This is a genomic window from Spirosoma sp. (genome assembly GCF_048594605.1).
In the GTDB taxonomy this organism is placed as follows: Bacteria; Bacteroidota; Bacteroidia; order Cytophagales; family Spirosomataceae; genus Spirosoma.
In genome coordinates, this window is the sequence record NZ_JBMDWV010000363.1 from 1 (window position 1) to 57,671 (window position 57,671).

Here is a 57,671-nt window from a genome sequence, read left to right on the forward strand (position 1 = left end):
TTCTTTCGTTTGTGGTTTCAGTTTCTCAAACCTTACATTTGGGCAAGCTTTTATGTCTGTTTTGATAACCTGACACCACAATTTATCATATCGGCTTATAATACTCTTAATCGAATGCTCAGCAGACGTAAAATTATCAAGCACCTATCGAGCGTACCACTTCTGGGAGGTTTGATAGGTGGCGAAGTCGCCTTACCCTCAACGGCCGCTCCGCTGGTAGCGCCCAAGCGGGATCTGTTCAAGGAATTTGGCATCCGCACGTTCATCAATGCGGCCGGTACGTTGACCTACATGACAGGTTCGCTTATGCACGACGAAGTGCTGGACGCCATTAATTACGGCGCAAAAGAATTCTGTCTACTCGATGAAATTCAGGATAAAGTCGGCGCTAAAATTGCTACGTTAACCCACGCCGAATCGGCCGTTGTTACGTCGGGGGCTTTCTCAGGAATGACCCTGGGATTGGCGGGTATTCTGACCGGTATGGACCAGAAAAAAGTGGAGATGCTGCCCCATATTGAGGGTACAGGTATGAAAACCGAAGTGATCTGCCAGAAAGCGCACGACATCGTTTACAACCACGCATTGACGAATACCGGCTGCAAAATTGTTCAGGTCGAAACGGTGGAAGACGTAGCGAAAGCCATTAACGAAAAAACGGCGCTGATGCACTTTCTGCATATCGAAGCGGATAAAGGCAAAATCATGCACGAAGAATGGGTGGCGCTGGGTAAGAAACACAACATCCCAACTTCCATCGACATTGCCGCCGACGTACCGCCCGTGGAAAACCTCTGGCGCTTCAACGACATGGGCTTTCATTTCGTGGTTGTTTCGGGTGGGAAAGCCATGCGTGGCCCACAGAGTGCGGGCTTATTGATGGGCAAAAAAGATATAATTTCGGCGGCACGCCTTCATATGCCACCGCGCGGCTTTAACATTGGTCGTGGCATGAAGGTCAACAAAGAAGAAATTTTCGGGATGTACGTAGCACTCGAAAAGTTTATCAACGAAGATCACGCCAAAGTGTGGAAAACGTGGGAAGACGGAATCGCTCACATCGACAATGCAATCAAAACCATCGCTGGTGTGCAGACGCGTGTCGACGTACCGCCGTTGGGCAATCATACCCCTACGCTACGTATCTCCTGGGACAAGACCAAACTCAACATTACGGGCAAGGATTTACAGGAAGCCATGCGCAAAGGTGATCCGTCGATTGAAGTGGGCGGAGGTGGACCGAGTAACATCAACGTAACAGTGTGGATGATGAAACCCGGCCAGGAAAAAATTGTAGCAAAACGACTCAAAGAAGAACTGTCGAAAGCGGCTGTCTAGCCATCAGGTTCAATGCAAAAACTTTTCACTTTCCTCTTTTTTATTCTGTTGGCTGGCTTTGTAAAAGCCCAGCCGTATAGCGTTGTTATTAAAGGCGGTCATGTCATTGATCCGAAGAATAACATTAACGGCATTATGGACGTCGCTATCAACGAGGGCAAGATCGTTCAGGTAGCCAAAAACATTGATGCCAAAGGCGCTACGCAGGTTGTCGATGCCAAAGGGCTCTACGTAACACCCGGCCTGATTGATATTCATACCCACGTATTTTTTGGTACCAACCTCGACCAGACGTACAGCAATGGTCCCAATGCCCTCCCACCCGATGCCTTTACGTTTCGGAACGGCGTAACAACGATTGTCGATGCAGGCTGCTCGGGCTGGCGCGACTTCGAAACGTTCAAAAAACAAACCATCGATTTGTCGCAAACGCGGGTGCTGGCGCTGCTCAATATTGTCGGCAGCGGCATGCGGGGCGGTACGTTCGAGCAGAATCTTAACGACATGGATGCTCAGAAAACGGCAGAAATGGCAAAGAAATATCCGGAGCAGGTTGTTGGGGTAAAACTGGCGCATTTCAATGGCTACGACTGGACACCTACAGATCGGGCCGTAGAAGCCGGAAAGCTAGCCAACGTACCGGTTATGATTGATTTCGGCGGTAGTACGCCTACCCTTTCACTTGAAGATTTGTTCCTAAAACGGTTACGTCCCGGCGACATTTTTACGCACTGTTTCGGGCAACTCAAAACCCGCGAAGCCATTGTGGATGTGAACACCAATAAAGTAAAACCGTTTGTTTGGGAAGCGCAGAAGCAGGGTCGCCTTTTCGACGTAGGGTATGGCGGCATCAGTTTTGCGTTTTCGCAGGCCATTCCGGCTATCAAAAGCGGCTTTCTTCCGAACACGATCAGTACCGATATTCATACCGGCAGTATGAACAACGCCATGAAAGATATGCTGAACGTCATGTCGAAATTTATGGCGATGGGCATGGATTTACCAGCCGTTATCAAAGCCAGTACGTGGAACCCGGCCCAGGCGATTAAGCGTCCCGAACTGGGAAGTTTATCAGTTGGTTCCGAGGCTGACGTAGCGATTCTGTCGCTGCACGAAGGCAAGTTTGAAGTGCGGGATACGGGTATGTTTGGTTTCTTTGATTATACGGGCTACAAAATTGAAGGCAAGCAGAAACTCGGCTGCGAAATGACGATTCGGAAAGGAAAAATTGTGTACGATCTGAATGGTATCGCCAACCCCGTTATCGTTACACAACGCCCACGGTCGTAACGTATCGGCGGGCTCCAGCCCGTCCAGCGATGAAGCAAGCCTGATAGTTTATCCTATGACTGGACGGGCTGAAGCCCGTCGATACGTTGTTTCGTAAAAGTAGAACGTAGTAAACAGCGGCTTTTTTAATAAACCCCTAAATCCCCTAAAGGGGACTTGTTCTACAAATGAGCAAAGTCCCCTTTAGGGGATTTAGGGGTCGTTCATAAACTCTCCTTAACCGATAATGATGTCTAAACTATTGTGGGGTGTGGCCGCCCTAAGTCTGCTTGTAGCACTCGGTATGGCGGCAATGGGCCATCTGGACCAGGCTGGCCCATTATTCATTCTTTTTTTCCTGAGCATTGCGCTGGCTTTTCGCAGTAGCGACGCCCTCAAAGGCTTTACGTATACCATTATGATTTTTGCGGCTGTCACGACCGCACTTTATTACCCTGCGTACTTTGTGGAGGTCAACGGGTTCAAATTCAGCAAACTCATCACGCCCCTGATTCAGATCATTATGTTCGGCATGGGCACATCAATGAGTCTTGAGGATTTTGTGGGCGTAGTAAAAATGCCGAAAGGGGTAATGATCGGGGTTGTGAGCCACTTCATTATTATGCCAACTATTGGTTATACGATTGCCAGTTTCAGCGGTTTTCCGCCCGAAATAGCCGCCGGTATTATTCTGATTGGCTGTTCGCCAAATGGCATGGCTTCGAACGTAATCTCGTATCTGGCCAAGGCCAACCTTGCGCTTTCTATCACCATTACGGCCATTTCAACAATGCTGGCTCCGTTCGTGACGCCCATGCTCATGAAGTTTTTTGCGGGCGCGCTGGTCGATATCAACGTACTGGATATGATGTGGGATATCTTCAAAATGGTAATTATTCCGATTGGTGCCGGGCTGCTTTTCAACCGGTTCCTGAGTGGAAAAGCCAAATGGCTCGATGATGCCATGCCGCTCGTGTCGATGTTTGGTATTGGGTTTATCATCACGATCATTACGGCCGCTGGTCGCGACAAACTATTGACGATTGGCCCCGCCCTGATCGGCCTCGTGCTTCTGCATAACCTGTCGGGTTATTTTCTGGGCTATTGGTCGGGGCGTTTGTTCCGTATGAGCGAGCGCGACTGCCGGACGATTGCCATTGAAGTGGGTATGCAGAATGGTGGTCTGGCTTCGGGCCTTGCCAATCAGATGGGCAAAGTCGCTACGGTAGGGCTAGCTCCGGCAGTTTTTGGCCCCTTGATGAACATTACCGGCTCGATTCTGGCATCCTGGTGGCACCGTCGTCCGCCCAAAGAAGATGTGGCAGAATCCGAGCAGGCCATATTCGATAAAGTATAATAAATCAGGCTACTGACTCTATATAATGGATAATTCAGAGCGTTAGTAAACAGCTGGAATTATCCATTATTTATTCTAATCTTTCAATGAAAACGTTTTCTTTCTTTGCAGTACGCTTTGCCGCTACGTTATCCGCAACGGGTCTGGTAGTCAGTCTTGTCGCTTTTCAGGCGGATGATCTGTTCAAATCCACTACGTTCACGCCGACCAATAGCTTTACGGCGGGTGCCGAAGGCCCGGCCGTCGACAAAGCGGGCGTACTGTACGCGGTTAATTTCTCGAAAGAAGGGACAATTGGTCAGGTAACGCCGGATGGCAAAGCCAGTTTGTTTGTTGAGTTGCCCGCCGGAAGCGTTGGAAATGGCATTCGGTTCAATAAGCAGGGCGATATGTTCATTGCCGATTATCCAAAGCACAACATCCTGAAAGTGGCGAAAGGGAGCAGGCAGGTAACCGTTTTTGCGAACGAACCGCGCATGAATCAGCCTAATGACGTTGCCATCGATAGCAAAGACCGGCTCTACGCCAGCGATCCGAACTGGAAAAACAATACGGGGAATTTGTGGCGTATCGACACCGATGGCAAGGTAACCCAACTGGAAGCAAACGTGGGGACAACGAATGGCATCGAAGTAAGCCCCGACAACAAAATCCTTTACGTGAACGAATCCATTCAGCGGAAAGTCTGGGCATACGATCTGTCGGCAGCGGGAACCATCAGCAACAAACGGCTCCTGATCGAATTCCCGGATTTTGGCATGGATGGTATGCGCTGCGATACCAAAGGAAACTTGTACATCACCCGACACGGCAAAGGTACCGTAGCAAAAATTTCGCCCGCCGGAAAACTCCTTCAGGAAATCAAGTTGATCGGCAAAAAACCAAGCAACATTGCCTTTGGCGGTAAAGATGGACGTACGGCCTACGTAACGCTACAGGATCAGGGCAACATCGAAACGTTCCGCGTTGATACGCCCGGCCAGGAATGGACTATGCGCCAAAAGTAGAGCCTGTTGATTAACGAATCAGATACGTAACAAGCCAATACGTAAAAAAAGCTATCTGACTTTTGAGCGAGCTAAGCGCCCGAAAAAGCAGATTCGCGACGGATTGCCGGTTAATGTCCATCAGTTCGGCGATCTGTTCGTTTTCCAATCCTTTGTAGAACTTAAGGAAAACAACTTCCTGCTGGCGTTTGGGAAGCATATCGATGGCCTGCCGTACTTTATACCGACTTTCCGAATCCGCTTCATGCTGCTCAATCTCGGTCTCGATCGTTTGCCAGTCCGACAGCTCAACGACTTCTTCGCTGTACAGCGAGAACAACGACCGCACAGGTTTACGAAATTCCTGAAGAAGCTGGTTACGTAGCGCTTTGAACAGATAAATCGAGACAACCTGAATCGTCAACGTAGTGCGTCGTTCCCAGATTCGAATAAATAATTCCTGAATTGAATCTTTAATGAATTCGCGATCTGTGGTGAAGTTGGTGGCGTAGGTGAACAGCGAACGGTATTGTGCTTCGGCTAATCGGCAAAAAGCGTCCTTATCTCCGGCCTGTGATCGATGCCAGAGTTTCAGTAAGTAATCGTTCTCTTCTCGAAGTCGCTGCTGAATATCCAAAACGCCTACGTTCTATCAATGCAAAATAATAGTTAAAAAGCCAATAACATAGTTAATCATTCGGTAATTCTGGATTTACCCGAATAATTCTTCTTTCAACTACTTAAAATGCACTTGCTACGTATTGCTACAGGCCTATTGCCAGGCGTTACGTAGGAACTGCAGCCAGTTTTTGTAGAAAATATTGTCGATATCGTTCGTCGAATAGCCGCGTTTAGCAAGTAAATCCGTCAGGTTTTGCAGGTCGGCAATCGTATCCAGATCCGTTGGCGACTGCTCTGTACCGTACGTACCGTCAAGATCGCTGCCAATGGCAATGTGTTGACTGTTTCCGGTCAGCTGGCAAATATGGTCGTAATGGTCGATGATGGTTTCGATGGTAATGCTAAAATCTGCTGGATTGCTGGTACGTTGGGTAAATCCTGGTTTCATCATCCAGGCGTCGAAACAACCGCCAATAACCGCTCCCCGCTCGGTCAGTTGCCGAATCTGATCGTCAGAAAGCTGGCGCTGATGCGGCACCAGCGTCCGGCAATTGTGATGACTGGCCCAAACGGGTCCTTTGTAAAGTTCGAGTGCTTCCGAAAAGCCCTCATCGGTCAGGTGTGTTACGTCCAGAATGATCCCCAGCCGATCCATCTCCCGCACCAGTTCGCGACCCGCTGGAGTAAGCGGTCCACTCAGACCGGTGCCGGGAGCGTAACGTCCGGTGCTATAATGCGCTGGACCGAGCGCCCGTAAACCATAGCCATACGCTTTTTCAAGGTACGACAGCTTGACAATGGAATCGGCACCTTCCAGACTCAGGATGTAGCCAACGGGTTTTTGTTCGTTCGGAATCGTTTCGTCGAACCAGCGTTCCAGGTGTTTTTCCAGCCCGGCCCGATCCCGAATTTGAACCATCTCGCCCGCATCTTCCATTGCTTCATACCAGGCGCGTTGTCCCTGCGTTGTAGCCCATGCCTGTTCGGGCGAGTTCCAGCCAGCCCCCGGCAGGTTTCCATTACTCTGGTTAAACCGCGCAATCTGCGTAGCCACCACCAGACCAATATTTCCCCGCCGAAGATCAGGCAGCGAGACGGTTCCTCTGGCCCGGTCAATTTTATCATTCATCCCGGCTTCCGTTTCCCGAATCTCGTGCGCCGATAGCCGATAATCGCGGTTCCATTCCAGCGCGTTCAGCGACATATCCAGGTGAGCGTCAATGATAAAAGGGCGTTTCTGAGTCATTACGGGTCAATTTATTTGTAATAAGGCGTTTTTTTCACTCCTGATATTCTCATAAAGATCATAAAAATCCGCTTTCTGCTGAACGTACAACTTAGGCAGCCCTGAAAATTTGTCATTTAGGACCAGCCAAATGATGCGTCCTGAACTCAGTCACGATTTTACGAATGCTGACAGACGATAGTTATTTTAAATCGACCGTGTTCGCAAGCGTATTATCAAACAGGCATGACACTCTTCAGCCTAGTGGAAAAATTTTTGGAAAGAAAAGTCGGGATGACGCATTTCCAGTTCATTCTTAGCCGATTCAGCTTGAGCTTCAGCAGCATAAATAACCATTTTTTGTTCATAATCGTGGATGGCCGCTTGTACGGTTTCGAATTTTCCGCCAGTTAGATTATCGGATAAAACGAGGGCATCCATCAGGCCGATATTTACACCTTTACCGGCAAAAGGCGGCATTAAATGGGCAGCATCTCCAATGAGCGTTACCAGCAAAGGGCGATTAGGTTTCCAGGGTTTGTCTACCGGCAGCTTTCTCGTTGGCAATCCCCAAAAAGAAGGGGTAGCGGTAAACAATTGCTGGTAACGTCCATCCCAATCAGAGAACCTACCGGAAAGAAACGTACGAACGCTATCTGTGTTCCGAAAGTCTAATCCGTTTCCATCAACCCAGTCTTCTGGCGTTTTAAAGATAATCCCATAGGTTAATACATCCTTGTTGTAGGGGTTTACAACTACTAAATTACCTTGATGGGCAGCCATCAGTCTGTTGCCATCACATAATTGATACAATTCCGGACAGTTTAGTTCGGGTTGAGGTACGTCCGCCTGTATAATAAAAGTACCGGTATCTTCGGCTACTGCATCTGTAACGTAGCTTCTTACCCTGGACATGCCTCCATTAGCTACAATTACAAAATCGGCAATAGCATCAGGTTTCTTTTCGAACCGCAATAGGCATTTTCCGTTATGTTCTTTCAGCTCTGTACATTTTCTGCCCCAGACAACGGTCCTGCTTTCTAAACTGTCAAGCAACATTTGCCTTAAATCGTTTCGATTTATTTCGGGGTTGTCGTATTGATTTTCGGGCGTAGACTTTCTCTTGGATAAGATGTTGCCCTGTTCATCAGCAATGACGATACCCATTGGCAGCGCTAGAGCGTAATAGCGTTCCAGCAACCCTGCTTTTTTCATAGCTTCCTGCCCTGAATCTTTGTGCAAGTCAAGCGTACCGCCCCAAATCCTTGTCTGTGCGTCTTTATCGCGTTCGTAAACCGTTACGTTGGCTCCTTGTTGCTGCAATAATTTTGCCATTGTCAAACCAACGGGGCCCGCACCAATAATGGCAACTTGTTTATTTTGTAATACCATGATTTTGCCTTGTTTATTTTACGACAAAATTGCTGGGTCTTTTAAAGATAAAATAGCCATATTGTCCTTAATAATAGTCGTGAAAGACTTTATATGGAAACAGACAAAAAGCAAACAGTACCTAATATTCTAATAAAGTTTGCTCAACAATTGGGGACAGAAGTAAAAAACGGAAGAGTACAGATCCCGGAAAAATTGGGAACGGGGTATTGTGCTGGATTTGTGCTTAATAAATCTATTCGACTGCTCATTAGTAATTATGAGATAAATGAAGAATTGGTGGTTAAAAACCCAGAGATCGATACTACCAGGAGAATGATCTTCTTTAAGTTTCAAAACATTTTCCCTAAAACAGACAAATTAATGGGAAAGCGTTTACCGGAAACGCCTTCCGTTTTGATTGCAACCAGTCGCATAAATACTGATGATATTATCTCAATTCACAGCAATACGTCGACAATCAATATAGAAGTAGATGCAGAATACCTGAAGGAATCTATTGAGTTGTCAGAAAAAACGCCGGTTTTGCAAAGCCTGTTAGAGAATACGCAGCCTTTACTATTTGAAGAATTGATTTTTTCATCTTTACAGCACATTGTCGATGAAATAGTGAATGAAGCGGTTGACGAAGCGCTTGAGTTGTTTTTTCTGAAAATAAAGTCGGAAGAACTGATTTGCCGATTATTAATAGAGCTGACAAAGCGGGAAGAAAAACAGCTCTTGGCTTTAAACGGTCATGATATTAGTACCATCTACAAGCTAAAAGAGCAAATGCTTGAACACCTGGCAACGCCACCAGTAATTCATAAACTGGCAGTGACTGCCCATATGAGCCCATCCAAACTGAAGCGTTTATTCAAGCAAATTTTTGGTAAGAGCATTTTCCGTTATTATCAGGAATTTAGAATGAAGGAAGCCGCCCGTTTATTAAAAGAGGAAAAGTTGTCTGTTTCAGAAGTGGGTTATCAACTGGGCTTTACCAATCTAAGCCATTTTTCAAGAGCCTTTAACGAACACATAGGAGCAAAGCCGAAACAGTACAGTCGTTCTTAAAATAAAAGGAGCTTGGCCAAGCTCCTTTTATTTTAAGCGACTATCCTCATGCTAATTACCCCTAAAAGCATTTAGGGAATCAGGGATGCAGGTTATAGAAAAACAAATGCCAACCTTCAGTTTAGTAACTTTCGTTCTGAACCAGATAACCCGGTATATTGGAAGCGCCGTCGATAGCGGTTTGCGGAATCGGGAAAATCCGTTTGCGCACGTTGTTATCGGTTTTTTCTGTCCAGGTACCTTCGTACTTTCCAAAGCGAATCATGTCCGTCCGACGTACCATTTCCCAGTACAGCTCAAAACCCCGTTCGCGGTACAGCAAATCCAGATTCATCGACGTTAACGCTGGTGGCGGAGTTGTAAGCGTTCGCGCAGCCCGAACAGCATTCACATCAGCCAGCGCACTGGCCGCATCGTTGCTCTTACGCAGTTTCGCTTCTGCCCGCATCAGATACACATCGGCCAGACGAACAATCGAAATATCGGCATCACCCAGATTCCGGCCAGAGGTGGATTTTTTACTGAACTCGTATTTCTCGACCCGGTAGCCGGTATTGTAGTCGCTCCCCACTACGGTAAAGTCAACCTGCTCGGTGAAGTTAACGGGTAAGGTTGGGCGATTACGCGTTACGTTGAAGAGCTTGCCGACTTTAAACTTACCATCCGGACACTTCAGGAACGCACCGTTCACCCGTAACAAACCATACTGCTGACCGCGCAGAATACCCCGGTTAATGTTAAAGTCTCCCTCTGCTACGCAGGAATCGCCCGGATTCGAATAAATGGATAGATTCTGGCGGTAAAAACGAGGATCAACCGAAGGGTCCTGTGCACCATAAGCGCTTACCCAGGTCCGGTAAAAATCGGGCGTAATGGCTGGTCCATCCGTACCATTGGCCGCTGGATAAGCTGGAATTGGAAACTGATCGCCCGACAGCGAAAAATACGCCAGTCGGTTGTTTCCGTTCAACTCGGCACGCTGATCGACCGCAAAAATCAGCTCCTTGTTGTCGTGGTTATTCTGGTTGAAAAGCGAGAAATAGTCCCGCGCCAGTTGATATTGACCGGAGTTGATAATCTTGTCGCAATATTCCACCACTTTGTCCATATCAGCCGACTGAAACGAAAATTGAGTAGCGTAGCGGTCGCGATAAACGGCGGCATTCAGATACAATCGGGCCAGCAGTCCCCAGGCGCCCCCTTTGGTCAATCGGCCGGGGCCAACTGTCGTCAATAAATCGGGTTCAGCCGCCAGTAGTTCTTTCAATACGTAGTTATAAGCCGCTTCACCGCGTAGAACAGTCGATTGCGCCTGTGGGTCTTCTTTCACGAAAACAATCCCGAACAGATCGAGCATCAGCATGGAGTAATACGCCCGCATTCCCCGCGCTTCAGCCAGATAGACCTTGGTGGCCGGATCTTTTAGTGTTGGCAGCGCATTGATGGCAGATACTGACCGCGACAGACTCTGTACCAGAAAATTCCACGTATTGAGCAGATTCGGATCGGTGCTGGTGGTCGTGTGGCGATGCAAGGCCAGATAAATACCATTGTCGCCCCAGTCGGTACCGCCCCGATAAGGCAGAATGGCCTCATCCGTCGGAATTTCCTGAATGGCGAAATAATTGGTATGCAGAAAAATATTGGGCAACTGCGCATACACGGGCGCCAGATTACCATCAGCTAACTGCTTGTCCGACAGACCCGATACGGAGGCTTCGTCAAGAACGTTTTCTTCCAGTTTGGTGCAGCTATAGCTACCCGCCAGAACAGCCAGCGCCAGTAGCGAAGTAATTATTTTTTTCATGTCGTTCCGAATTAGAAAGTTAGGTTCAGGCCGAAAATGACCGACCGCGCTTTAGGATAACTGAGGTAATCGATGCCGTACGACGAGATGCCGTTGATGTTCCGGTCGTTGTTGACTTCCGGATCGTAGCCATCGTAGTTCGTAATGACGAATACATTCTGGCCCGTTACCGACAAACGTATCGCATTAACCCACCGATTAATTCCGAGCAGTTTAGGGCTCAGGTTATATCCCAAGGCTAAGTTATTGAGCCGGAAGAAACTGCCATTTTTCAGGAAGCGTGTCGATACAGGCGCAGAGTTGTTGATCGATTCGTTTGGGTACTGAATCGCTTCGGCGGTTGTATTAAGCCCTTTCGACAAGCGGAGTTTATAAAAATTCGAGTTGGCCGTATTGTCGTACACCTTGTTTCCCGAAACGCCGTTGAAGTTAAAAACCAGATCGAATCCTTTGTAAGCCAGGCTGGTATTGATGTTATACTGTTTGGTGGGCAACGCGCTTCCAGCCGCAATCCGGTCTTTATCGGTCACAATGCCATCGCCATCCACATCGCGATACGTACTGATTCCTTTGTCATCAAAACCCGTGAACTCCTTCAGGAAGAACGTACCGATTGGCTGATCGTTGATGTATCCGTTGACGGTTGCCGACGTTAACCCCGACCCCTGCGCCGAGCCCGACGTAATGACCGAGTAAGGCGAGTTGCGCACTACGTTCTTGATAAACGTTACGTTCCCGCCAATATCGAACCGGAATCCGCTCTGACTCGCGTACCGATAGTTCAGGTCAAGTTCGATACCCTGGTTCGTGATGCTCATATTGGGTACGTTGGTCCAGTACGTAGCGGCTGGCTGAATCGGATCGGCCGGGATAACTTCCAGCAGAATTTTATTCGAGACCTTGCGGAAGTAATCAACCGAGCCCGACAGCGCGCCATTGAACAGGGCGAAATCCAGTCCGGCATCCGTTTGCGACGAAACCTCCCACTGGATATCGGGATTGGCCAGCCGCGTGTACGAAATACCGGCCGGGTAACTGGTTGTGTTATCGAGCGGATAACTCGTTGTACCCGATACCTGCGCGGTATACAGCGCCTGTGTAATTTTGGCTGGAATTTCCTGATTTCCCGTTTGTCCCCAACCAGCCCGAAGTTTCAGTTCGGTAAACGGCCCCGACTTCAGAAAAGCTTCATCCGATAAGCGCCAGCCCGCAGACACCGATGGGAAAACGCCGTATTTATTATTACCGCCAAACTTCGATGAGCCATCAGCCCGAACGGTCGCCGTCAACAGGTATTTGTCTCTGAACTGATAATTCACCCGGCCAAAAAACGATTGCAGCTCATTTTCAATCGCGTAGCCAGCGGGGCGGTTGTTCGCCAGCGTCAGATCCTGACCAAGACTGGGGTTATAAATGGGCTCAACGGGCGTAATCGGAAACTTGTTGATGCTCCACTCACGGTTCTGGATAAAAAACTTCTGGTACGAATGCCCTACCAAAGCTGTCAGGTTATGGTTCGACTGGTTGAGCGTATACGTAAAATAGTTTTCGATCAACGTATTGCGGTTGGTCATGTAAATACTCTGCAACCGGCCATCCTGCTGCGGTACGGCATTGGCCAGCGACTGAAAATCACGTACTGAACTTGAGTTATCCACACCCAAATTGAGCTTATACACCAGACTGGGCAGAATTTTGAACGAAGGCGAAATACTTCCAACCACCCGGTTAACGGTTGTTATATCCTTCTCCAGCTTTAACGTAATGAGCGGATTAACGCCCCCCTGATACTGGTACGGATTGCCATCAGCATCGTAAGCCGGATACGTTGGATTAGTCGAAATAGCCGCACCGATGATGGCAACACCCACCCCACTACTCAGCGAGCCCCCACTCGGTGGGCGCTGATTGACCGTATTGGAAGCTGTCAGATTTACATCGACCGTCAGGCGATCTTCCAGAAAACGCTGCGATACGTTCACGCGGCCTGTGTAGCGCTTGAGCGAGCTGTTTTTAATAACGCCCTGCTGATCCTGTACGCCAAATGAACCGTAGTACGTCAGTTTTTCGGCCCCTCCGCTAAACGACAGGTTGTAATTCTGCGTCAGCGCCGTTTGGCTGACTTCCTTCTGCCAGTCGGTTGAGCCGCCCTTATCATCCAGTACACCGCCCAGTGCCGTTACCTGCTGACGGAATTCATCGGCCGAGAAAACCTTGAGTGGCCGCGCTATTTTCGAAATACCCCAGTTGGCCGACAAGTTGAACGTAGCACTGCCCGACTTTCCTTTTTTAGTCGTGATCAGCACCACGCCGTTGGCACCACGCGCACCGTAAATAGCAGTTGCGGAAGCATCTTTCAGTACGTCGACCGATTCAATATCCTGCGGATTCAGGAAGGTTAAGGGATTGGTAGCCCCGCCCGTAGACGAGTTATCGAGCGGAATACCGTCCAGCACAAACAGCGGAGTACTTCCCGTCCGAACGCCACCTGGCCCGCGAATGGTGATATTTTGCGCGCTGCCGGGTTCGCCACTGGCCGACGTTACGTTCACACCGGCCACTTTTCCCTGAATCAACTGTTCAGGGGAATTGATAATGCCCCGATTAAATTCTCCACTTTTAATTGATTTTACTGAACCCGTCATATCACGTTTGGTGGTGCTGCCGTAGCCGATAACCACCACCTGATTCAGATCCGACGCTGATGATTTCAGCGACACGTTAATCGTAGTCTGGCTACCCACTGGAACTTCCTGCGATACAAAACCAATAAACCCAAACACCAGCGTAGCATTGGCATTCGGCACAACGATACGGTAGTTACCGTTTGCGTCGGTGGTTGTTCCGCGCTGGGTACCTTTCAGCACAACGCTACACCCAGCCAGGGCTTCGTTGGTAGTAGCATCGGTTACACGACCCGTAACGGTAATGTCGGCAACAGTTGCAGAACGTAGTGCTTTATTTGATTGGACGTCAGGCATGGCTGGACTGATGGCCAGCGCACTCGTTGAGGCCACTACCCATAAAAAGCAACAGGCAGCTATCCACCTTTGTCGGCGTAGCTGCGTGATGAAGTAGAAATTGATCATAGAACTAGTAAAATTAAGGGTGGCAAAGTTCCTATTTAGATAAACAGCAGGCGTACTAAGATTTGATATTTAAAAATATGTTAACATAGCTCGTCTCGCTAAAGACAGCCGTAAAAGGAAAGGGTTGCAAAATCTTACTTAGAGCCAGACGTTTACAAACCGATGTAATTCATCGCTTCCAATCATGCATACCCAGACGAAAGCAAAGCACCCGCTTCGTTTTGCCAAATTGTTAATTTGAACAAAATGAAACGGGCACGGATACGTAGTGAACCCTACGCTGGCTTTGTATTGTGTTTATTCGTCGGATTTACTTATTTTTTTCTTCACTACGTCAGCCGGGTATTTTTGGGCCAGCCGTTGGATATCGTAGCTGAATTCCTCGTAGGTTTTCTGCCAGGCTTCAGCTTCTTCAGGCGTGTATTCGTAAAAGCCCTGCGCATTCTGAACGCCTTTGCCGCCGGCTTGGACAATGTCGTCAATCAGTTTTGGTACGTCGGTACGGTTACTCAGCGTCGGAAACAGGTCTTTCATAACGGTATGATAGGCCGGAACGCCCGTCAAGTCCATCCAGCGAAAAACGCCTGCCAGCATCATCCAGAAACCGGCGCTGTTCCGTATCGCCCGGTCGACATCTTCCACCGTAGCGTACCCATTTTCAACCAGGTTGAAGGCTTCACGGTACATGGCGTACATGAGTCGGTTGGTAATAAAGCCGCGAATATCTTTCCGAACCAGCGTTGGTTCTTTTGCCCACTGATGCGACAATTCGTAGAGCCAGTCTGCTTTCGCTACGTCGCTTAAGTCGCCACAGATAATTTCCAGAAACCGGGTCGTGTGCGAGGGTTCCATCCAGTGCAGACCGAAAAAGCGGGCCGGTAATTGGGTTTGCCGCTGAAGCAGACTAATTGGAATCGCCGACGTATTGCTGGCAATAAGCGTATCGTCGGGAACGGCGGCTTCGATTCTGGCGTAGACGGCTTTCTTGATGTCGATGTTTTCAAGCGTGCATTCGACCACCAGTTTGCAGTTTTTCAGAAGACTGTAATCTTCCGTAATCTGGAGCTGCGTTACGTATGTCTCCGGCAGATTGGTTATTATTCCTTCGTGAAACGAGTTGGCTAAATGCGTACGTATTCGCGGTTCCGCCGTGTTCATATCGGCCGGAATGGGCGCCACCGCCACGACTGGGTGCCCCGCCATCAGAAAACAGGTAACAATGCTACATCCCATCAACCCCAAACCCACTACGCCAACGGGTATTTCTGCCGGACTCATTTCCTGACTCATATTATAAACGTTTTATCCTTTTCGCAATGTCGGGCTCTTTTCGTGCTGTCAGGTTCTCAAACCTGACACACTTGCTGGCGCGGAAATGTCGGGTTTGAGAACCCGACATCACAGAAAGCACAGAAACAGAATCACGAAATTCCATCAGACTTACAGCACCAGCGCAGGCATCCAGAATACGCCATCGCCGAGCCAGCGATACCGCTCATTTCGGAGAAAATAAGCGGGGTACCGTTGAATGCCGTAGAGCGTCAGGCTCATAAGCCCGAGCATTAGCGCACTACGTTGGGCGAATCGATCATCGGTCAGAAAGCAAAGCGAAAAACCCACTGCAACAATGCCGAAGGTGAGCCAGCGCAGGATCGTATCACAACGATCCTGTCCCCAGTGCGTTGCGAGCGAAAACATCGCCTGATCGGACTGATTTTCATACTGCTCCATCACGGCAAAGAGCACCAGATTCTGAAACGCAATACCCATAAACATCAGGCATTCGGCCATCTCAATTCGGCTTACCGCCGGACGTTGCACCCAAACGCTTCCCCAAATACCAGCGGTGTAAAGTACAGCCACAAGGGGCTCTTTTAACAACAAGGCCGGGTGTCGTGCGGGTAGCCGAAAAACCGCTCCGACATAGGCGGCACAAATGCCACCAAGCACAATGCCGAATTTCACCACACTGACCGGAAGAAAGAAAACAAGTACCAGAGTGAGTGCCGTTGCTACGCCCACAATCCGCCATAACAACGTAGCGTGCTGCCGATGAAACTGATGCCGTAACGTAAGCGGTTGCCTTGACGTATCGTCTTTCCGAACATCCAGCAGTCGATCAACGGTATAAATGATAAACACAACGAGCGCCAGTGCAATCGGGGTAGCCCAATGGATCGGATCAACGTCGGACAGACGCGCGGCCATTCGGTTCGAAAGCACGGCTCCCACGACAACGAGGAAATTTAAATAGTAGATATTACGTAGATAGGTAAGCAAAATAAAAACGGTTGAGTACGCGAATTATTCGTTAGCAGCCGGAGCCGCAAGCCAGGGTTCCTGCCGACTGATTACGTCGATGGTTTGTCCGACCCGCAAACGCCCCAATACTGATTGACCAGTCAGCTTCGGCAATACGTTCTGTCCAAAGAGAATCTTGTGCTTCCACTGCCGATACGTCGACAGCGTACGCAAAGGCTCTTTTCCTAACGTAGCGGTTTCCGGATCAATGGTTGTCAGTACGCAGCGCGCGCAGGGTTTTACGCCGTAAAAATCGAGTTCGCCAATCCGGAAATGCGCCCAACTGTCTTCGTCGTACGGATCGCTGCCGCTCACAACTATGTTTGGCCGGAAACGTATCATGGATAACGACTCCGAAGCGCGTTGGTTCAGATAATCAAGTGACGATTGTCCGATTAACAGGTAAGGGTACCCATCCGCAAAACTAACGGCGTCCTGTTCGGGATCACGCGCATAGGCCGGGTCAACGGATCGGTGTGTCATCTCGGGCATATACACAAGTCGGCAGGGCTTTCCGAGAACGGCGGTAAACCACTGGTCTGCCTTTTCACTGACTGTCTGGGCGGGTACGTCTTTACTATCCCAGATGTTGACCAGCATCGTTTCACTACGTTCATCGGCATCAACAACCGGCGAAAGCGGCAGTTCCAGTACGTCGTCAGGACGGTTGCGGTGCCAGACACGTAACGTAGCGGCACGGTCCGGCGCTCCGGGGATAGCTACGTCGATCAGCGCCATCTGGTGGTTCGTCCGCTGGGTCATGAACTCGCCGGTTGGCGATACAAGCATAAACCGACGGTCGTGCTGAAACCCTTTCGGCTCCACAATCACTTCCGGCACCGAAATACCGCCCAGCGATTTGATCGGATAAATACGAAGTTCTGAAATAGTCATGATGGTCAACAGTGGTCAGTCATTAGCGGTTTTCGTCGATCGGTTCTTGACAAACGGCTATTGGCTTACGTTTAAAAACTCATCCTTGGCAGCGGGCTGACGGTTTGCGCCGTAAAATCACCCTGTTCGTACTTAAACTGAGCCGCCATCGCAATCATGGCCGCGTTGTCGGTACAGTACTCAAAACGGGGAATAAATACGTTCCAACCCTGCTCCTCGCCCAGTTTCGTCAAGGCGCTACGTAGTCCGCTGTTGGCCGATACCCCCCCCGCCACGGCAATGTCCCGAATACCGGTTTCGCGAGCCGCTCGTTTCAATTTCGTTAGGAGCATCTGTATCAACGTATGCTGAATACTAGCGCAAATATCGGGCAGATTCTGCTGAATAAAATCAGGGTTCGTTTTCGTATTATCACGCAGAAAATAGAGAATGGCGGTTTTGATCCCACTGAACGAAAAATCCAGATTCGGCATCTCGCTCATCGGAAACCGATACGCTAACGGATTACCTTCTTTGGCGTATTTGTCGATGAGCGGGCCGCCCGGATACGGTAAGCCCAACAACTTGGCCGACTTATCGAACGCTTCGCCCACGGCATCGTCCATCGTTTGACCAATAATGGTCATATCAAGTGGCCCATCGATACGTACAATCTGCGTATGGCCTCCGCTAACCGTCAGGCACAGAAAAGGAAACGTTGGCCTCGGTGCTTCAATGAAGTGAGCCAGTACGTGTGCCTGCATGTGATTGACTTCGATAAGCGGAATATTCAGCCCCAGCGCCATGGCTTTGGCAAACGACGTACCAACCAATAATGATCCCAGCAAACCCGGTCCACGCGTGAAAGCAATGGCAGAAAGCTCGTTTTTCAGTACCTTTGCATCGGATAAGGCCCGTTGAACAACAGGCAGAATATGTTGCTGATGAGCACGTGAAGCCAGTTCGGGCACTACACCCCCATACTGTTCATGAATTAACTGGGTGGCTATTACGTTCGACAAAATATGACCGTTGGCTAAAACAGCCGCCGATGTTTCATCGCAGGAAGACTCAATGGCTAAAATATTCACCGAACAAAATTAATGGATAATGATTTCTTCGTGAATAAACAATGGAAGTTAGGGCTAAACCGTTCCCTCATTTAGATGTCTAATCAGTAGTTGTTGTTCACTAATCCTTGTAAATTAGGCCTTTCCGCCCCGGATGCGTCAGTTTTTCTCCATATTCCTTAAAACGCTGCTCTACCTGGTTCTTACGGTACTGGGTTTAGCACTGGGAATTTTGCTGAGTCTGCAGTTACCGGCCGTACAAACTCGTCTGGCACAGAAAGGGGCCAAATGGCTTTCTGAAAAGCTTCTCTTTCCAGTTGACATTCAGGGGGTTTCCATAAAATGGTTTGACTCGCTAACGCTCGAAGGCGTACGAATTACGGATCGGGAAGGCCAGCCCATGATTACTGTCGGGCGGCTCGATGCGAATTATAATCTGCAAAATCTGATCGATTCGTCAGCTCACAATATTCATCTGGACGAAGTGGTGCTGTACAAGCCTGATGTGCGGATGATTAAACATCTGAACAATGGCGATACAAATCTGGATGATTTTATCGCCCGCATTGAAGAGCTAACGTCCGATCCGACAAAGCCTAGCGTACCCAATCAGAACGTACCGTTTACGGTGGCGCATATTCATCTGGTTGACGGTGCTTATACGCTCGAAGACCCGCGCGAACCGTTCATGCGCGACCCGAAGAGCTTCGATTACAACCACTTCACGCTCCAGAATCTGAATGCCGAGGTCAGTGATTTTTTAGTGCTTGGCGATACGATTGCCTTCGAAGCCAAGGGGCTATCGGGCATTGACCGCGATACACGTATTAAAATCCGGCAGCTGGATACACGTTTTCTGTATTGCAACACCAAAATGGAGTTAGGGAAATTATACGCCCACATCAATAACTCCGTCATTCGCAATGAACTGACGTTTCTATACGATAAACCGTCGGCATTTGGCGATTTTAACAACCGGGTACTCATGCGGGCGCGGTTCCGCAACTCAAAAGTCACGTCGAAAGATCTGGGCTATTTTTCTACGTATTTACGCGAACTGAACGAAACCTGGCTGTTGACTACCGATTTTTCGGGGACCGTTGACAACCTGCGACTGCATAATACGGACTTACGGTTTGGGCAAAACGGGCGCAGTCAGCTAACGGGGTACATTGCCTGGAAGGGGCTGCCTGATATCGACAAAACCACCGTTGATTTTGCGTTCACGCCGTCGGTCGTAAACATGGCCGATCTGCGGCAGTATTATCCGGATTCGTCGTTTAACCATACGATTCAGAAACTAGGAACCGCTACGTTCGACGCTACGTTCGTTGGCGCTTTCGATAATTTCAAAACGAATGGAACGTTCCGCACGGCGATTGGCAACGTATTCGGCGACCTGGCTTTAAAGCTTGCCGATAAAGCGAGTCCAACCACGTACACAGCCAACCTACGTAGCGAAAATCTGGATTTAGGCAAGCTGATCGATCAGCCCGACCAGTTTGGCAAGATCGATGGAAAAGGACGTATTATTGGTCACGGCACCGATCTGGAGCAGGCCAGTATTGATTTCAGCGGTCAGTTCGACCAGTTCGGCTGGCAGGGATATGATTATAAAAATGTTGAGGCCAGAGGCAATTTGCAGAAGGCACTTTTCGAAGGTCAACTGACCATTAATGACCCGAACCTGGCGTTTAATCTGGACGGGTTATTCAATCTGAAAGCTCCGCGGAATAGGTACGATTTCCGGGGCACCATCGAGCATGCCAACTTACGGGCATTGGGCTATCTGAGCGACTCGCTGGCCTTTAAAACAGATGTTGATATTCGTCTGGAAGGCAGCAAGCTAGACGATATTGTAGGAACCGCTACGTTCGATAACACCGTGCTTAGCTTGAATAAGCGAAACCTGAATCTAAATAAGCTTACGCTGTTTTCATCCATCGAACAACAGCCTGTACCAACTACTGATTCCACTAAACGCGAACTAACCCGCTCCCAGCGTTATTTTGATCTTGACTCCGATTTTCTGACAACTCGCTTACAGGGTAATTTTCAGCCGCAACGGACAATCGACGACCTGAAGCGATTAGTCAAAGAATACCAGCTTTATTTCAAAGGGGACGCGGCTGGTATGAGAGCCTATTACGAGCAGAAACGGGAACAGGCTAAACGGATTACCGGTCGGGCAGTATTGCCAACTGCGCGCTATGGCGTTGATTACCAGTTCATCACCAAAAACCTAACTCCTTTACTGTCTTTTCTTGGGGAATCGGCTTACGTAGCACCATCAACCCGACTGGAAGGACGGTTTACGGAAGATAACACGTCGTTTTTGACGGCAACGGTCAAGACTGATTCACTCCGATTCGGCACCCTTAGCTTCGGCCCAACGGATCTGGATTTAACGACCTCCAAGTTTATATACGATCAGGAAGTACTGGCATCGGCAGTAATCTCATCAAAGCGGCAGTTGTTCAGCTCCGTCTTACCGACCCGTAATTTACAGATTGAAGCCTCCTGGGATATCGATCACATTGATTTTACCAGTGATATTGAACAGGCCGACAGCAGTGGTAAATTCGTGAACCATGCCGATCTGAATGGCGAACTGCGCTTTAAGGGCGATGCCATTGACCTGACCTTCCGACAATCAAAAGTACGTGTACTCGATGGCGACTGGGTTCTTAATCCGCAAAGCCTGATTCGTAAAGTCGGCGACGAGTACACGATCCGAAACCTGTCGCTACTGAACGAAAATCAGTTTGTGCAGGCATCGGGCAAAATATCTCCCGATTCGGTTCAACACCTGAATCTGGAAGCGCAGAATTTCCTGTTAGCCTCTCTCAATCCGCTCCTGAATACCAGCCTGGGCGGTACGTTGAACGGTACGTTGTCGCTACGTAATTTTTACGATACGCCCATTCTTGAGAGTTCGCTGGCCGTCACAGCCTTGTCGTATCAGAAAGCGCTCATCGGCGATGTACGCGGGCAGGGCGAATGGGATCAGGCAGCCCAGCGCCTAAACGTCGATGCCCGTATCAGTCGAAATGAAACGGATATGCTTACGTTGCTCGGTACGTACACGCCCAAACGTAAGGCCGATCCCTTGTCACTGAAGGCTACGCTAAACGCCACCGACCTTAAACTACTGGAACCTTTCACACCTGGTCTTTTCTCCAATCTGGGCGGAATAGCGAGTGGCGTTGTAGCAGTTCGGGGTACGCCCAATTTACCTGTCTTGATGGGGCAGGTGGCGGTAAAAGGCGGGCGCGGTCGGTTTGACTACCTGAAAGCTGATTTCTCGTTTGACGACAATATTTACTTCGGCGAAAACGAAATCATTACCCGGCAACTAACGCTACGTGACCCACAGGGAAATACGGCCCTGATTCGGGGCGGGGTTTACCATGAAGGGTTTCGGAATTTCACACTCGGCTTCGACGCTGATTTGAAGAATTTCAAAATCATGAATACCGTTGCCAAAGACAACGATGCCTTTTACGGGCAGGCTGTTGTAACAGGGAAAGCGGAATTGTATGGCCCGCTCGACAACATCACAATTCGGTCGAACGTAACGAGTAATCGGGGAACTCGTATTTTCATCCCATTGGATGGCGCTACGTCGGTAGCCGATGATGAGCAGATTCGGTTTGTTAATCTGAGCAGCACTTCCGGCAACGTAGCGAATCGATCTGCCAGCCGCCCGGGTGCGCAGTCGGATGGTGAACTTGATTTGTCGCGCATCCAAATGGATTTCAATTTTAATATTACGCCCGATGCGTACTGCGAAATTCAGCTCGACAGACAAACAGGTGACATCATCAGCGCCTATGGCGAAGGACGTATCGCCATGAAAGTGGACACTAAAGGCGACTTTACGATGACAGGTAATTACGCCATCGAGCGGGGCGATTATACCTTTACGTTCCAGAACATCATTAATAAACGCTTTCAGATTCGACCCAACAGCCGCATTACGTGGACAGGTGACCCGTATGGTGCGCTTCTGGACGTAACGGCGGCTTATACGCAGTACACCTCACTGGCTCCTTTGTTACCCGGTCCGAAAACCACGACAACCGCCGATCAGAGTCGTCGATTCCCAGTTGATCTGGTTATTAAACTGAATGGCGAGTTAGGTAGTCCATCTATCAGCTACGATCTGGACATTAAAGAGTATCCATCCTCTTCCGATTTCCGGCAGGCCGTTACAGCTTTCGAATCGCGGATTCAAAGCAATGACCAGGAGCTAACACGTCAGGTAAGTAGCGTACTGTTATTCAACCAGTTGCTATCCGAAAACACCAGCCTTTTCGACCAGAATCAGGTCAATAGTGGCGTAGCGAACAGCGTGAGCGAATTACTTTCCAATCAGATTAGCCGACTGGCGTCGAACCTTAACGAGAACCTGGATATTGGCGTATCGTTTGGTGGTTTTACGAACGGAACGCAATCTGAAAATCTGCTCAATAACCTGCAATTGCGCTTCTCGTATCGCCTTCTGAACGATCGTTTACGGATTAGCCGCGATGGAGGTTTTACGTATGGACAGAGCCAGTACAATGCGGCCAGTTTACTGGGTGAATGGACCCTCGAATATTTCATAACGCCCGACGGTCAGTTTCGTGCGAAAGTATACAATCGCAATCAGCAAAGTATTCTAAGTCAGTATAGTACTACCAGTACCATCACAACGGGTGGCGGATTGAGTTTACTATACACCCGTTCGTTTAATCGTCTCTTCGGCGGCAAACGCAATTCCCCCGGTTTAACCCCCGATAAGCCTGAAGACGAAATAACTCCTACTCCCGTAACCACCTCTGTCAGAGGTCGGGAAATTCTCTAGTAAGCAGCTTCGGAGCGGATTTATTCATTACTGGCACTATGTCATTTACTCGCCAGTCCAGACGTATTACGCAAAGTTCTTCAATTAATTCTTGCGTCTGAAGGTTTAGCCTTTTATGTTTGTTTAAAATTAGTCTAAATAAAGAAATTGCTCATGTTAATTTCTGATAGCCAGTTTAGTCTATTCAAGGCTGGATTTTATTAGGATTAGGCTTGCCGCAGGCGCTACGTATACTAAATCATTATCAACTGCTTAAAAGTCAGGCCAATTAGACGAATCTTATTCCGAGGTAAATATGGACCATCAACATCATCTGAAAACTCTGTCACAAAACGAAAGCGGTTACGTTGGCTATTGCGCAGGCTGTCGGTCGTATAATCTCGCCTACAAAAATTCGCTGTTTATTCTGGCTGAAGCGGAATTTGTATCCTATCAGGAAGTCATAACGAACCGAACCGCTATGCGTCCTTTTTTCACAACGCACGGCAAAGAATGGCTTCTCAAAACACCCATGTCCAACTATTTTGTTCTGTTTTCAGAGGACGAAATCAATGAGCTTATTCAGCTGATGAATGAAGCTACGCTGCTCATGGAAGTAGATCAGTTATTAAAGACAACTCATAGGTTAGGTTAGTAGAACGCAGGAAAAGGAACTGGTTATTGACCGGTTCCTTTCTAAATTTTAAATCAGTATGGAAGAGTCACAATCAATACTGGCCGCTGCCCGAATCAGGCTGGAAAAGTCACTTCTGGAAAAAGGGCTACGTCGATCCTCAGAGCGTTTTGCTATTCTTGATGAGGTATATTCGCGGACCGACCATTTTGATGCCGAAGATTTATACCTGGCCATGCAGCAGAAATCATACCCTGTGAGTCGGGCAACAGTTTACAATACGTTAGAGGTATTTGTCGAATATGGGCTGGTTCAGCGACATCAGTTTGGCGACGAAGACAACATAAAAAGCCGCTACGAAAAATCGCTTGGACGACAGCAACATGGGCATTTAGTCTGCACAGACTGTCACCGGGTGAAAGAATTCTGTGATCCGCGTTTACACTTTATTAAAACGAACGTAGGGGAGTCATTGAATTTTCAGGTGCAATCCCATTCACTTGTCTTTTACGGAGAATGTACCGACGTGGATTGCGAGACTAAGCCCGGAAACACCTCAGTAAACAATTGACTAGACATAGGAAGGGGTAAAAACGAGTATATTGTTCTTTACTATACCAGACGAACCTTTTCCTGGATCATGTTCCATCTACTGCCGAAAACTCGGCTTTTTAAAAGCGCGTTTCTTGCTACGTTCCTCGTAGTTCATGCGCTACAGACCCAACGGACCTTTACAAATCCAATCAAAAATTCAGGTCCGGACCCATGGGTGCTACAGAAAGACGGCTGGTATTACTACATGAACACCACCGGCCGTAACCTGACGCTCTGGAAAACCCGTAACATGGCCGATCTTAGTACAGCCGAGAGCAAAGTCATTTATACGCCACCAGCGGGTAAACCTTATTCTAAAGAATTGTGGGCGCCAGAGATTCACTCGTTTAATAACCGCTGGTACATTTACTTTTCAGCCGATTCGCTCAATAATCTCACTCACCGGGTTTGGGTCATTGAAAACTCATCGCCTGATCCAATGCAGGGCGAATGGATGATGAAAGGGAAAATTGGCGATCAGGGTAACCACTGGGCCATTGACATGTCGGTTATCGACTATAATGGGCAGTTGTATGCAGCCTGGTCGGGTTGGGAAGGAAACACCAATGGCCGTCAGGATATATACCTTGCCAGGTTAAAAAACCCGTGGACAATAGATGGTGACCGTGTCAAGATATCGCAGCCCGATCAACCCTGGGAACTCCACGGCGACGTACCACAGGAATGGCAGAAAAACGGTGAAGTACCTAAAATTTATGTCAATGAAGGGCCAGAGTTCTTACGGCATAACGACAGTTTATTCATTGTCTACTCCGCAAATGCCTGCTGGCTCGATTATAGTCTCGGTTTGTTAACTTATAACGGAAAGGGTGATTTACTTGACCCAAGAAACTGGATAAAATATAATGGTCCAGTATTTACGCAGGCTCCCGAAAATGGTGTTTGGGGACCAGGACACGGCGGTTTTTTCCGGTCGGCCGACGGGAAACAGGATTGGATGATTTATCATGCCAATCCTTCGGCGACAGATGGCTGTGGCGACAAACGCGCCCCCCATATTCAACCGTTCACCTGGACCGCCGACGGCTCCCCTAATTTTGGCAGGCCTGTTCCTAAAAAATCAATGCCTGTTCCTACAGAATAACGTAGTAAACTCAATAAAGCCTCCCACTTCTTTCTTCATTAATTTTCATAAAGTCACATGCGAACACTCATTTTACCTGCCATTCTCGCGGCTTTGCTTAGTCTGAACGGTTGCAAATCAGCAAATAAAAGCGAACAGAAAGCGCTGGATTCACTTGCCGCGGCCAACGGTGACACAACGCTTTCCTCTACTACGTCGAGCGCCGAAACAGGACGGTGGTCGGCCGACAGAGCGAATGCCTGGTACAGCAAAGAACCTTTTCTGGTAGGTGCCAACTACATTCCCGCTAATGCTATTAACGAGCTGGAAATGTTTCAGGCAGAAACCTTCGATCCAAAAACGATTGACAAGGAGCTGGCTTTGGCCGAAGGTATTGGCATGAACACCATGCGTGTCTTTTTGCATGATTTACTATGGCAGGATTCGACGGGTTTTAAAAAGCGCCTTGATCAATTTCTAACCATTTGCGACAAGCATAAAATCCGGCCGATGCTGGTACTGTTCGATTCCTGCTGGGACCCGGCTCCTAAACTCGGCAAGCAACACGCCCCAACCCCAGGCATTCATAACTCAGGCTGGGTACAAAGTCCTGGTGCAGCAGCGCTGAAAGATCCATCACAATATCCGCGTCTGGCAGCCTATGTAAAAGGCGTAGTGAGTGCCTTTAAGGATGATAAACGGATTCTGGCCTGGGACATGTGGAATGAACCAGACAATACGAACGGAAATAGCTACGGCAAGAATCATCTAAAGACTGAACTGCCCGACGAAGAAAAGAAAACGCTGGTCAGAAATCTGTTACCTCAGGTCTTTCAATGGTCTCGCGCAGCAGGAGCCAGTCAGCCACTAACATCAGGAGTGTGGGTGTACCGTACTCCAGCCGATTGGCAGGATTCTACCAAATGGACTCCCATAGAGCGTGTTCAGTTCGACAATTCAGACATCATTACGTTCCATCAGTATTCCAAACCAGAGGATCTGGAGAAGGTGATTCCGGCATTGGAGACCTTTGGACGACCAGTCATCTGCACAGAATATATGGCGCGTGGAGTTAACAGTAAGTTTCAGACACATCTGCCGATTGCGAAGAAGGCTAAAGTAGGCATGATTAATTGGGGCTTTGTGGCTGGCAAAACGCAGACCTTCTTACCGTGGGATAGTTGGCAAAAGCCATACGTTAATGGCCGTGAACCAGCCGTTTGGTTTCATGAAGTTTTCAAACAGGATGGAACACCCGTTGATCCAGCCGAGACAGCAGCTATAAAACAGGCTACAGGAAAATAATGGTCTTGCTAAAAAACTTTTATAACGAAAGGGCTGATTCCCAAGCTATACACGTAGCAGCGGGCAGTTAGTAATAAACTTTTTTTTGCAGTCCCTTGCGCAGAATAGCGAAAGGCCCTACTTTTGTGCCACAATTACGGAAAGCGACAGCGCAAACCGTTAATTAAAATTGGTTCGGTAGTTCAGTTGGTTAGAATACCTGCCTGTCACGCAGGGGGTCGCGGGTTCGAGCCCCGTCCGGACCGCCACAAAAAAAAAGCACTTATCAGAAATGGTAAGTGCTTTTTTTTCTGGTTTGCACAATCAGTCTCTAATACTGTCAGAAGTAGTGCTTACTTTGTTGAAATTAATATTTTAGTCACGGTACAGCCCCCACAAATAACTTTGATTTAAAAGGTACCAAAAACTAGAAAATCTCCGTGGAGTCAAATCCCCTTTAAGCAGACGGCTGAGCGTTCGAGTCATTTCAACATCGCGCTCATTTTCAATCGCTTACAATAAAAAATATAGCTGCTTTTCGTTGGTGTACAAAAGTGATTATGTTATCCCAAGCATCTCCCTTCACTAAATACATAATTTTACTAGTATTTAGGAACGATGATATCTTTTAAAAGCCCGAAAGTACCAAGTAACGAAACCCGGAGGCTTATGATCACTAGCAAAAAAGGCCACACTCATTGCTGACGTAGCCTTTTTAAGTACCAATATTTTTAACCTTAAATCGATTCGATAATCAATAAAGTCAGTTGATTCCTTGTTAAAACAGATCCAGAATTACTTCAACAGCTAACAGAAAAAGAGAACCTGCAATAACAAGTATTAGCGTCCATGGTCCCATTATATGCGACTTCTTCCGTATAATCATAACAATAAGTAGGATGATAAGTGTAGAATCTGCGCATCTGGCTTGAAGTGAGTTTAGTTGAGTTAGTATAACGACAGATATTATCAAAAAGTTTTCTGCATTTCACGTTATTTAATGACTTACTAATCTGATTAACAGCCCATTGACATCCGGGTACAGGTAGTAGCAATGAGTAATCTGAAATCCTGATTGCTGCAAATAGCAAACCTTTGCATACCGACTCGAAAAAATGCCCGTCGGTATACAAAGGCCAAACAATCTTCGGCTTTATAAATACAGCAATACAATAACCAGGAAGGCCTTACTTGGTAAAGTACGTGACGCTATCCGCGTCCGTGTTGTTAGCATTATTTACCTCTCCCCCACTTAGTGGAGCAATAACCGAACAAAGTGCCATGGTTCCGGAAGTACTACCAGGCATAAATGCCCCTGTCAGGCCAAAGGAAAGTTTGCTTCCTGCTTCTATTATGTTATTAGCCGTGAGTATGTAGTAGTTTTCGTCTGAGGAATCATCAAAACTCCAAGCACTGTTCTGTACAGAATAGCCCCCGATCGACGTAGCAGTGGCATCAAAGGAAAGATCAACTTTTTCCTGTTTGTTGATATAAACTTTCACCTTACGGGTCGAACTAGAAGTCGTAGGAGAATTATTTAGCTCAAAAACATCTACGACAAAAGATACCTGAGAATTCCCATACAGAGTGGTCGGAGCAGTATGAACTACTGGTGTCAAATCCGGAGCGGGTATTACAACAACGGTCACTGTATTGTTGGCCGTTATATTAAGCACACAATCCCCAATTTTAATAGACGTAAGAACAGCAGTATGCGTGCCTAATGTTAGCATACCTGGCGCATAAGCTATCGCTAATTTGCGCAAGGCATCCGTTATATTACCATCCGCGTCGCTGGTAGCAGTCACTTGAGGCTGAAGCACACCATCAACAGTAAAAGTAAAGGTCTGACTTGTATTCGGTACTAGCCCAGTAACAATAGAAGTGATCGATAAGGGTTGCCCTTCATAGGATATTGTCGATTGCTCGTATTCTATACCGCCAAATGTGGGGCATACAGCTACAGATCTTTGAGATTGAAATCCGATTGTTGTTGCCAAAAGCCTGGCGCCTGGGAGCGTTGCCAGTATGATACCTAAAACAACCATACGCAGAAATCCTGAATACCCACTATTCGGATTACACAGATTACGATAAACTTTTTTCATGATTAAAGAGGAGTAAAAAGGTGATGTTAATTGATTGGGTAGATGCTTTTCCCTAAAAACGCTGCTAATCATCCGAGTTTCTTCAGGGTGTCATCTATTAATTAGTAACTCTATACTTGCTGTTAAAACGCCAATATATGGGCGATTGATGGCGAGGGAAAACCTAAGTAATATTACGGTCTTATATTCAACAATCTTGTACCGGAAAGTACATATTTAAAAAATTTTACTTCTGAAAAATCCTAAATAATCATTCTTTTTAACAAAAAACTTACGTTATCATATATTAATTTAAGATAATTTCATATCTTTTTAAGTACACATGAATAATAGCGCAAACAAGTCTCATGAGTATTTTTACCTAATTATTTATATTCACCAAAATCTTTATATATATACTTGTAGTGTATAGCTATATCTGGAATTAAATTTTATGAAAGATTTTGTTTCAGAATATCGTATTGTACTAAGCAAAAAATATTCATCACTACTAAAAAGCTTTGTTTGTTTTTCGCTGATTTTATCGAGTAAACAGCTCCCTGTCACTTGTATTCAAGTCTTTATTATTTATCAATAACTGTGCGTTCTTAGCACCTCATTATAAAAAATGTATCTCTTTCATTTACCATATAATAAATTTCAAACTTGTTATTAAAAAAATTAAATATTTCAGGACAAGTATTTAAAGCTATTTTCACATTTAGTACCTTTATGTACTTTTTTTTAAAACAAGTTTCTAGCTAAAGGTTAATTATAAGTATAGCATTAATTATACGTAGTGAAAAGACGCTATAATATGAATTACTAAGTACAGCAAATGACGTAGGTTAAAACCAGAAATTCATTGTTGAATGATAACTAGTAGTCGTCATTTTATTAAAAATTTCCATTAATAGTGTAGCCAATAATTCTAAAAATGTTTATCAATTAGTTAGTTGCTACGTTGATTAGCTGCCTTATAAAAATTATTGCATCATAAACCCACACAAATTGTAATTCTGATGTAATTGAGTTTACGTTCTATTAGCCTATTCTTAAACCTATGAAAAATAGTTTCCCCACCGACGAAGAGATGATTCGTCAATACCTTTCCAACCAGCCTAATCAATGTTTTGAAACGCTTTACAAACGCTACGTCTCGAAAGTATATAAACGATGCCTGTTTATGACCAAGGACGCTGAAGTGGCGCAGGATTTCACCCACGATGTGTTTATGAAAGCCTTTAGTAAGCTCAATAATTTTCAGCAACGGTCTAGCTTTTCTACCTGGCTCAATTCAATTGCTCACAACTACTGCTCAGACCAGCTTCGTTTGGCCAAACGGTTGCCTACAACATCAATCGATACAGTTTTAGAAGCAAATCTTACGGATTCCCGAGAAGGCCTGGCTGAGGAAGAAAGCCTGGAACTGGTTCGTCAGGCGATGGCAAGTTTACCCTTATCAGAGCAGCGATTGCTACGTCAGAAATATGAAGAAGGGGTAAGCATTGAAGAGTTGGCCAAACTATATAATATTAAGGTAAGTGCAGTTAAAATGCGGCTGAAACGAAGTCGAGATCGGATTCAGCAGTTTTGCAACCAAAAATACTCCGTCTAACACGGACTTCTAACGGCCAGGCAAGCCGCTATCGTAGTTATCAAAACGCTACGTTAGCGGCTTTGCTTTGTTTCCCTCACCGTTTTCAGTAATCCGCCCAACTCGCCGACAATCTGTGAATGTTGCTCTGCTACGTTCTTTGTTTCGCCTAAATCCGTTTTCAAATCGTATAACTGAGGCTTGGAATCGTTGCCTAATTCGGTATGCGTATTTTTATTGATCGCTGGCCCGCTATTCGGTTCTATGTATTTCCATCGGCCTTTTAACACCGATAGTGTACTATTTAAGGATTGCTCGACTACATACTGACGGTCGTCCCGATTTTTGCCTAGAATCGTTTCCAGCGAATTAAAGCTGTCAGGACCTTCATTGGTAGCGAGTGTTTGCCCGGTCAGAGCCGCTAATGAAGCAAACATATCTATTTGGCTGACCAATGCGTCTGATGTACCTGTTTTTACTTGTAACGGCCAACGTACCAAAAACGGAACGCGCGTTCCGGCATCAAACGCGCTGTATTTGCCACCACGTAACGGCCCAGCGGGTTTATGCCCATTCAGCTTTTCAACGGCCTGATCCTGATAGCCATCGTCTATAACCGGACCATTATCGCTACTGATTATAAGCAACGTATTGGTTGTAAGACCTAAGCGATCAAGTGCTTTTGTAATCTCTCCTACACACCAGTCTAACTGTAGAATGGCGTCGCCACGTGGCCCCATGCCGCTCTTACCAACAAAACGAGCGTTGGGTAAGCGCGGTACGTGAATGTCGTGCGTAGCAAAATAAACGAAGAACGGCTGCGACTGCTTCTGATTTGCTTCCATAAACTCAACGGTTTTGCGGGTCAGTACGTCCGCCATATCTTCATCGACCCACCGCGCCGATTTTCCACCACTCATATACCCAATGCGACTCACCCCGTTTATGATAGTCTGATCGTGGCCGTGCGAAAACTTCATTTTAAGAAGCTCAGGATTATTTTTCCCGGTAGGCTCATTACCCACTGGCGCTACGTAGCTCACCTGAATCGGATCGTTCGGGCTCAGACCGACAATTCGATGATTCTCTACATATACGCAGGGAACGCGGTCGCCCGTGGCAGGTAGCAGAAACGAATAGTCGAAGCCAATTTCCAGCGGTCCGGGTTTTATATCGCCATTCCAGTCGGCCCCCCCCTTAGGACCCAGCCCTAAGTGCCATTTACCGATTGCGGCTGTTTTGTAACCGGCTTTCTGAAGCATACCGGGCAATATTAACCGATCAGTTGGAATAATCAGAGCAGCATCGCCCGGAGCAATACCCGTTCCCGACTTTCGCCAGGCGTATTGACCTGTCAGGAGAGAAAAACGTGAGGGCGTGCACGTTGCTGACGATGCGTGCGCATTCGTAAACCGTAATCCCTCAGCAGCCACCTGATCAATATTAGGCGTTTTAATTTTAGTGGCCCCGTAGCAACTCACATCACCAAACCCTAAATCGTCTGCGTAAATCAACACAATATTGGGCCTGGACTGCGCGTAACTCATCTGTGCAACCCCAACAACGTATAGACTCGCTAAAGCAACCAAAAAGATTTTCTTCATACCTGACAACTTACCTGGTTAAAATAGCCGCACTTCTTCAGCTGACCCGTTGCAACGCGGATAAAATGAAGTAAACCTATTTTTTCAGAAACGAGGGGAGAAAAGTGTATACGTAGCAACCGGCGCAAAAACCAGCTAATGATTCTAAAGCAGCAAACACAGCTAGTATACCCGCCAGCACGAACGTATTGAGCCCTACTGCCTGTACTATGAGCAGAGTTATTGAGAAGATAAGTCCAACTCCGGCAGCAAAACGCTTGGGAGCCTGATCAACCAGCCGAACCGGGAAATCCAGCACCCTGACAACCTGATCACTTATTCGCGCCAGCGGGCTGTATGTACCGTAGTTGAATGCGCGTAGAGCAAAATCCATTAACATAAAAAGCAATATCGGCCAGAAGGATGTCAGTAGAAAAGCCACTATAAGCAGCAGAACTCCAAAAGCAACTGTCCGCGCTTTACTCTCGTTCATCTTAACGCCATCAATCGGGCATTCCAGGGCTGACGAACGTAACGCATTTGATCCATTCAACGATGGCTCGCTATTCTCATTTTTCATACGGGTTAATCAAGGAATAAATTCACAATCGGCTTAGTCGTTCGGCAGCTTCCTGTAACGTGGCGTCGTCTTTGGCAAAACAGAACCGAAGTATCTGGTAATCATTCCTCTGATGATAAAATACAGAAACCGGAATGGACGCTACGCCAATTTCTTTGGTCAAACGAACCGCCAGATCATAATCCGGCTCGTCGGAAACGGCAGCGTACGAAACCGTTTGAAAGAAACTTCCTTCGGCGGGGGTAAATGTAAAACGCGAACCGCGCAGCCCTTCCAGAAACAAATCACGCTTATGCTGGTAGAAATCGGGCAACTGGCGGTAATGCTCGGGCTGTTTCAGGTAGTCGGCTAAGGCGTACTGAATAGGCGTAACCGTACTAAACGTCAGATACTGATGAATCTTACGAAATTCAGTTGTCAAATTAACCGGCGCCAGGCAGTAGCCAATTTTCCAGCCGGTAATGTGAAATGTTTTTCCGAACGAACCTATTACAAACGTTCGCTCCTGCAATTCAGGATGCGTCATAAGCGAATGATGCGACCGTCCATCGAACAGAATATGTTCGTACACTTCGTCGCTCACAATCCAGATGTCGCGGTCGCGGATTAGGTCGGCCAGTTGGTTCAGGTCACTACGTGTCCAGACGTGCCCCGTTGGATTGTGGGGCGTATTGACTAGAATCAGCCGGGTTTTATCCGTAACCTTCTCAGCAATCGCCTGCCAGTCAATGGCATAGCTGGGCAGAGTCAGCGTTACGTATACGGGAATGCCCCCGTTCAGTTCAATGGCGGGTACGTAGCTATCATAGGCCGGTTCGAGTACGATCACCTCATCTCCCGGACGCACTACCGACGTAACGGCAGCGAAGATCGCTTCGGTAGCGCCCGACGTAATGGTCACTTCGGTTTCCGGATTGTACGCTACGTTATATTGCTCAAATGTTTTCTGCGCCAACGCTTCGCGCAACGCCGGAACGCCCGTCATGGGTGCGTACTGATTAAACCCGTTCCGTAAATAATGCTCAACCAACGATACTAATTCAGGCGAACAATCGAACCCCGAAAATCCCTGCGACAAATTAATGGCTCCCGTTTCGGTAGCCAGTTTCGACATGACGGTAAAAATGGTTGTACCAACATTCGGAAGTTTGGAAAGCAGACCTGTTGCGGCCAGTGTGCGGGAAGAGTTAATCATTGTTCGTTAAGCGTATCAGCGGAAACAGAGCAGCGTTAGGTTGACAATACGTTGCCAAGTGAAATTTTGTCAATATACGGCTCTAACTCATTTATATGATCCAGCAGCCGGACCAACGTAACGTCGTACCGGCGCTGACACACCCACATTTCTACAAAAAACGTATCGACAGCGTACAGATGCAGCCAGAAACCCGGCAGTCGTCGCGCTTCGAGTAGTAGGCCACGCTGCCAGACCAGATTCACCTGATCCTGATAGGGCAATTCCCGGAAAAACGCGGCTCCATCATTTCGATCACTTTTCATGAAAACGCAGGTCGTACCGTCAGTGATCACCGTACCGTTTTTCTCCGGCCGTAATTGCGAAAGCCAGTTTATTTTGTTTGGGAGGTAATGGGCAGGTCGCGTAGGGCGTGAACGCACAGGGCGGATTGATAGCCTGATTGAAATCGAGCGTTGTTACGTTATCCGAATCTATGCTAGGTTTATCAGCATATAGAAATCGGCCCGAGCCATACGTATCGTGGCTGTTAGTTGCGTCGCCAAACAGAATAAACAGCTTTTCGCCTTCGCCAACCGCGTCGAGCCGATACGTTTTTCCGCCTTTCTCAAATACCAGTGTACCCGCTAAAGGCGTTTGCGTTGTCTGACCCAACACGTTCAGAATTGGAATCGTCCTGGGCGTCGTGGGTGCTTCCAATCTCGCTTTGATCCGCCAGTTTTCGTTAACCGGATAGCGATTGATCGTATGAAATTCTTTCAGAAATGAACTTTCCAGATCGCGTAACCGAACGCCATATTTATCGCCACGTTTAATGACTACCCAACGTAGCGAGCCATTGGCCAGTACAGGCGGCTTGCCTGTTTCCGAAAAAGCGACAATCGGTTCGGTTATAGTTTTTCCATCAACAGATACGGCCGCACCCTCTTCGGGCGTGAATCGAACCTCGCCATTTTGCAGCTCAAATGAGCCTAGCTTAACGGACGTAGCGGCACCCGGAAACGGTACGTCGAAATCCGACCCACGGCCGAGCGAGTTTTTCCCTTCGTTCAGCCAGAAAAGACCCGCCAGGTTCAGCCAGCCATTTTCGCTTTTCAGAGAATTTACCCGATCCTGATGCCACTGCTCGATTTGGGCCTTGTAAGACGGGCTATCAGAAACACGAGTCTCGATTTGCCGAAAGCCGACAGTTGCAGCCATAGCAACGATCCATAAGCCGAAGAAAAAACGTGAATATGGATTTAATGACTTAGGTGATTTTGATTTCTTAAAGCGTTTCATAATGAGCGAGGTTAAGATCACGAACGACGTTGAAAATGGTCTCCTGATCGAGTGAACGATCAAAGTTCTCGTCCAGAAAATGATAGGCAATCCGACGATCCGGCCCAATTACGTAGAGTGCTGGCGTAAACGCATCCTCAGAAATTCCCGATATGCGCTCCCAGACCGGGTTATCTTCGCTATACACGCCAAACCGTTGCGCTACCGACGACTCCGCATCGTAAGCTATGCGAAAATCCAGTCCTTTTACCTGCCGTTCCAATACGCTGGGCGACTCATTGGAGAACACAACCAGCTCTGCACCGGCCAGTAGCAGATCCTGATTAAGCCGAACCAGCGAATCCAGATAAGGGCGTGCATAACGCCCCCAGCATGGGCAATAAAAACTAACGACTAAAGGTCGAACGCTGACCAGGTCCAGTACAGACGTAGTACGCTCTGATGAATTCTGTGAAAAAACGGACGCCCGCCAATTATTGGGTGCACCAGTAAGGCTGAAAAAAGGGGCTGGATCACCCGTTGTTAAAGGACGAACACGTTCCGTTCGGGTGCGGTACAACGTACTGCTAACTGTCCGAATATCGCCTAATTCATTTTCAAATTCAAGTGTCATGTCAGTTGTTGTTTATCAATCCTTATCGACGGACTGAAGTCCAAATCCGTAAACCAGTTGAAAATAGCGTTTCTGAAGAAGTGAGAAATACGCCCAGAGCGACAGCGCCCCAATGTAACCCAGCACGATCAGCATAGGATCGCCCAGCAAACTGTACAACGCCAGCCACAGTACTCCTACCCGGCCGATTTCCAGATAAAGTACCCACTGCCGCTGTTCAAGCAGAGCCCCGCAGTTGATCAGCGTAAGCAGAATAAACAGGGCCGTTAGGAATTGGAAATGACCGAGTACGTACTGGTCGAATAGCAGAAACGTGAATAAAATGAGCAACGTAGCGGCCAGTTGCCCGGCAACGTAGCCCCGAAAACGTCGGCTTCTGTTATGGCTAACAGACCGTTCGGCAGCACTGGTGGACAGAAACCGGATTTCCAGCTCCTGCCGAATCGTGGGATCGACGGTGTCAGGTCTGCCAAATAGAACCGCCAGTTTTGCTTTCCAACCGTTGGCTCTACTGGCCGCAACCAGCACTTCGAGCAACCCATGGAAATGCTGCCACAAAAAGCTGTGGCTATCGAGTTGCTTCGTCAATCCATACACGGGTTCCTCTTTCTCTTCGACGAACGTACCGAACAGCTTGTCCCAAATGATAAACATGTCGCCGTAGTTCTTATCCAGATACTGCGGATTGCTGGCATGATGCACCCGATGGTGCGAAGGCGTAACCAGCACGTATTCGAGCCAGCCCAGTTTGCCAATGGTTCGGGTGTGGATAAAAAACGGGTATAGGCCATGCACGAGTAAAATGGCGGTAATCATCCCGGCAGGAAACCCGATAATTGGCAAAATTGCCCAAAAACCAGTACGCACAGCGGCCTGAAATACTGTAATACGTGCCGAAACCGTGTAGTTAAAATCTTCGCTCTGATGATGCACCACATGCACCGCCCAGAATACGTTGATTTCGTGCGCCAGTCGATGGTACCAGTACCAGACAAAATCCGTCGCGATCAGCAGGCCAACCCAGCCCCAGCCATTCGCCGGAATGTCGAACAGTGCGTAGTGGCGATGCAGATAATCGTAGACAAAATAGAACGCCCCAACCGTAAAACTATCCAGCAATCGCTCAGCAATACCGACGTTCAAGTTTGCAACGGACGTATTGAAACGGAAATAGTTTTTCTGTTGCCATTTCGCAACGAGGTATTCCAGTCCCATCAGGATTAGAAAAAACGGAACCGCAAAAGCAAGCCAGTTGAGATGCATAAGCCCAATACTTAGTTAGTTCGGAACTACCGCAGAATCTTGCTAAAGCGGTGGTAGAATGGTGTTTTGCTGGCTGCGCTTTTAGGCTGATACTCACCCGTAACCAGCGGAATGTACATGACCCGACGTCGACTCTCGGCGCCCAGATTCGGCGACTGTTCAACCCGGTGCCACAGACTACCGTTGTGAACCGTTAAATCGCCCGCTTCAATGTCGAATCCCACTTCGCGCGGATCGGGACGGTGATCAATGAATTGCCGCTTCCGGAACAGCGTCAGGAGCGTATTCTGCTTATGGGTTCCCGGCAAAACACGTAGTCCGCCATTCGTTCTTGGGCAATCATCTAAATGCAGCCCTACATTGAGCATCGGGCGAATCCGGTGTCCCAGAAACAGATCGCGCGGACTATCGGTATGCCAACCCATGCGGGAGAAATTGCTTTCCGGCGTCCGAACGTAGTGATTGACAACCAGGCCATCTTTCTCCCCCTCGCCGATACGTCCGTCGTAAGGCTGCAGCAGCTCGACCAGGGCTTTTAGGCGCTCGTCCTGCAAAAATTCGTGTAATACCGGGCTGAACAACGAAGCAAACGCAAAGCGCTGAACAATCAACTGGCCATTCTCATCGCGACCGTATTTAATTGGTGTACCATTAATCTTATCGACTTTTTCCGCAACCCAGTTGGCTTCAATACGTTGCAACTCCCGGATGAAGCTTTTGACAACATCGCGGTCGACAAAGTTTTTAATATGCAAAAAGCCATTTTTATCAAAGAAAGCCGTTTGCTCGGCAGATAATGTTGGGGTTAACTGAATAGCTGCTGGGTTTTCTGTTAGGACCATATCTGTGTGAATTAAGATTGAAATGTCTATTATATATTTACTATACAGATTAAGTATAGTATTTAGGATTATGAAAAGCAAACGCTTGTTTGCTCAGAAATTACGGACTAAATGGGTTAGGTCACGTATTTGACCGTTTCCAGCCTGAAGTAAAACGCTAGCTGCTTTGGCCAATGAAAGAGGAATCTCAACAACAACCCATCTCCATCATCGAGGACATGACGAAGGGTGCGGAATAAGCATTTATACGCTTTAGAATCAGGGGCCGTTGCTCAATGTTCATACGTGTCTGATCGAGTAACTATATATACTCTCTTAGTTTTATAGGCAAAGGTGATTAGTGATTTTAACATTTCCAAATTTTTTCCTCCAATTATAAAATAACGTAGTAGATACATCGATTTAGGCACTTTATAAATTTCAACTAAGTGCTAATTAATTGTCTTATTCAAGTAACTGAACTCCAATCAATTTCCTATCCCATAATGAAACACACTATACGAACAAAGGTCAGCCCCTGTTGCCTATTTTTATGGATAGCACTGTTGATCGCACATATCACTCAGGCTCAGGATCGTCGGGTAACTGGCAGAGTCCTTTCCGGTAAAGATCAGCAGCCTGTTCCGGGCGTAAACATTCTAGTTAGAAATACGCAGTTAGGAACCACAACAGATGGCAATGGTAGTTTCTCGTTAAACATCCCGGCTAATGCTACGTTGGTCTTCAGCGCCATTGGCTACGCGGGTCAGACAATTGAGGTTGGGAATCAGACACAACTGACCGTTACGTTACAGGAAGCAGAACAGAACCTGGGCGAAGTAGTGGTGACAGCGCTGGGTATCAAGAAAGAAGCGAAACGGCTCGGTTATGCTACAGCCATCGTTAATCCTGAGCAGGTTACCACCAACCGTACCGTTAATTTCATGAACGCGCTCCAGGGTAAGATTGCAGGTGTAAACATCAGCAGCCTCGGTACGGGTGCAGCGGGTACGAGTAAAATCCGGATTCGTGGGCAGTCTTCCTTTTCAGGCCAGAATAGCCCGCTTATTGTCGTCAATGGTGTGCCCATCGATAATACGAACTTTGGTCAGAACAACGGGAACACCGGTAGCGACAACTCCATCAGCAACCGTGGCTCGAACTACTCCGACGGTGGCGACGGCCTGTCGTCTATTAACCCCGACGACATTGAAGGAATGACCGTATTAAAAGGGGGTACGGCAGCTGCGCTTTACGGCTCTCGGGCGAAAGACGGCGCTATCCTGATTACGACCAAAACCAGAGGAACAGGGCAGGGCATCGGCGTGATTTACAATACCAACTTCACGACCGACCATCCTATGGATTTTACGGATTATCAGTACGAATATGGGCAGGGAGAATACGGCGTTCGACCAACGGCGCCGAACCCAACCTCCGGTGTGTGGAGTTTTGGCGAGAAGTTTGCCGGTCAAACTCAGGTATTGTTTGGAGGCATAACACTACCTTATGAGCCGGTGCGTAACCGAATCAATACGTTCTACCGGGATGGTTCTACCTGGACAAACTCGGTCGCGATTTCGTCGGGCAGCGAAAAAGGCGGTTTCAACTTATCTCTGTCCAATCTGGATAACAAAGGAATTACACGAAATAATACGTATAACCGGAAAACCATTAACCTTGGCTTCAGCTACAATCTGTCGACAAGACTAACCGTTACGGGCACCATCAATTACTCGAACGAGTACACAAAAAATCCACCGCAGATTGCCCAGCAGGACAACAGTACGCCAACGGTCATTTATACCCTGGCCAACTCCATGCCGCTGGACGTTCTGGAAGCCAACCAGATCAATCCATCTACAGGTAACGAGTTCATTTATTCGCGGTTTATGAACCGCACGAACCCTTACTTCGTGATGAATTATAAGTTCGAAAATATTCGCCGGGACCGGTTGTTTGGCAATATCTCTGCCCGCTATAACTTCACTGACTGGCTATATTTGCAGGGCCGGGTAGGACAGGATTACTGGTCGCGCGATCAGGACTATAACTTCCCGACCGGCCAGGCTTCTCTGGCCGCTGCCCCTAGTGGGTTCGTTAATGGAAACTACGTTCAGGAGGCTCGCCGGTTCCGTGAAATAAACGCCGATTTCCTGATTGGGGCCAATCGTAAGCTGGGCGTTCTAGGCATAGATCTCACGTTAGGGGGCAACCAGCTTTATCGCCGGAGTGATCTGAATAGCGTACTGGTTACGGACTTCATTGTACGTGGTCTGTATGTTCCACAAAACGGCCGCGTAAAAGATCCACTCTATGGTTTGAGCGAACGGAAAGTAAATTCGCTGTATGCAGCAGCGGAGTTTTCGTTCAAAGACGTCTTGTTTTTAAACGGAACGGTACGTAACGACTGGTTCTCGACGCTGGCACCAGGCAATCGGAGCATTCTGTACCCATCCATAACAGGTAGCTTCGTCTTCTCTCAGGCATTTAACAAGCTACCCGACTTCCTGAATTTTGGTAAGATCCGGGCGGCTTACGCCGAAGTGGGCAGCGATGGTGACGTAGCACCTTACTCGAACAACCTGTTCTATGGCGTCGCTGCTAACCTGTTTCCAAATCCTGCGGGAGCGGGTCAGCCCGTTGGTACAATCACGTCTAACACAATACCAAACGCCACACTTAAACCCAGCCGAGTAGCTGAAACAGAAGTAGGGCTGGAGTTGAAAATGTTCAATAGCCGCGTTGGCCTGGATTTCGCGTACTATAATAAGGTTACGAGCGATCAGATCGTAGCGGCTCAAACCTCCGACGCGTCGGGCTATACAAGCACGCTGATCAACAGTGGAGAAAGCCGCAACCGTGGGGTTGAAGTGCTGCTGAACTTAGCCCCAATCCGCACAAAAGATTTTTCCTGGGACGTTACGTTGAACGGATCGTATAACAAGACCAAACTGCTACGTCTGCTAACAGACGATGATGGAACCCCAGGAAAAGACATCAATAATGACAAACAGGGCGAACAAATTGTTGTTGGTACCGGCATTTACGTAGGTGAACTTCGCCAGGTTGTTGGTCAGGAGCTAGGTCAGTTGTATACGTATGGCTATGCACGTGATGCACAGGGACGTATCGTTCACGGCAACGATGGAATTGCTAACCGGACCGCTACGCCCATTTCGTTCGGATCAGCCTTGCCGAAATACATAGGAGGCATCACGAATACGTTTAATTACAAAGGGCTTAGTTTATCGGTATTAATTGATTTCAAACTAGGCGGCAAAATGATTTCGGGTACGAATCTGAATGCATTCCGTCATGGTTTACAGAAAGAAACGTTAGTTGGACGGGGCGATCCGGATAATAAGATGGTGGGCGTTGGTGTGAACGATAAAGGCGAAGCAAACGCGGTTCGTGCGTTTGTACAGGACTATTATTCAGTCGGTCGATCGAAGAGCCTGGGCGAACAGGTTATTTACGACGCTGGTTTCTGGAAGCTTCGTCAAATCAGCCTCGGCTACGATTTCACCAGGTTGTTGCCGCAATCGCTGTTTATCAAAGGTATACGCATCAGTGCGGTAGCGAACAACGTAGCGGTTTTGAAAAAATGGGTACCCAACATCGATCCTGAGCAGTTCGGTTTTAGCTCCGATAACCTGATTGGGCTGGAGTCAACAGGGCTTCCCATCACACGTAGCATTGGTTTTAACCTGAATGTTCGATTCTAAAGAGGTTTGAGGTTTACGGCCCGCGCCAGAAACGTTAGGTCGTAAACTTGACCAAAAAAATTCTTCAATCATGAAAAAAACAAGTCTTTATATCGGTCTGACTGCCCTGCTGATCAGTGCCAGTAGTTGCGAAAATGGGTTTGATCAACTCAACACAAACCCAACGGCAACAATGGCCCTGAATCCGGTTTTTACGTTTAACAATGCCATTGTCAATACCGCCTTTCCCTCTCAGATACTGATTTTTGAGGAACCCATTGTCCAGCAGATGTTTTCACCCAATTCTGGTATTATATCAGGTGGGAATTTCAACATTGACAATCGGGGCTCTGCCGGAGCAAATGCTGCCCTTTGGCAACGCTATTATCGAGACAATGTCCGCTACCTGGTTGATGTGCTGGCTAAAACGAAGTCAGATGCCAACCGTAGTAATCTGTACAACATGGCTCGCATCCTGAAAGCGTATGTATCGATGGTACTTACCGATACGTATGGAGATGTTCCTTATTCCGAAGCCGGATTAGGGTATCTAGGGTTGAACATTACGCCGAAATATGATACTCAGGAAAGTATCTACAACGATATCATAAAAGAGCTGACCGAAGCCCCCGCTGCTTTAGATGCGAGCAAAACGATTGAATCGGCCGATATTATGTATGCTGGTGATGTGACCAAGTGGAAAAGACTAGCGGCTTCGACGCTGCTACGTGCTGGCATGCGGCTATCGAAAGTGAATCCCGCACTGGCCCAATCCACCGTTCAGAAAGCTGTTGCGGCTGGCCTAATGCAATCGAACGCTGACAATTTTGCGGTTCGTAATAATTCTAATTACCAGAATCCCGTGGGTGTTACGTTAAACTCAACCGAAGCTGCGAACTATTATCTCACCGGCAATTTTGTTACTTACCTGAAAACAACGGCCGATCCTCGGTTAACAGCGATTGCCGTCCGGTACGTTGGGGCCAAGAGTGGCCCCGAGCAAACCACAGCCAGAGCTAATCGCGACCCATCTGTGCAAATTGGGATGCCACTGGGCTTTGACAACGGTACAATTGGCGCGCGCGCTACGGCCGATGGCCTGGCAAGTTTTTACGATTATTCGCAGTTGGATCGTACGCGCATGGGCGGCTTAACTGCTCCCAACTTTCTGGTTACGTACGCTCAAACGCAACTGCTGCTGGCCGAAGCCGCTCAACGGGGTTGGACAACAGGCAATGCAGCTGATTTTTATAACGCAGGTGTAACGGCTCATATGAAGCAACTAGCCGACTATGGCCCTGCCACGGTTATTGCCGACGCTGATATTGCTACGTATTTGCAGAAAAATCCATACGTAGCCGCTAACGGTCTGGCATTGATCAATACGCAATATTGGGTTGCTTCATTCCTGAACGGCCCCGAAGCGTTTGCGAATTTCCGCCGGAGTGGTTTTCCAGTTCTGACGCCAAACCCTTACCCTGGCAAAGAAATCAAGGGTAATTTTATTAACAGATTGAGCTATCCCGACGCAGAAATATCCGTCAATCAGACGAAAGTCACTGAAGCGATTACTCGTCAGGGGCCAGACAATTTAGATACACGCGTTTGGTGGGATAAACAGTAATGTAGGTTTGCAGTAATTGAAACAGGCTCAGCCACACTGGTTGGGCCTGTTTGTTTTTACCGCGTCCTTACGTTTTACCGTTTATTTCTTTTTTTATCCACCCGTGTAATATGCATAACATAGTACCTTTTATTACATACATTTAATAGAATAAAATGATAACCAGATAATTGTCTATGTATAAAGCAGAAACCTTTCAATTTCCGGGTCGGTGGGTTGGCGGAACATCAATGATACTGGGACCATTTCTACTTCTGGCCGGTAGTCTGCTACGTATCCAATTTCATTTTTTCTTTCCCGATCAGCTAAAAGCGTTTGACGAATATCCGACGCTCATCACCACTTCTTACAATCTCTTTTTGGCGGGAAATATTCTATTGTGGCCAGCGATTAGTGTACTAGCCCAATTAATTGGACAAACTAAGCCTGGCTGGGCAACCTGGGGAGGAACGTTCGTGATGCTGGGGCTCTTCGCCCGCACTTTTCATTACGGTATAAATCATCTAGCATTTCAGCTGGTCGAGGTTCAGAATCTGCAGCTAGCGACAAAGGCCGTTGCTGATTCCTACGGTGCATTTCACATAGTTGCTACGTTATCAGCAGCCATTCTTTTCGGATGGATTATACTGGCTATCGGCGCTTATCTTTACGGTGTATTGAATCTGCTACGCTCTATTGCACTGGGAACAATGTCAGTGTTGATGCTGGGCGTTCTTAAAGGGAGTTCGCTGGCGTCGGTTCTGGCTACGGCTGGACTTTGTACAGCCTTGATACCCCTTGGTGTTCAGATACTACGTAGCGGTCCCGCCCCAGGCCAGCGAAGCATCTGGAGTTGGTCGGCCCTTATGGCTGGATTGATTGCTCTTATGTATTTCTTAGGACAGGCAGGATAAATGACTTCCGCAGGCTTGAATTAGCGTTCAAATAGTACGTCAGCAAAGTATTCTTTGCAATCTGTGAACCAACCCGTTACGTTAAATCCCGTTTCCTGCGCCAATTGCTCGATCTGTTTGCGCGTAAATTTCCGGGAGATTTCAGTATGAATAATTTCACCGTAGGAAAATGCTACGTCCATATCTACTGCATCGATCCGTACAGTCTGGTTTTTCTGGCTCACTAAATACGAGCGAGCTTCGCCTGTTTCGGGGTTGTAACTTTCGTAATGATCAAAAGCAGCCAGGTCAAAATTGGCACTAAGTTCACGATTGATCCGTCGAAGCAAGTTCAGATTAAACGCCCGCGTCAGACCCTGCCGATCATTATAAGCGGTATGAATCACGGCAGGATGCTTTTGCAGATCGAAACCCGTCAGTACGAGGTCGCCGGGCAGTAACTGGTCGTGCAGTTGCCGGTAAAATTTAATCGCTTCATCCTGGGCAAAATTACCAATGTTCGACCCCAGAAACAGGACAATTTTTCGGCTATCAGCCGCTTCCGAAAGATGCTCGAGTGCGCTGAAATAATCTTCATGTCGCGGGTTGAGCCGTAAATCGGGCCATTTCTGCCGTATATCTACCACCAGTTCTTCCAGTGCATCGACCGAAATATCAACCGGTGCGTAGGTAAAGTCAGCTTTTTGATCGGAAAAATAACTGAGCAGGATTTTGGTTTTCAGTCCATCCCCCGCTCCTAGTTCAACCAGATCAAACGGGCGCTCATCAGGCGTTACGTAGCGCAGTAAATCAGCTTTATGCGTATTCAGGATTTCGTACTCCGACCGGGTCAGGTAATAGTCCGGCGAGTGCATGATCTCGGCAAAAATCCGGCTTCCTTCCGCATCGTAAAAAAACTGTGACGACAGCCGTTTGGGCGTTTTCTGCAAACCTTCCCGCACTTCGTTGGCCAGGGGCGTGGGGTGCGGGGCAGAGGGTATAATGTCAAGCGTATCTGTTCCTGATTCGGCGTCTCTATGCCCAGTGTTTTCTGCTCCTAACTCTGCACTAATCGTATTCCCGTAAATTGCCATCGTTTATCAGGTTGAAAAAAATTGCGATACGTCGGACGGGAATGCCCTTCGGGAGTAGCCACCGAAGCTCCACGCAGAACGATCTGTCCACTCATAAATTTACCGTTGTATTCGCCTACGGCTCCCTCAGCCGTTATAAAGCCCGGATAAGGCAGATAGGCTGAGTTTGTCCACTCCCACCGGAAGCCCCAATTGAGCTGGTCAGCGGCTGCTTCCCATTCAAACTCGGTTGGCAACCGCCTTCTTCGCCAGCGGGCGTAGGCATCCGCTTCGTACTGGCTTACATGGCAAACGGGTTCGTCAGCACGGACGGGGTTTAGTCCGTCAAACGTGTACTGCCACCATTCGCCATCAATCTGGTGCCAATACAAAGGGGCTTCAATACGATTCGTTTTAACCCACGCCCAGCCATCGGAAAGCCAGTGCCGAAAATTCTTGTAACCACCGGCTTCAAGAAACTCCAGATACTCGCCATTGGTAACCAGATTACCCGAAATTGTCGTCTCATTCAGGTAAACTTTATGCACGCCCAGTTCATTATCGAAGCAAAATGATTCAGGAGTACGCCCTGTATTCCACTGATAGCCAATGGTGTAAATTCCTTCTGGTAACGTGACGGACTGCCGCCCCCCCTGAGACGCCCACTGATTTTCCAGTTTCGCTATGTCTGGCATCTCAATGGCCGGAAATAATGGATTGTGACCCAGAATGTATTTGATGTCGGTAATGAGCAACTCCTGATGCTGCTGTTCGTGGTTTAGTCCAAGCAGGATGAGTGCGTACAGCTCATTGGAAAGATCGGCTGCCTCTAGAAACTGGCCCATGTGCTCATCCACGTAAGCGCGATATGCATATACGCCTGCTACAGTCGGGCGGCTGAGATTACCACGGTCGGTACGTAGTACGCGCTTCCCAACGGTTTCGTAATAACTATTAAAAACATAGCTGAAATCTTCGTGGAAGATGCGATAACCGGGGGCATTAGGACTAAGAACAAAGGTTTCCCAAAACCAGGTTGTGTGCCCCAGATGCCATTTGGGCGGACTAACGTCAGCAATGGGTTGTACTACGTAATCTTCGGTTTCAAGCCCTTTACAAATAGCTTCGGAGTGCGCCCTAATGCGAAAATACTGCTGGGTAAGCGTTTGTTCTGCGATCATTCAGATTAACGATTTACGGGATTCAGTCTGTGATTAGTCAGTCGGCCAAATCCCGTAAACTATTAACCCAAAAGTATGGCCCTTGTTTAGTATGTAGCCATTTGCTCATCAACGTAACACCAGAGCCACTGTTCACCCGGTTCGGCGGAAGCTATTACCGGATGACTGCTGGCGCGATAGTGTTTTGTTGCGTGCTTATTAGGCGAACTGTCGCAGCAAAGCGTAACACCGCAGGTTTGGCAGGTACGCAGATGAAGCCAGGAATCGCCCGTCTTGACACATTCTTCGCAAACGTATTGGCTGGCGGTACGTAGTTGGGGGAGATTAGCGAGGTGTTCGCAGAGGGTTCGTTTGAGCATATAGTTAGCGCGGATAGTCCGCCGTTACGTTGGCAACCCGATTTATTCGTAGGATGTCACCGCATTACGTTAGTTTTCTGCCAGATATTTATGAACGAAACTCACGGCCATGGCACCCTCCCCTACGGCCGATGCTACGCGGTTCATAGCGCCGGCCCGAACGTCGCCAGCGGCAAAAATACCGGCACTACAGGTTTCGAGCGCAAAGGGTTCCCGGCTATATCGCCATACTTTCTTGAAATCGGCGTACTTGGCCAGATCCCGACCGGTGGCAATAAAGCCCTTTGGATCTTTTATAATGTCCATCTCGATCCAGTCGGTAAATGGTTTCGTGCCGATGAAGATAAACAAGCCGGCAGCCTCAACCGTAGACCGCTCTTTTGAGTCCATATTTTCCAGTACCAGACACTCCATCCGTTCGTTGCCCAGTGCTTCAACAACTTCCGTACAGCCCATAACCGTAATGTTAGGCGTAGAAGCGATCTGATCGATCAAATACTGGGACATAGTCTCGGTGAGGTCGGGCCGACGTACGCAGATGTATACGTGCGAGGCTGTTCTTGATAGATACATGGCGCCCTGTCCGGCTGAATTACCACCGCCTACAATATATACGGGCTTTCCTTTGAAGGCATACGCTTCGGTCGTGGCCGCACCGTAATACACACCAGCCCCCGTAAATTTGTCCAGGCTTTTGTTTTCTAACTTATGGTAAGCTACACCTGTGCTAAGGATGATGGCGCGGGCTACTACTTCGCTCCCGTCAACCATACTAATATGCTTATATTGCCCCTGCGATTTGATGGACATTACCTCCTGCGGTGCCAGAAACTCGACCCCGAAACGTTGCGCCTGCGTAATGGCCCGCCGGGTTAAATCGGCTCCACTCAGCCCACTTGGAAAACCAAGGTAGTTTTCGATACGGGAACTTGTACCTGCCTGACCACCCGGAGCCCGCTTATCGATCAGCACCGTTTTTAAACCTTCAGACCCTCCATAAACCGCAGCGGCTAGCCCGGCCGGACCGGCCCCAATAATTGCCAGATCGTACAAAGCCTGCGACGCTTTTGGTCGCAGTCCCAGCTTTTCGCCCAGATCGCTAAGGCTGGGTTGCGTTAATACGGTTCCATTTTCAAGCACAACCGCTGGTAAATCCTTTGTTTCGATGTCGTGCAAATCAAGCAGTTCCTGAGCAGAAGGATCACTTTCAATATCGAGCCACCGATATGGGAATAAATTACCCGCCAGAAAATCTTTTAAATCGTGTGAACGGGGCGAAAACTGATAACCAATCAATTTCAGACCTTCGTGGCCGGGCCGGTAATCGGATTGCCAGTCGTCAAGTAAGTCGTCCAGAACCGGGTACAATTTTTCTTCAGGCGGGTCCCAGGGCTTGGCAATGTAATAATCCAGTTGTACTTCGTTAATGGCCCTTACAGCGGCATCAATGTCAGAATAAGCGGTTAGTAAAGCCCGCTTTGCATTTGGAAATAACTTACGAGCCTGCGCCAGAAACTCTACTCCCGTCATGGAAGGCATCCGCTGATCGGATAGAAACAAAGCAATCTCCTCTCCTTTCTTTTTCAGTTCCGGCAACGTATCGAGTGCCTCCCGAACCGAACTGGTGGCCAGAATACGGTATTTTTTTCGGTACTGCTGGCGCAAATCGTGCTGGATAGCCTGCAATACCTGTTGATCATCATCGATAGCAAAAATGATAGGAAGGCGCATAGGTGAAATGAGTAATTGGTCCAGTGAGTGCGTGAATATCGATATTCTTAACTAGTTGCTCAAATGCTCACTGGACAGGAAGACACACGCTGAATTCTGTATGACCCGGTTTGGATTTAACTTTAATGGAGCCATTATGGTGTTTTACAACACCCTGTACAATATCGAGGCCAAGTCCGGTGCCTTTACCGATTTCTTTGGTCGTAAAGAATGGTTCAAAAATTTTGTCCTGAATATCGGCCGGAACGCCCGGTCCGTTGTCGATAACTTTGGTTAAGATAAACTCTGACCCATCGGGCTCGCTGCTGATTTCGATTTTTCCGCCGTCGGGCAGGGCGTCGATTGCGTTATCGATCAGGTTTGTCCAGACCTGATTTAGCTCGCCCGGCCAACCGCAAACCGGTGGCAGATCGTCAGGAATGGTTAATGTCAGATCGATGTGTTTGCTTTTGACTTTGTGCGCCAGTAAGGTTAACGTATTACGAATTCCGTCGCCGAGCCGAACCTGTTCCTTGCCCACGCCCCGATCCATATGTGTATAATTTTTGATCGAGCCAACCAGCGTAGAGATTCGTTTTGAGGCTTCGCTGATGTCCAGCACGAGCTTTTCCGTAACCAGGTTATTGACAAGCCAGTTCGTTACCCCTGCCAGGTTTTCATGCCCAATCTTCTCCAGCAGCCAGTCGAGATCATCCATCGAAAAACCGTATTCGACCAGAGGGCCCGCCAGATCCATGCAATCATCTACACCGTGGTCATCGAGCCAATCGGTCAGGTCGTCCTCCCGGCTGCTACGTTCAAGCAGCGTCAGTTGTTGCGCACCGTTAGCTACTTGCTGGTCGACCTTACTAAAAAATACTTCCTGCACCGAATCGACCTGCTCATCGCTTAGATTGAGTCGCATAACCGTTTTGAAAGCTTCCGGGGTTGCGCGCAGGTGCGTTTTGAGCGTATCGGCCGAACGGACCACAGCCGCCACCGGGTTATTAAGTTCGTGTGCTAAGCCCGCAGACAAGCGGCCCAGCGATGCCATTTTCTCGGTTTGCTGGGTCATTTTCGTGAAATCCCGGATGCGGGTAGCCATCTGATGCACCAGTACTTCCGTCAATTCGTAACAAGCGCGGATCAGTTCGGGCAAATGCTTGCGGTGCAGCCGTAGCACACGTGTCTCCTTTTCTGCCACGAGCCGGTTGGGAATACTTTTCATTCGTGAGAACGGCAGCACGCCCAGAATAGAATACATATCGTACAGTATGATCTCTTCGCCCGACCCATTGGCACCCGTATCGACCCGGATACGACCATCCAGCAGGAATATCATGTAATCGACGGTTTCGTTTGGCTTGTAGATTACCGATTCTTTCGGAAACGTTACGTCTTCGGCACGATCAATGTACCATTGCAATTGTTCATCAGGCACTTGTTCAAAAGCCGGAAATGAGCGAAGGTTTTCTAGTAAATTCATAGTTAGTCAAATAACCAGACGACTAACTAAATATACGGTCAATTCGTTACAGAATGGACGTATCTCTTTATTTCTACGCATTTTTCGGGAGCTTAGAACCCCCTTTCTGAATTACAGCCTCATTTTGACCTATAGCCATGCGGGTTTCCATACTATTTTTTTGCCTCATCGTCTTCGCTTTCCGGTCTGACAAACCTGCTTACCGCCTGTATACACCTCAATTAAAGGCCACTACGTATGCAAAGTTGCTAAGTCAGGCTGCCGATGCCGACGTTGTTCTGTTCGGCGAATTGCACAATAATCCAATCTGCCACTGGCTCGAATTGCAGTTGACGAAGGATTTGCAGGCCGCTAAAAAAGGAAGTCTGGTATTGGGGGCAGAGATGTTTGAAGCCGATAATCAGACAGCGTTAAGCGATTACGTACAGGGTCGCACAACAAGTAAAGAACTAGCGGCCCAGACTCGGCTCTGGCCGAATTACGACACTGATTATAAACCTATTGCTGACTTTGCCCGCGAACAGCACATCCCGTTCGTAGCAACTAACGTACCTCGGCGTTACGCCCGTCAGGTATCCCGGCAGGGATTAGCTTCGCTCGACACCATATCGGCTGATGGCAAGAGCCAAATGGCTCCTCTTCCACTAACCGTCGATCTGACATTGCCCGGTTATCAAGCCATGATGAAGATGATGTCTGAACCGTCGCACGGAGGCACTTCCACGCCCAATCCGCATGCGTCGAACCCGGAAATGACCGCTAATTTTGCACGTGCACAGGCTATCAAGGATGCAACTATGGCCCATTTTATTCTGCAAAACCTGAAGCCGGGGCAAACGATGCTCCACTTCAACGGCGATTATCACTCCAAAAATTTTGAGGGCATTGTCTGGTATCTGCGCAAAGAACGTCCTGATCTGAAAATTGTGACGCTTTCATCTGTAGAGATGCCTGATCCAGAGCATCCCGACCGCGAAAACCAAAACCTTGCCGATTTCCTTCTGGCTATTCCAGCCGATATGACAAAGACGTATTAACTGTTTCGCTCGATAATTTTTTCACATGTTGTTCTGGTTTCCAGGTTACAAGTTGACCAGCACACTATAAACTTAAGTCCTGCCACACATGATCAAGGATTTGCTCAACTTATCCGGAAAAAATGCGTTAGTAACAGGTTCCAGTCAGGGCATTGGTCAGGCCATTGCCCTAGCCCTGGCCGAATTTGGGGCTAACGTACTGGTTCATAACCGCAAAGGTGACGAAGAAGCCCAGAACGTAGCTAGCCAGATTCGGCAAAAAGGCGTTAAAAGTGATGTCATCGGCATTGACCTGTTAGAAGTAGAAGCCGTTGATGAGTTATTCGCCGAGGCCACCCAGAAACTAGGCCCAATTGACATCCTGGTTACCAATGCATCGGTACAACTACCCGTAGACTGGAACGACACCACTCCCGAGGAATTTGACAAGCAGGTTAACGCCAACTGGAAATCTACACTGCTGCTGATGCAGCGCTTTGCACCGGGTATGTCAGAAAGAAGCTGGGGACGTATTCTCACCATCGGGAGCGTTCAGGAAGAAAAACCGCACCCGGCTATGATCGTTTACGCGGGCACAAAAGCGGCCGTTGCCAACACCGTACGTAACCTCGCCCTACAACTGGCGGAAAAAGGGGTTACGGTCAATAATTTGTCGCCGGGCGTGATCGCTACGCCCCGCATTGATGAACCAACTCCGCCCGTTCCTGATAAGATTAGCCAGCGGATGAATATTCCGGCCGGCCCACCCGGTCAACCCGAAGACGTAGCAGCAATGGCGGTTCTACTCTGTTCTGAAGCAGGGCGCTACGTTACCGGGCAAACCATTTTTGTGGACGGCGGAATGAGTCTATAAAAGCTGTCCCTATGCGAAACCCCGAGAAAATTCTGATGAGCAGCAAGTCTCTTACTCAGATACGCAAGCGTTAGCGTTAGCAAGAGAAAGGTATTCTGCCACCAGCGCCCAGCTGTGTGCTTCGCATTGCCAGCGCATCTGCACAATCGGCCGGTCGGCAAACCGACGTAACAGGGGTTGTTCATAGGCTGTCAGCAAGCCCGCAATGAAAAAATTGAACGGCATGAAATCCTGCTCGATACGTTCCAGCGGTATGGTTGGCCCGGTTTCGCCGAAACGCAGCAGAGACGTTGTCAATATAATTTGCTCAATCCGGTTTGTTGCCCGGGCCAGTTCCTGCTTCGCATCCGTAATGAGTCGCGAACGAATGGGTCTTAGTTCGGGAATGTCGAATGCTGTCATCAATCGCGCCAGATGGTAAATAATCAGCGACGTACGAGCGTAGTGAGGGGCGCACCGAAACGGTTCAGCAACGTAGCGCTCAGACTCCACAATGGCTCGTAGATACGTAAGCGAGTCGGTATCGTGCTGGTTGCGAGGAAGGCCGTAATAACAAATGCAATACAGCATATTACTCAGCGCGCAGGCATCAAAATCGACGCCCATATTTTTGCCAAACCAGGTCGAATAGGCCCGTAGCTGGCGATATTCGGGGTATGTGTTGCGGATTCGCTGGGGTTGACTTCCATTGGCATGCTGCGCCAGTTTTTCCTTCAACCAGAGTTGATCTGCCCGCACGGGTTCGGTTGTCAGATATACCATAGCCGTATCGTCAATATCGTCGGGAATCCGAAAGTGCTCGAACCGGTGAAATACGTAGCCATTCGGGAAGTGCCGCGACGGACGTGTAGGCCAGAAATTATAGGTGTTCAAGCCATCTTTATTCCGAAAAAGCGGGTAAGCCTTCACCACACGCTGCTGAATCTGATCAATCTGTTTCCGGCTTTCCAGAGAAACACTTAAGCGCAGATTCTGCAACGTGAATACCGTAATAGCCGAGAAGAAAACATTCGTATCCGCCCGCTGATAGCCAATCATTGCATTGCTACGTACGGCTGGAAACAGACCCGTTTTATCCTGCAAACTGGCAATACGTTGAATGATAGCATCTATATTTAAAATAGCCATATTTTCGGTAAAAGTGCAGCCTACCTTCTGTATGCGCAAACAAGTAGCGTTTTTATCGGAATGCTACGTTGCGCCGAAGCCCGCTTTTACTCAAAATTAGGACGAAACTCAGCTCACTTTTCGCTGGCCTTCTATGCTGCCTGTGTTCTTTCGGCACCTTTGCTTAAAAAGAATATTCTATCAAACGTGCTGGTAATACGTTGATTTAGATAAAAGACACTGGACAAGGGTTAGCGATCGATCCAGGTGCTGCTAATCGCTACAGTCTCGCAGGAAAAGATTCTTTTCAGGAGGCTGATCCGTTCTTTTTTTTGAGATTAAGAGTAGATATTTGCCCACAGATTTTATCAATGCAAGCCATGGCGAACCTGATTTTATTCGACGATCCGGGCATCCGAGCCGCCCTACTGCCTTTCACTTTTACGCGTCCAGTGGCGGGCATTCGCATAGGTATTCAAACGCTGGCCGAAAAGTGGGCTGATTTTTTAAAACAAACCCCTTCCTTTCTGACAGTTGGTTATTTACAGAAAAAATTTCCGCAACGACCCGGTGCCGATAACTGGTACGTAAACGGGGCCATTTGTCCAACAGCGGCTTTGCAGGAAGCCATTGCAGCGCTGGAGAATGATAAAGGGCTTATTACGTCCAGCGGTCTCGTCATAGCCCTACGAACGGATAAACAACTGGCTGACTCACCAACGGTTGATGATGCGTATGGTTTTGGTACGTTTACCGAACCGCTGACCGTCGTTAATCACATGTGGGATATTTTTGTCCACAATGGCGATCAGATACGGGCTGATTTTGCCCGGATAACGGCTGGCCGAACCTCGCAGCCAATTACCGATCCGTTCACACGCTGCTATGCGCCCGAGAATATTTTTGTTGAAGAAGGCGCTACCATTCGGTCCGCCATTCTGAATGCCGAAGGTGGTCCTATTTATATCGGTCGCGACGCGACCATAAGCGAAGGCACGATCATGATTGGCCCGTTTTCGCTCGGCGAAGGATCGACCGTGAACTGGGGCGGAAAAATGCGAAACAATACCACAATTGGCCCATTCTGCAAAGTTGGCGGAGAGGTCGGCAATTCGGTTTTCTTTGGCCATAGCAATAAAGGACACGACGGTTTTCTGGGCAATTCGGTCATTGGCGAATGGTGTAATCTGGGCGCTAATGCGAACAATTCGAATCTGAAAAACGATTACAGCAACGTCAAGCTCCATTCTTATGCAACAGGTCGGCTGGAGGATACGGGGCGTATTTTCTGTGGCCTGATGATGGGCGATTTTACCAAAGCCGGTATCAGCACAATGTTCAATACGGGTACGGTTGTGGGGGTCAGTGCCAACGTATTCGGAAGCAATTTTCAGCCAAAGCACATATCCTCCTTCTCATGGGGCGGTTCCATCGACGGATTTACAACGTACCGGCTCGAAAAAGCACTTCAGGTGGCGGCCGAAGCATTCAGACGACGTAACAAGGAATTTGATAAACAGGAAGAAGACATCCTCCGGGAAATCTTCTCGATCGAACGCTCCCGCCCCGTCGACAATTCGTCTCCATTTATTTTTTAGCGCCATGAACGTCGTATCCAAACGGTTTATTCACTCGAAATAGAAGGCGGCTCCCTAATAAACGTTATGCAATTTTCTGAAATAATTGGTCAGGACGATACCAGGCAGTTGCTGCTTCGGGCCGTACAAAGCAATCACCTGGCTCACGCTTTGCTGTTCGACGGGCCTGTGGGCAGCGCTAACCTGGCGCTCGCGCTGGCTTTGGCTCAGTACGTCAATTGCGAAGATAAACTGGAAGACGACGCTTGTGGCCGATGTGCATCCTGCATAAAAACACAGAAGCTTATCCATCCGGATTTGCATATGGTTTTCCCGGTGGCTAATCTGGCGAAGGGAAAAACGTCTGAAGCATATCTGGCCGACTGGCGCAGGTTTTTGCTCGAACAACCATATCGTACCTTGCCTGACTGGCTCGAAACAATCGACGCGGATAACAAACAGGGCAACATTTCAGCCGAGGAAGCCCGCAATATTCTGCAGAAGCTGTCGCTAAAAGCCTATGAGGGTGCTTATAAGATTATGCTGATCTGGCTGCCTGAGCTGATGAACGTATCATCGGCCAATGCACTGCTCAAAGTTCTGGAAGAGCCGCCCGCCAAAACGCTTTTTCTGCTGGTAACGAATCAGCCCGATAAGCTGCTTATCACGATTCTTTCCAGAACGCAACGTATTGCGGTAAAGGCGTTTACCGACGAAGAAATTGCTACGTACCTGCGTCAGCACCTGAATCTCGACGAGACCACCGCCCGACGCTACGCCTACCTGGCCGACGGCAATCTGGCTGAAGCCTTACAATTGAGCAATCCGAATAATCAATCCACCGATCAGCATACCTGGTTTGCCGAATGGATGCGAACCTGTTATCGTCAGGATTTAATTACGCTGGTCAAACAGGCCGATCAGTTCGACGGTTTTAGCAAGGAAAAACAAAAGGGGTTGATTGATTACAGCATTCGCATGTATCGCAATTTATTTCTGTGGCAGCAGGGAGCGGGCGAACTGGTACGTTTACCGGATGATGAAATGGCGTTTGTCAGAAACTTCGTTAAAGTCTTAACCATGCAGCATATTGAACGTATCGTAGCCGACCTCAACGAAGCCGCTTATCATCTCGAACGTAACGCCCGTGCAAAAATGATTATGCTCGACATGTCTCTCACGTTTAGCCGACTAATCCGAACGTAGCCAGATCAGTTAAAGGGTTGTAAAGTTGTAGTGTTATAAAGTTTTTAGCTGGCCTTGAGTGTCTCCTAACTGTATAACTCTTCAACTCTATGACTTCAGAACTGTACAACTAACATAACTCCTTTATGAAACTCAGCCTACCTAAAGCCAAGCAGATTATTGGCATGACGGATCTCGTTGACTTCCCGGATTTAGGGTTGTCTGACGTGCAGGCGAAGGTAGACACAGGCGCGTATACATCGGCGCTACACTGCAAAGACGTTCAGGTGAAGCGGTCTGGATTGCGAAAGAAATTAAGTTTTTGGTTGATTGATAAAACCGGTGAACCCGCCCGGCAGTTCTTTAGTGACAAGTTTAGCCAACGCATGATTCGCAATTCGTTCGGTGTAGCCGAACTACGTTATGTTATCACAACGCCTATTGTTTTATTTGGTCGCACAATTCGAGCCGAGTTTACTCTGGCCGATCGTGAACAACTCAAAAATCCAGTACTCCTGGGACGCAAACTTTTGCGAAATCGCTTCCTCGTAGACGTTTCTCAAAAAAACCTATCCTATCAGCAGAAAGTCAATAGCCAACTCACTTCTGTCGTCAGCAAAAAAACGACTTCTGTTCAGTAAAAGGCTACTATCATAATCGACTGACTTCTATCGACTAGCCACTTTTATGCGCATCGCTATTTTATCGGCTAAACCGAATCTATATTCTACCCAGCGACTTCTGGAGTCCGTCACAAAGCGCGGTCATGAAGGAATCATCGTCAATCATCTGCATTGTCAGGTCATGATTGAAGGCGGAAAACCCACTATCCTGTATGAAGGTCAGGAACTGGATAATCTTGATGCTATTGTACCGCGCATTGGTGCGTCTGTAACTGATTATGGCTGCGCGGTTGTCAGGCAGTTTGAGATGATGAAAGTCTTTACAACCGCTAAGTCGCAGGCCATAACCCGTTCCCGAAACAAACTGCGCAGTTTACAGGTGCTCTCGAAAGCGGGCGTCGGCTTACCAAAAACCATCTTCGCAAATCATCCTAAAAATGGCGACGTAACGCAATTGATCAAACTAGTTGGCGGCCCTCCGGTAGTGATCAAACTCCTTGAAGGAACCCAGGGTATCGGCGTCGTTCTGGCCGAAACTATCCAGACAGCCAAATCGACCATTGAAGCGTTTTACGGTCTGAAAAAGAACGTACTGATTCAGGAGTTTGTGGCCGAAGCGAAAGGAGCTGACATTCGGGCGTTTGTTGTAGGTGGGCGCGTTGTAGGCGCTATAAGACGGCAAGGCCTTGAGGGCGAATTTCGATCCAACATCCATCGCGGTGGCAATGCGGTTACGATTCGGCTTACGCCTGATGAAGAGCAGACAGCGATTGAAGCCGCCCGCGCACTGGGTCTGAAAGTAGCGGGTGTCGACATGCTGCCTTCCGAGCGGGGCCCTTTGGTGCTGGAAGTCAATTCATCGCCGGGCCTGGAAGGTATCGAAACCGCTACCGGCATCGACATTGCCGCTGAAATCGTCACGTATATTGAAGAAAAAATCCGGGCCGACGAAGGTGATACGGTGGGCGTATAAGTGAATGCTGAACGATGAATTATCTTAGCCGTTCCAAATTGCATTCATCGTTTATAAAGTCATCACGCTCTTAGAAATGCCTGCGCTCGATTCTGACCTAAAAAAAGCCATCGTCCGGATGTCCGGCCCGGAAAAAGACAAATTGTTGCTACGTCTGATTGCCAAAGATGCCGTACTGACGGAACGGCTTCAGTTTGAGCTGGTTGAAGCCGGAAAAACCATTGATGAGCGTCGCGACCTGATTCGGGAGTTTATCGACCGCTCCGCTAACCTCCATGCCGATTCAGCAGGCTGGCTCATGATGGATATGCGTACGGTCAGTGGGTACATTAGCCGCCATCTGAAAGTTACGAAAGATAAATACGGCGAAGCTGAGTTAATGCTTTACATGCTCAATACGTTCTATGAACGGAACGCGCACCTCCTGCAGAAATACAATTCCCGCACCGACAAAGCTGCCGATTATATTGCCAAACGTA

General features: G+C 48.1%; 45 protein-coding genes and 1 tRNA gene (1 of these 46 running past the window's edge). 22 read left to right on the forward strand and 24 right to left on the reverse strand.

All coding sequences use genetic code 11. The features are described from left to right. The first annotated feature begins 114 nt into the window (after nt 1–114). From ACOJS8_RS22250 to ACOJS8_RS22265, 4 genes are all read left to right on the forward strand, one after another. The gene (locus tag ACOJS8_RS22250) at nt 115–1,338 is read left to right on the forward strand and encodes an aminotransferase class V-fold PLP-dependent enzyme (RefSeq protein WP_420150805.1); all 1,224 of its coding nucleotides are present in this window, start codon (nt 115–117) and stop codon (nt 1,336–1,338) included. 12 nt (nt 1,339–1,350) lie between these two features. Beyond that, nucleotides 1,351–2,628 carry an amidohydrolase/deacetylase family metallohydrolase gene (locus ACOJS8_RS22255; RefSeq protein WP_420150757.1) on the forward strand — a complete coding sequence of 426 codons (1,278 nt, stop codon included), beginning with the start codon at nt 1,351–1,353 and terminating at the stop codon, nt 2,626–2,628. A 226-nt stretch (nt 2,629–2,854) separates the two neighbouring features. Beyond that, nucleotides 2,855–3,964, forward strand: a complete 1,110-nt coding sequence (locus ACOJS8_RS22260; protein WP_420150758.1) for a bile acid:sodium symporter family protein — start codon at nt 2,855–2,857, stop codon at nt 3,962–3,964. An 86-nt stretch (nt 3,965–4,050) separates the two neighbouring features. Next, nucleotides 4,051–4,971 (forward strand): SMP-30/gluconolactonase/LRE family protein, encoded by a 921-nt coding sequence (locus ACOJS8_RS22265; RefSeq protein ID WP_420150759.1) that lies wholly within the window; start codon nt 4,051–4,053, stop codon nt 4,969–4,971. A gap of 10 nt (nt 4,972–4,981) precedes the next feature. Here ACOJS8_RS22265 and ACOJS8_RS22270 read toward each other — a convergent pair whose 3' ends face one another. The 3 genes from ACOJS8_RS22270 to ACOJS8_RS22280 all read right to left on the reverse strand — a co-directional run bounded on the left by ACOJS8_RS22270 (nt 4,982) and on the right by ACOJS8_RS22280 (nt 8,188). Then, nucleotides 4,982–5,587 (reverse strand): RNA polymerase sigma factor, encoded by a 606-nt coding sequence (locus ACOJS8_RS22270; protein ID WP_420150760.1) that lies wholly within the window; start codon nt 5,585–5,587, stop codon nt 4,982–4,984. A gap of 135 nt (nt 5,588–5,722) precedes the next feature. Then, nucleotides 5,723–6,817: a dipeptidase gene (locus tag ACOJS8_RS22275; RefSeq protein WP_420150761.1), complete on the reverse strand. Its 1,095-nt coding sequence runs from the start codon at nt 6,815–6,817 to the stop codon at nt 5,723–5,725. A 240-nt stretch (nt 6,818–7,057) separates the two neighbouring features. Next, nucleotides 7,058–8,188 carry an FAD-dependent oxidoreductase gene (locus ACOJS8_RS22280; protein WP_420150762.1) on the reverse strand — a complete coding sequence of 377 codons (1,131 nt, stop codon included), beginning with the start codon at nt 8,186–8,188 and terminating at the stop codon, nt 7,058–7,060. A gap of 93 nt (nt 8,189–8,281) precedes the next feature. On the opposite strand from ACOJS8_RS22280, the gene ACOJS8_RS22285 reads away from it, so the two are divergent. Continuing rightward, on the forward strand, nt 8,282–9,241 hold the full coding sequence (locus ACOJS8_RS22285; RefSeq protein WP_420150763.1) for a helix-turn-helix domain-containing protein: 960 nt from the start codon (nt 8,282–8,284) through the stop codon (nt 9,239–9,241). A 121-nt stretch (nt 9,242–9,362) separates the two neighbouring features. Here ACOJS8_RS22285 and ACOJS8_RS22290 read toward each other — a convergent pair whose 3' ends face one another. The 6 genes from ACOJS8_RS22290 to tsaD form a co-directional block, all read right to left on the reverse strand. Next, a complete protein-coding gene (locus tag ACOJS8_RS22290) occupies nt 9,363–11,048 on the reverse strand; it encodes a RagB/SusD family nutrient uptake outer membrane protein (RefSeq protein WP_420150764.1) in 1,686 nt (561 codons plus the stop codon). An 11-nt stretch (nt 11,049–11,059) separates the two neighbouring features. Beyond that, nucleotides 11,060–14,029, reverse strand: coding sequence for a SusC/RagA family TonB-linked outer membrane protein (locus ACOJS8_RS22295; protein WP_420150806.1), 2,970 nt, complete (start codon nt 14,027–14,029; stop codon nt 11,060–11,062). Between the two features lie 405 nt (nt 14,030–14,434). After that, entirely contained in the window at nt 14,435–15,427 is a 993-nt protein-coding gene (locus ACOJS8_RS22300; RefSeq protein WP_420150765.1) for a 3-hydroxyacyl-CoA dehydrogenase family protein, read from the reverse strand. 150 nt (nt 15,428–15,577) lie between these two features. After that, the gene (locus tag ACOJS8_RS22305; protein WP_420150766.1) at nt 15,578–16,369 is read right to left on the reverse strand and encodes a hypothetical protein; all 792 of its coding nucleotides are present in this window, start codon (nt 16,367–16,369) and stop codon (nt 15,578–15,580) included. Nucleotides 16,370–16,441: 72 nt separating this feature from the next. Beyond that, on the reverse strand, nt 16,442–17,332 hold the full coding sequence (locus ACOJS8_RS22310; RefSeq protein ID WP_420150767.1) for an MOSC domain-containing protein: 891 nt from the start codon (nt 17,330–17,332) through the stop codon (nt 16,442–16,444). A 71-nt stretch (nt 17,333–17,403) separates the two neighbouring features. Beyond that, nucleotides 17,404–18,402, reverse strand: a complete 999-nt coding sequence (gene tsaD / locus ACOJS8_RS22315; RefSeq protein WP_420150768.1) for a tRNA (adenosine(37)-N6)-threonylcarbamoyltransferase complex transferase subunit TsaD — start codon at nt 18,400–18,402, stop codon at nt 17,404–17,406. Nucleotides 18,403–18,535: 133 nt separating this feature from the next. Between tsaD and ACOJS8_RS22320 the strand changes: the two genes are divergently transcribed. The 6 genes from ACOJS8_RS22320 (at nt 18,536) to ACOJS8_RS22345 (ending at nt 27,074) form a co-directional block, all read left to right on the forward strand. Beyond that, on the forward strand, nt 18,536–23,230 hold the full coding sequence (locus ACOJS8_RS22320; protein ID WP_420150769.1) for a translocation/assembly module TamB domain-containing protein: 4,695 nt from the start codon (nt 18,536–18,538) through the stop codon (nt 23,228–23,230). Nucleotides 23,231–23,525: 295 nt separating this feature from the next. Beyond that, nucleotides 23,526–23,864 carry a DUF6686 family protein gene (locus tag ACOJS8_RS22325; protein WP_420150770.1) on the forward strand — a complete coding sequence of 113 codons (339 nt, stop codon included), beginning with the start codon at nt 23,526–23,528 and terminating at the stop codon, nt 23,862–23,864. A 58-nt stretch (nt 23,865–23,922) separates the two neighbouring features. Continuing rightward, nucleotides 23,923–24,414 (forward strand): Fur family transcriptional regulator, encoded by a 492-nt coding sequence (locus ACOJS8_RS22330; RefSeq protein ID WP_420150771.1) that lies wholly within the window; start codon nt 23,923–23,925, stop codon nt 24,412–24,414. A gap of 69 nt (nt 24,415–24,483) precedes the next feature. Further along, nucleotides 24,484–25,542 carry a family 43 glycosylhydrolase gene (locus ACOJS8_RS22335; RefSeq protein ID WP_420150772.1) on the forward strand — a complete coding sequence of 353 codons (1,059 nt, stop codon included), beginning with the start codon at nt 24,484–24,486 and terminating at the stop codon, nt 25,540–25,542. 57 nt (nt 25,543–25,599) lie between these two features. Continuing rightward, nucleotides 25,600–26,826: a cellulase family glycosylhydrolase gene (locus tag ACOJS8_RS22340; protein ID WP_420150773.1), complete on the forward strand. Its 1,227-nt coding sequence runs from the start codon at nt 25,600–25,602 to the stop codon at nt 26,824–26,826. Nucleotides 26,827–26,997: 171 nt separating this feature from the next. Further along, a tRNA-Asp gene (locus ACOJS8_RS22345) sits at nt 26,998–27,074 on the forward strand. Nucleotides 27,075–27,992: 918 nt separating this feature from the next. Here ACOJS8_RS22345 and ACOJS8_RS22350 read toward each other — a convergent pair. Next, nucleotides 27,993–28,913: a hypothetical protein gene (locus tag ACOJS8_RS22350; RefSeq protein WP_420150774.1), complete on the reverse strand. Its 921-nt coding sequence runs from the start codon at nt 28,911–28,913 to the stop codon at nt 27,993–27,995. A gap of 1,042 nt (nt 28,914–29,955) precedes the next feature. On the opposite strand from ACOJS8_RS22350, the gene ACOJS8_RS22355 reads away from it, so the two are divergent. Beyond that, nucleotides 29,956–30,510: an RNA polymerase sigma factor gene (locus tag ACOJS8_RS22355; protein WP_420150775.1), complete on the forward strand. Its 555-nt coding sequence runs from the start codon at nt 29,956–29,958 to the stop codon at nt 30,508–30,510. 53 nt (nt 30,511–30,563) lie between these two features. On the opposite strand, the gene ACOJS8_RS22360 is transcribed toward ACOJS8_RS22355, so the two are convergent. The 8 genes from ACOJS8_RS22360 to ACOJS8_RS22395 form a co-directional block, all read right to left on the reverse strand. After that, nucleotides 30,564–32,093, reverse strand: coding sequence for a sulfatase family protein (locus ACOJS8_RS22360; protein WP_420150776.1), 1,530 nt, complete (start codon nt 32,091–32,093; stop codon nt 30,564–30,566). Between the two features lie 76 nt (nt 32,094–32,169). Next, nucleotides 32,170–32,652, reverse strand: a complete 483-nt coding sequence (locus ACOJS8_RS22365) for a DUF4395 domain-containing protein (protein WP_420150777.1) — start codon at nt 32,650–32,652, stop codon at nt 32,170–32,172. 22 nt (nt 32,653–32,674) lie between these two features. After that, nucleotides 32,675–33,847 carry a methionine aminotransferase gene (locus ACOJS8_RS22370; RefSeq protein WP_420150778.1) on the reverse strand — a complete coding sequence of 391 codons (1,173 nt, stop codon included), beginning with the start codon at nt 33,845–33,847 and terminating at the stop codon, nt 32,675–32,677. 35 nt (nt 33,848–33,882) lie between these two features. Further along, nucleotides 33,883–34,152: a hypothetical protein gene (locus tag ACOJS8_RS22375; protein WP_420150779.1), complete on the reverse strand. Its 270-nt coding sequence runs from the start codon at nt 34,150–34,152 to the stop codon at nt 33,883–33,885. A 19-nt stretch (nt 34,153–34,171) separates the two neighbouring features. Next, entirely contained in the window at nt 34,172–35,047 is an 876-nt protein-coding gene (locus ACOJS8_RS22380) for a DUF1684 domain-containing protein (RefSeq protein WP_420150780.1), read from the reverse strand. Nucleotides 35,048–35,114: 67 nt separating this feature from the next. Next, entirely contained in the window at nt 35,115–35,741 is a 627-nt protein-coding gene (locus ACOJS8_RS22385) for a redoxin domain-containing protein (protein WP_420150781.1), read from the reverse strand. A gap of 15 nt (nt 35,742–35,756) precedes the next feature. Continuing rightward, nucleotides 35,757–37,004, reverse strand: coding sequence for a sterol desaturase family protein (locus tag ACOJS8_RS22390; RefSeq protein WP_420150782.1), 1,248 nt, complete (start codon nt 37,002–37,004; stop codon nt 35,757–35,759). Nucleotides 37,005–37,030: 26 nt separating this feature from the next. Continuing rightward, nucleotides 37,031–37,846, reverse strand: a complete 816-nt coding sequence (locus ACOJS8_RS22395) for a phytanoyl-CoA dioxygenase family protein (protein ID WP_420150783.1) — start codon at nt 37,844–37,846, stop codon at nt 37,031–37,033. A gap of 485 nt (nt 37,847–38,331) precedes the next feature. On the opposite strand from ACOJS8_RS22395, the gene ACOJS8_RS22400 reads away from it, so the two are divergent. The 3 genes from ACOJS8_RS22400 to ACOJS8_RS22410 all read left to right on the forward strand — a co-directional run bounded on the left by ACOJS8_RS22400 (nt 38,332) and on the right by ACOJS8_RS22410 (nt 44,049). Then, on the forward strand, nt 38,332–41,553 hold the full coding sequence (locus ACOJS8_RS22400; protein ID WP_420150784.1) for a SusC/RagA family TonB-linked outer membrane protein: 3,222 nt from the start codon (nt 38,332–38,334) through the stop codon (nt 41,551–41,553). A 70-nt stretch (nt 41,554–41,623) separates the two neighbouring features. Continuing rightward, nucleotides 41,624–43,156: a SusD/RagB family nutrient-binding outer membrane lipoprotein gene (locus tag ACOJS8_RS22405; protein WP_420150785.1), complete on the forward strand. Its 1,533-nt coding sequence runs from the start codon at nt 41,624–41,626 to the stop codon at nt 43,154–43,156. 176 nt (nt 43,157–43,332) lie between these two features. Next, the gene (locus ACOJS8_RS22410) at nt 43,333–44,049 is read left to right on the forward strand and encodes a hypothetical protein (RefSeq protein WP_420150786.1); all 717 of its coding nucleotides are present in this window, start codon (nt 43,333–43,335) and stop codon (nt 44,047–44,049) included. A 20-nt stretch (nt 44,050–44,069) separates the two neighbouring features. Here ACOJS8_RS22410 and egtD read toward each other — a convergent pair whose 3' ends face one another. The 5 genes from egtD to ACOJS8_RS22435 all read right to left on the reverse strand — a co-directional run bounded on the left by egtD (nt 44,070) and on the right by ACOJS8_RS22435 (nt 49,837). Then, nucleotides 44,070–45,122 carry an L-histidine N(alpha)-methyltransferase gene (gene egtD / locus ACOJS8_RS22415; protein WP_420150787.1) on the reverse strand — a complete coding sequence of 351 codons (1,053 nt, stop codon included), beginning with the start codon at nt 45,120–45,122 and terminating at the stop codon, nt 44,070–44,072. Next, nucleotides 45,086–46,282 (reverse strand): ergothioneine biosynthesis protein EgtB, encoded by a 1,197-nt coding sequence (egtB, locus tag ACOJS8_RS22420; protein ID WP_420150788.1) that lies wholly within the window; start codon nt 46,280–46,282, stop codon nt 45,086–45,088. Before egtB ends, egtD begins: the two co-directional genes overlap by 37 nt. An 86-nt stretch (nt 46,283–46,368) precedes the next feature. Further along, nucleotides 46,369–46,641: a UBP-type zinc finger domain-containing protein gene (locus ACOJS8_RS22425; RefSeq protein ID WP_420150789.1), complete on the reverse strand. Its 273-nt coding sequence runs from the start codon at nt 46,639–46,641 to the stop codon at nt 46,369–46,371. 69 nt (nt 46,642–46,710) lie between these two features. Then, the gene (locus ACOJS8_RS22430; RefSeq protein WP_420150790.1) at nt 46,711–48,372 is read right to left on the reverse strand and encodes an FAD-dependent oxidoreductase; all 1,662 of its coding nucleotides are present in this window, start codon (nt 48,370–48,372) and stop codon (nt 46,711–46,713) included. A 67-nt stretch (nt 48,373–48,439) separates the two neighbouring features. Further along, the gene (locus tag ACOJS8_RS22435; RefSeq protein ID WP_420150791.1) at nt 48,440–49,837 is read right to left on the reverse strand and encodes a sensor histidine kinase; all 1,398 of its coding nucleotides are present in this window, start codon (nt 49,835–49,837) and stop codon (nt 48,440–48,442) included. 137 nt (nt 49,838–49,974) lie between these two features. On the opposite strand from ACOJS8_RS22435, the gene ACOJS8_RS22440 reads away from it, so the two are divergent. Both ACOJS8_RS22440 and ACOJS8_RS22445 read left to right on the forward strand, forming a co-directional pair. Next, nucleotides 49,975–50,874 carry a ChaN family lipoprotein gene (locus ACOJS8_RS22440; protein WP_420150792.1) on the forward strand — a complete coding sequence of 300 codons (900 nt, stop codon included), beginning with the start codon at nt 49,975–49,977 and terminating at the stop codon, nt 50,872–50,874. A gap of 88 nt (nt 50,875–50,962) precedes the next feature. Further along, the gene (locus ACOJS8_RS22445; protein WP_420150793.1) at nt 50,963–51,727 is read left to right on the forward strand and encodes an SDR family NAD(P)-dependent oxidoreductase; all 765 of its coding nucleotides are present in this window, start codon (nt 50,963–50,965) and stop codon (nt 51,725–51,727) included. A 51-nt stretch (nt 51,728–51,778) separates the two neighbouring features. On the opposite strand, the gene ACOJS8_RS22450 is transcribed toward ACOJS8_RS22445, so the two are convergent. Next, nucleotides 51,779–52,855, reverse strand: coding sequence for a hypothetical protein (locus ACOJS8_RS22450; RefSeq protein ID WP_420150794.1), 1,077 nt, complete (start codon nt 52,853–52,855; stop codon nt 51,779–51,781). Nucleotides 52,856–53,214: 359 nt separating this feature from the next. Here ACOJS8_RS22450 and ACOJS8_RS22455 point away from each other — a divergent pair, with 359 nt between their 5' ends. The 5 genes from ACOJS8_RS22455 to ACOJS8_RS22475 all read left to right on the forward strand — a co-directional run. After that, the gene (locus ACOJS8_RS22455; RefSeq protein ID WP_420150795.1) at nt 53,215–54,432 is read left to right on the forward strand and encodes a putative sugar nucleotidyl transferase; all 1,218 of its coding nucleotides are present in this window, start codon (nt 53,215–53,217) and stop codon (nt 54,430–54,432) included. 66 nt (nt 54,433–54,498) lie between these two features. Next, a complete protein-coding gene (locus ACOJS8_RS22460; protein ID WP_420150796.1) occupies nt 54,499–55,617 on the forward strand; it encodes an ATP-binding protein in 1,119 nt (372 codons plus the stop codon). A gap of 125 nt (nt 55,618–55,742) precedes the next feature. Continuing rightward, nucleotides 55,743–56,237 carry an ATP-dependent zinc protease gene (locus ACOJS8_RS22465; RefSeq protein WP_420150797.1) on the forward strand — a complete coding sequence of 165 codons (495 nt, stop codon included), beginning with the start codon at nt 55,743–55,745 and terminating at the stop codon, nt 56,235–56,237. Between the two features lie 46 nt (nt 56,238–56,283). Further along, entirely contained in the window at nt 56,284–57,192 is a 909-nt protein-coding gene (gene rimK, locus ACOJS8_RS22470) for a 30S ribosomal protein S6--L-glutamate ligase (protein ID WP_420150798.1), read from the forward strand. A gap of 76 nt (nt 57,193–57,268) precedes the next feature. Continuing rightward, a protein-coding gene (locus ACOJS8_RS22475) for a hypothetical protein (RefSeq protein WP_420150799.1) crosses the window boundary here: on the forward strand, nt 57,269–57,671 show its 5' portion. The gene runs 155 nt beyond the window's last position; only the first 403 of its 558 coding nucleotides appear in the window; it begins with the start codon at nt 57,269–57,271; the stop codon falls past the right edge of the window.

What these genes read in the sequence shown, in the direction of transcription:
- ACOJS8_RS22460 (WP_420150796.1), top strand. Translation starts at nt 54,499, where the DNA reads ATGCAATTTTCTGAAATAATTGGTCAGGACGATACCAGGCAGTTGCTG.
- ACOJS8_RS22365 (WP_420150777.1), bottom strand. Translation starts at nt 32,652, where the DNA reads ATGAAAAATGAGAATAGCGAGCCATCGTTGAATGGATCAAATGCGTTA.
- ACOJS8_RS22310 (WP_420150767.1), bottom strand. Translation starts at nt 17,332, where the DNA reads ATGACTATTTCAGAACTTCGTATTTATCCGATCAAATCGCTGGGCGGT.
- ACOJS8_RS22250 (WP_420150805.1), top strand. Translation starts at nt 115, where the DNA reads ATGCTCAGCAGACGTAAAATTATCAAGCACCTATCGAGCGTACCACTT.
- ACOJS8_RS22360 (WP_420150776.1), bottom strand. Translation starts at nt 32,093, where the DNA reads ATGAAGAAAATCTTTTTGGTTGCTTTAGCGAGTCTATACGTTGTTGGG.
- ACOJS8_RS22465 (WP_420150797.1), top strand. Translation starts at nt 55,743, where the DNA reads ATGAAACTCAGCCTACCTAAAGCCAAGCAGATTATTGGCATGACGGAT.
- egtB (WP_420150788.1), bottom strand. Translation starts at nt 46,282, where the DNA reads ATGATCGCAGAACAAACGCTTACCCAGCAGTATTTTCGCATTAGGGCG.
- ACOJS8_RS22275 (WP_420150761.1), bottom strand. Translation starts at nt 6,817, where the DNA reads ATGACTCAGAAACGCCCTTTTATCATTGACGCTCACCTGGATATGTCG.
- ACOJS8_RS22260 (WP_420150758.1), top strand. Translation starts at nt 2,855, where the DNA reads ATGATGTCTAAACTATTGTGGGGTGTGGCCGCCCTAAGTCTGCTTGTA.
- ACOJS8_RS22410 (WP_420150786.1), top strand. Translation starts at nt 43,333, where the DNA reads ATGTATAAAGCAGAAACCTTTCAATTTCCGGGTCGGTGGGTTGGCGGA.
- ACOJS8_RS22285 (WP_420150763.1), top strand. Translation starts at nt 8,282, where the DNA reads ATGGAAACAGACAAAAAGCAAACAGTACCTAATATTCTAATAAAGTTT.
- ACOJS8_RS22370 (WP_420150778.1), bottom strand. Translation starts at nt 33,847, where the DNA reads ATGATTAACTCTTCCCGCACACTGGCCGCAACAGGTCTGCTTTCCAAA.
- ACOJS8_RS22300 (WP_420150765.1), bottom strand. Translation starts at nt 15,427, where the DNA reads ATGAGTCAGGAAATGAGTCCGGCAGAAATACCCGTTGGCGTAGTGGGT.
- ACOJS8_RS22295 (WP_420150806.1), bottom strand. Translation starts at nt 14,029, where the DNA reads ATGCCTGACGTCCAATCAAATAAAGCACTACGTTCTGCAACTGTTGCC.
- ACOJS8_RS22330 (WP_420150771.1), top strand. Translation starts at nt 23,923, where the DNA reads ATGGAAGAGTCACAATCAATACTGGCCGCTGCCCGAATCAGGCTGGAA.
- ACOJS8_RS22355 (WP_420150775.1), top strand. Translation starts at nt 29,956, where the DNA reads ATGAAAAATAGTTTCCCCACCGACGAAGAGATGATTCGTCAATACCTT.
- ACOJS8_RS22280 (WP_420150762.1), bottom strand. Translation starts at nt 8,188, where the DNA reads ATGGTATTACAAAATAAACAAGTTGCCATTATTGGTGCGGGCCCCGTT.
- ACOJS8_RS22395 (WP_420150783.1), bottom strand. Translation starts at nt 37,846, where the DNA reads ATGGTCCTAACAGAAAACCCAGCAGCTATTCAGTTAACCCCAACATTA.
- ACOJS8_RS22255 (WP_420150757.1), top strand. Translation starts at nt 1,351, where the DNA reads ATGCAAAAACTTTTCACTTTCCTCTTTTTTATTCTGTTGGCTGGCTTT.
- ACOJS8_RS22320 (WP_420150769.1), top strand. Translation starts at nt 18,536, where the DNA reads ATGCGTCAGTTTTTCTCCATATTCCTTAAAACGCTGCTCTACCTGGTT.
- ACOJS8_RS22435 (WP_420150791.1), bottom strand. Translation starts at nt 49,837, where the DNA reads ATGAATTTACTAGAAAACCTTCGCTCATTTCCGGCTTTTGAACAAGTG.
- ACOJS8_RS22400 (WP_420150784.1), top strand. Translation starts at nt 38,332, where the DNA reads ATGAAACACACTATACGAACAAAGGTCAGCCCCTGTTGCCTATTTTTA.
- ACOJS8_RS22325 (WP_420150770.1), top strand. Translation starts at nt 23,526, where the DNA reads ATGGACCATCAACATCATCTGAAAACTCTGTCACAAAACGAAAGCGGT.
- ACOJS8_RS22340 (WP_420150773.1), top strand. Translation starts at nt 25,600, where the DNA reads ATGCGAACACTCATTTTACCTGCCATTCTCGCGGCTTTGCTTAGTCTG.
- ACOJS8_RS22405 (WP_420150785.1), top strand. Translation starts at nt 41,624, where the DNA reads ATGAAAAAAACAAGTCTTTATATCGGTCTGACTGCCCTGCTGATCAGT.
- ACOJS8_RS22450 (WP_420150794.1), bottom strand. Translation starts at nt 52,855, where the DNA reads ATGGCTATTTTAAATATAGATGCTATCATTCAACGTATTGCCAGTTTG.
- ACOJS8_RS22445 (WP_420150793.1), top strand. Translation starts at nt 50,963, where the DNA reads ATGATCAAGGATTTGCTCAACTTATCCGGAAAAAATGCGTTAGTAACA.
- ACOJS8_RS22425 (WP_420150789.1), bottom strand. Translation starts at nt 46,641, where the DNA reads ATGCTCAAACGAACCCTCTGCGAACACCTCGCTAATCTCCCCCAACTA.
- rimK (WP_420150798.1), top strand. Translation starts at nt 56,284, where the DNA reads ATGCGCATCGCTATTTTATCGGCTAAACCGAATCTATATTCTACCCAG.
- ACOJS8_RS22335 (WP_420150772.1), top strand. Translation starts at nt 24,484, where the DNA reads ATGTTCCATCTACTGCCGAAAACTCGGCTTTTTAAAAGCGCGTTTCTT.
- ACOJS8_RS22380 (WP_420150780.1), bottom strand. Translation starts at nt 35,047, where the DNA reads ATGGCTGCAACTGTCGGCTTTCGGCAAATCGAGACTCGTGTTTCTGAT.
- ACOJS8_RS22350 (WP_420150774.1), bottom strand. Translation starts at nt 28,913, where the DNA reads ATGAAAAAAGTTTATCGTAATCTGTGTAATCCGAATAGTGGGTATTCA.
- ACOJS8_RS22375 (WP_420150779.1), bottom strand. Translation starts at nt 34,152, where the DNA reads ATGAAAAGTGATCGAAATGATGGAGCCGCGTTTTTCCGGGAATTGCCC.
- ACOJS8_RS22265 (WP_420150759.1), top strand. Translation starts at nt 4,051, where the DNA reads ATGAAAACGTTTTCTTTCTTTGCAGTACGCTTTGCCGCTACGTTATCC.
- ACOJS8_RS22440 (WP_420150792.1), top strand. Translation starts at nt 49,975, where the DNA reads ATGCGGGTTTCCATACTATTTTTTTGCCTCATCGTCTTCGCTTTCCGG.
- ACOJS8_RS22430 (WP_420150790.1), bottom strand. Translation starts at nt 48,372, where the DNA reads ATGCGCCTTCCTATCATTTTTGCTATCGATGATGATCAACAGGTATTG.
- ACOJS8_RS22390 (WP_420150782.1), bottom strand. Translation starts at nt 37,004, where the DNA reads ATGCATCTCAACTGGCTTGCTTTTGCGGTTCCGTTTTTTCTAATCCTG.
- ACOJS8_RS22290 (WP_420150764.1), bottom strand. Translation starts at nt 11,048, where the DNA reads ATGAAAAAAATAATTACTTCGCTACTGGCGCTGGCTGTTCTGGCGGGT.
- ACOJS8_RS22385 (WP_420150781.1), bottom strand. Translation starts at nt 35,741, where the DNA reads ATGACACTTGAATTTGAAAATGAATTAGGCGATATTCGGACAGTTAGC.
- ACOJS8_RS22455 (WP_420150795.1), top strand. Translation starts at nt 53,215, where the DNA reads ATGGCGAACCTGATTTTATTCGACGATCCGGGCATCCGAGCCGCCCTA.
- egtD (WP_420150787.1), bottom strand. Translation starts at nt 45,122, where the DNA reads ATGGCAATTTACGGGAATACGATTAGTGCAGAGTTAGGAGCAGAAAAC.